53 protein-coding genes, 6 tRNA genes and 1 riboswitch (2 of these 60 only partly in view) are annotated in these 57,671 nt (G+C 48.1%); of the genes, 6 read left to right on the top strand and 53 right to left on the bottom strand.

Features of this window, described 5'->3' with window-relative positions:
• From ACZ481_RS00320 to ACZ481_RS00350, 7 genes are all read right to left on the bottom strand, one after another.
• On the bottom strand, window positions 1-520 hold the 5' end (the start) of the coding sequence (locus ACZ481_RS00320; protein WP_464768233.1) for an HD domain-containing phosphohydrolase. 734 nt of this gene lie to the left of the window's left edge; only the first 520 of its 1,254 coding nucleotides appear in the window; the start codon lies at window positions 518-520; its stop codon lies off the left edge, out of view.
• 78 nt (window positions 521-598) lie between these two features.
• The gene (locus ACZ481_RS00325) at window positions 599-871 is read right to left on the bottom strand and encodes an anaerobic ribonucleoside-triphosphate reductase (protein WP_464768234.1); all 273 of its coding nucleotides are present in this window, start codon (window positions 869-871) and stop codon (window positions 599-601) included.
• 77 nt (window positions 872-948) lie between these two features.
• On the bottom strand, window positions 949-1,335 hold the full coding sequence (locus ACZ481_RS00330; RefSeq protein ID WP_464768235.1) for a gamma-glutamylcyclotransferase family protein: 387 nt from the start codon (window positions 1,333-1,335) through the stop codon (window positions 949-951).
• A gap of 444 nt (window positions 1,336-1,779) precedes the next feature.
• Window positions 1,780-1,855 (bottom strand) — tRNA-Gly (locus tag ACZ481_RS00335).
• A gap of 144 nt (window positions 1,856-1,999) precedes the next feature.
• Window positions 2,000-2,650 carry a phosphoribosyltransferase gene (locus ACZ481_RS00340; RefSeq protein ID WP_464768236.1) on the bottom strand — a complete coding sequence of 217 codons (651 nt, stop codon included), beginning with the start codon at window positions 2,648-2,650 and terminating at the stop codon, window positions 2,000-2,002.
• A 106-nt stretch (window positions 2,651-2,756) separates the two neighbouring features.
• Window positions 2,757-2,832 (bottom strand) — tRNA-Phe (locus ACZ481_RS00345).
• A 112-nt stretch (window positions 2,833-2,944) separates the two neighbouring features.
• A tRNA-Asp gene (locus ACZ481_RS00350) sits at window positions 2,945-3,021 on the bottom strand.
• Window positions 3,022-3,223: 202 nt separating this feature from the next.
• On the opposite strand from ACZ481_RS00350, the gene ACZ481_RS00355 reads away from it, so the two are divergent.
• The 3 genes from ACZ481_RS00355 to ACZ481_RS00365 are packed head-to-tail and all read left to right on the top strand — an operon-like array spanning window position 3,224 to window position 6,369.
• A complete protein-coding gene (locus tag ACZ481_RS00355; RefSeq protein ID WP_464768237.1) occupies window positions 3,224-4,930 on the top strand; it encodes a histidine kinase in 1,707 nt (568 codons plus the stop codon).
• Entirely contained in the window at window positions 4,927-5,655 is a 729-nt protein-coding gene (locus ACZ481_RS00360) for a LytR/AlgR family response regulator transcription factor (RefSeq protein ID WP_464768238.1), read from the top strand. Before ACZ481_RS00355 ends, ACZ481_RS00360 begins: the two co-directional genes overlap by 4 nt.
• A 27-nt stretch (window positions 5,656-5,682) precedes the next feature.
• Complete coding sequence (locus ACZ481_RS00365) at window positions 5,683-6,369, top strand: cache domain-containing protein (RefSeq protein ID WP_464768239.1); 687 nt, start codon at window positions 5,683-5,685, stop codon at window positions 6,367-6,369.
• A 43-nt stretch (window positions 6,370-6,412) separates the two neighbouring features.
• Here ACZ481_RS00365 and ACZ481_RS00370 read toward each other — a convergent pair whose 3' ends face one another.
• The 37 genes from ACZ481_RS00370 to selA form a co-directional block, all read right to left on the bottom strand.
• Window positions 6,413-7,663: an L-lactate MFS transporter gene (locus tag ACZ481_RS00370; protein WP_464768240.1), complete on the bottom strand. Its 1,251-nt coding sequence runs from the start codon at window positions 7,661-7,663 to the stop codon at window positions 6,413-6,415.
• 542 nt (window positions 7,664-8,205) lie between these two features.
• Window positions 8,206-8,281: transfer RNA gene (locus tag ACZ481_RS00375), tRNA-Val, on the bottom strand.
• Between the two features lie 185 nt (window positions 8,282-8,466).
• Window positions 8,467-8,541 (bottom strand) — tRNA-Glu (locus ACZ481_RS00380).
• Between the two features lie 5 nt (window positions 8,542-8,546).
• Window positions 8,547-8,622, bottom strand: a tRNA-Lys gene (locus tag ACZ481_RS00385).
• Window positions 8,623-8,747: 125 nt separating this feature from the next.
• A complete protein-coding gene (locus ACZ481_RS00390; protein WP_464768241.1) occupies window positions 8,748-10,031 on the bottom strand; it encodes an adenylosuccinate synthase in 1,284 nt (427 codons plus the stop codon).
• A gap of 44 nt (window positions 10,032-10,075) precedes the next feature.
• Window positions 10,076-11,368, bottom strand: a complete 1,293-nt coding sequence (gene purB, locus ACZ481_RS00395; protein ID WP_464768242.1) for an adenylosuccinate lyase — start codon at window positions 11,366-11,368, stop codon at window positions 10,076-10,078.
• A 912-nt stretch (window positions 11,369-12,280) separates the two neighbouring features.
• Window positions 12,281-12,910, bottom strand: a complete 630-nt coding sequence (gene trhA / locus ACZ481_RS00400; protein ID WP_464768243.1) for a PAQR family membrane homeostasis protein TrhA — start codon at window positions 12,908-12,910, stop codon at window positions 12,281-12,283.
• Window positions 12,911-13,363: 453 nt separating this feature from the next.
• Entirely contained in the window at window positions 13,364-14,698 is a 1,335-nt protein-coding gene (gene dnaB / locus ACZ481_RS00405) for a replicative DNA helicase (protein WP_325525843.1), read from the bottom strand.
• Between the two features lie 82 nt (window positions 14,699-14,780).
• Window positions 14,781-16,724, bottom strand: a complete 1,944-nt coding sequence (gene lonC / locus ACZ481_RS00410; RefSeq protein ID WP_464768244.1) for a Lon family ATP-dependent protease — start codon at window positions 16,722-16,724, stop codon at window positions 14,781-14,783.
• Window positions 16,725-16,799: 75 nt separating this feature from the next.
• Window positions 16,800-17,246: a 50S ribosomal protein L9 gene (gene rplI / locus ACZ481_RS00415; RefSeq protein WP_464768245.1), complete on the bottom strand. Its 447-nt coding sequence runs from the start codon at window positions 17,244-17,246 to the stop codon at window positions 16,800-16,802.
• On the bottom strand, window positions 17,206-19,209 hold the full coding sequence (locus ACZ481_RS00420) for a DHH family phosphoesterase (protein WP_464768246.1): 2,004 nt from the start codon (window positions 19,207-19,209) through the stop codon (window positions 17,206-17,208). Before ACZ481_RS00420 ends, rplI begins: the two co-directional genes overlap by 41 nt.
• A 14-nt stretch (window positions 19,210-19,223) precedes the next feature.
• Window positions 19,224-20,183: a YybS family protein gene (locus ACZ481_RS00425; RefSeq protein WP_464768247.1), complete on the bottom strand. Its 960-nt coding sequence runs from the start codon at window positions 20,181-20,183 to the stop codon at window positions 19,224-19,226.
• A 3-nt stretch (window positions 20,184-20,186) separates the two neighbouring features.
• Window positions 20,187-20,471 (bottom strand): MazG-like family protein, encoded by a 285-nt coding sequence (locus ACZ481_RS00430; RefSeq protein ID WP_464768248.1) that lies wholly within the window; start codon window positions 20,469-20,471, stop codon window positions 20,187-20,189.
• 182 nt (window positions 20,472-20,653) lie between these two features.
• Window positions 20,654-22,156: an ATP-binding protein gene (locus tag ACZ481_RS00435; RefSeq protein ID WP_464768249.1), complete on the bottom strand. Its 1,503-nt coding sequence runs from the start codon at window positions 22,154-22,156 to the stop codon at window positions 20,654-20,656.
• Between the two features lie 271 nt (window positions 22,157-22,427).
• Window positions 22,428-22,658: a 30S ribosomal protein S18 gene (rpsR, locus tag ACZ481_RS00440; protein WP_325525862.1), complete on the bottom strand. Its 231-nt coding sequence runs from the start codon at window positions 22,656-22,658 to the stop codon at window positions 22,428-22,430.
• Window positions 22,659-22,680: 22 nt separating this feature from the next.
• Window positions 22,681-23,079, bottom strand: coding sequence for a single-stranded DNA-binding protein (locus tag ACZ481_RS00445; RefSeq protein WP_464768250.1), 399 nt, complete (start codon window positions 23,077-23,079; stop codon window positions 22,681-22,683).
• Window positions 23,080-23,106: 27 nt separating this feature from the next.
• On the bottom strand, window positions 23,107-23,391 hold the full coding sequence (gene rpsF, locus ACZ481_RS00450) for a 30S ribosomal protein S6 (protein ID WP_464768251.1): 285 nt from the start codon (window positions 23,389-23,391) through the stop codon (window positions 23,107-23,109).
• Between the two features lie 136 nt (window positions 23,392-23,527).
• Window positions 23,528-24,832 carry an MFS transporter gene (locus ACZ481_RS00455; RefSeq protein ID WP_464768252.1) on the bottom strand — a complete coding sequence of 435 codons (1,305 nt, stop codon included), beginning with the start codon at window positions 24,830-24,832 and terminating at the stop codon, window positions 23,528-23,530.
• A gap of 41 nt (window positions 24,833-24,873) precedes the next feature.
• Window positions 24,874-25,983 carry a redox-regulated ATPase YchF gene (ychF, locus tag ACZ481_RS00460; RefSeq protein WP_464768253.1) on the bottom strand — a complete coding sequence of 370 codons (1,110 nt, stop codon included), beginning with the start codon at window positions 25,981-25,983 and terminating at the stop codon, window positions 24,874-24,876.
• Between the two features lie 119 nt (window positions 25,984-26,102).
• The gene (locus tag ACZ481_RS00465; RefSeq protein ID WP_464768254.1) at window positions 26,103-26,312 is read right to left on the bottom strand and encodes a DUF951 domain-containing protein; all 210 of its coding nucleotides are present in this window, start codon (window positions 26,310-26,312) and stop codon (window positions 26,103-26,105) included.
• Window position 26,313: 1 nt separating this feature from the next.
• Entirely contained in the window at window positions 26,314-27,165 is an 852-nt protein-coding gene (locus tag ACZ481_RS00470; protein WP_464768255.1) for a mechanosensitive ion channel family protein, read from the bottom strand.
• 3 nt (window positions 27,166-27,168) lie between these two features.
• Window positions 27,169-27,456, bottom strand: coding sequence for a putative Se/S carrier protein (locus ACZ481_RS00475; RefSeq protein WP_464770693.1), 288 nt, complete (start codon window positions 27,454-27,456; stop codon window positions 27,169-27,171).
• A gap of 9 nt (window positions 27,457-27,465) precedes the next feature.
• A complete protein-coding gene (gene yedF, locus ACZ481_RS00480) occupies window positions 27,466-28,071 on the bottom strand; it encodes a sulfurtransferase-like selenium metabolism protein YedF (RefSeq protein WP_464768256.1) in 606 nt (201 codons plus the stop codon).
• A complete protein-coding gene (gene selD, locus ACZ481_RS00485; RefSeq protein WP_464770694.1) occupies window positions 28,061-29,095 on the bottom strand; it encodes a selenide, water dikinase SelD in 1,035 nt (344 codons plus the stop codon). The genes yedF and selD overlap by 11 nt, the downstream gene beginning before the upstream one ends.
• Before the next feature lie 75 nt (window positions 29,096-29,170).
• On the bottom strand, window positions 29,171-30,097 hold the full coding sequence (locus tag ACZ481_RS00490; RefSeq protein WP_464768257.1) for a cation diffusion facilitator family transporter: 927 nt from the start codon (window positions 30,095-30,097) through the stop codon (window positions 29,171-29,173).
• A 45-nt stretch (window positions 30,098-30,142) separates the two neighbouring features.
• A riboswitch (NiCo riboswitch) is annotated at window positions 30,143-30,222 on the bottom strand.
• 53 nt (window positions 30,223-30,275) lie between these two features.
• The gene (locus ACZ481_RS00495) at window positions 30,276-30,920 is read right to left on the bottom strand and encodes a CBS and ACT domain-containing protein (protein ID WP_464768258.1); all 645 of its coding nucleotides are present in this window, start codon (window positions 30,918-30,920) and stop codon (window positions 30,276-30,278) included.
• 61 nt (window positions 30,921-30,981) lie between these two features.
• Complete coding sequence (locus tag ACZ481_RS00500) at window positions 30,982-31,686, bottom strand: ABC transporter ATP-binding protein (RefSeq protein WP_464770695.1); 705 nt, start codon at window positions 31,684-31,686, stop codon at window positions 30,982-30,984.
• A gap of 9 nt (window positions 31,687-31,695) precedes the next feature.
• Window positions 31,696-32,460: an ABC transporter ATP-binding protein gene (locus ACZ481_RS00505; RefSeq protein ID WP_464768259.1), complete on the bottom strand. Its 765-nt coding sequence runs from the start codon at window positions 32,458-32,460 to the stop codon at window positions 31,696-31,698.
• A complete protein-coding gene (locus ACZ481_RS00510) occupies window positions 32,438-33,406 on the bottom strand; it encodes a branched-chain amino acid ABC transporter permease (RefSeq protein ID WP_464768260.1) in 969 nt (322 codons plus the stop codon). Before ACZ481_RS00510 ends, ACZ481_RS00505 begins: the two co-directional genes overlap by 23 nt.
• Window positions 33,407-33,416: 10 nt before the next feature.
• Window positions 33,417-34,313: a branched-chain amino acid ABC transporter permease gene (locus ACZ481_RS00515; protein ID WP_464768261.1), complete on the bottom strand. Its 897-nt coding sequence runs from the start codon at window positions 34,311-34,313 to the stop codon at window positions 33,417-33,419.
• Between the two features lie 107 nt (window positions 34,314-34,420).
• Window positions 34,421-35,593 (bottom strand): ABC transporter substrate-binding protein, encoded by a 1,173-nt coding sequence (locus ACZ481_RS00520; RefSeq protein WP_464768262.1) that lies wholly within the window; start codon window positions 35,591-35,593, stop codon window positions 34,421-34,423.
• A 348-nt stretch (window positions 35,594-35,941) separates the two neighbouring features.
• Window positions 35,942-37,072, bottom strand: a complete 1,131-nt coding sequence (locus ACZ481_RS00525; RefSeq protein ID WP_464770696.1) for an ABC transporter substrate-binding protein — start codon at window positions 37,070-37,072, stop codon at window positions 35,942-35,944.
• 391 nt (window positions 37,073-37,463) lie between these two features.
• On the bottom strand, window positions 37,464-39,773 hold the full coding sequence (locus tag ACZ481_RS00530; RefSeq protein ID WP_464768263.1) for an FAD-dependent oxidoreductase: 2,310 nt from the start codon (window positions 39,771-39,773) through the stop codon (window positions 37,464-37,466).
• A gap of 12 nt (window positions 39,774-39,785) precedes the next feature.
• Window positions 39,786-41,423 carry a glutamate synthase-related protein gene (locus tag ACZ481_RS00535; RefSeq protein WP_464768264.1) on the bottom strand — a complete coding sequence of 546 codons (1,638 nt, stop codon included), beginning with the start codon at window positions 41,421-41,423 and terminating at the stop codon, window positions 39,786-39,788.
• Complete coding sequence (locus ACZ481_RS00540; protein ID WP_464768265.1) at window positions 41,411-42,517, bottom strand: class II glutamine amidotransferase domain-containing protein; 1,107 nt, start codon at window positions 42,515-42,517, stop codon at window positions 41,411-41,413. The genes ACZ481_RS00535 and ACZ481_RS00540 overlap by 13 nt, the downstream gene beginning before the upstream one ends.
• 426 nt (window positions 42,518-42,943) lie before the next feature.
• Window positions 42,944-44,824 (bottom strand): selenocysteine-specific translation elongation factor, encoded by a 1,881-nt coding sequence (gene selB / locus ACZ481_RS00545; RefSeq protein WP_464768266.1) that lies wholly within the window; start codon window positions 44,822-44,824, stop codon window positions 42,944-42,946.
• A gap of 1 nt (window position 44,825) precedes the next feature.
• A complete protein-coding gene (gene selA, locus ACZ481_RS00550; RefSeq protein WP_464768267.1) occupies window positions 44,826-46,226 on the bottom strand; it encodes an L-seryl-tRNA(Sec) selenium transferase in 1,401 nt (466 codons plus the stop codon).
• Between the two features lie 391 nt (window positions 46,227-46,617).
• Here selA and yyaC point away from each other — a divergent pair, with 391 nt between their 5' ends.
• Window positions 46,618-47,247 (top strand): spore protease YyaC, encoded by a 630-nt coding sequence (gene yyaC / locus ACZ481_RS00555; RefSeq protein ID WP_464768268.1) that lies wholly within the window; start codon window positions 46,618-46,620, stop codon window positions 47,245-47,247.
• A 139-nt stretch (window positions 47,248-47,386) separates the two neighbouring features.
• On the opposite strand, the gene ACZ481_RS00560 is transcribed toward yyaC, so the two are convergent.
• From ACZ481_RS00560 to ACZ481_RS00600, 9 genes are all read right to left on the bottom strand, one after another.
• Window positions 47,387-47,767, bottom strand: coding sequence for a bactofilin family protein (locus tag ACZ481_RS00560; RefSeq protein ID WP_464768269.1), 381 nt, complete (start codon window positions 47,765-47,767; stop codon window positions 47,387-47,389).
• A 15-nt stretch (window positions 47,768-47,782) separates the two neighbouring features.
• A complete protein-coding gene (locus ACZ481_RS00565) occupies window positions 47,783-48,547 on the bottom strand; it encodes a M23 family metallopeptidase (protein ID WP_464768270.1) in 765 nt (254 codons plus the stop codon).
• 241 nt (window positions 48,548-48,788) lie between these two features.
• On the bottom strand, window positions 48,789-49,304 hold the full coding sequence (locus ACZ481_RS00570; RefSeq protein WP_464768271.1) for a DUF4446 family protein: 516 nt from the start codon (window positions 49,302-49,304) through the stop codon (window positions 48,789-48,791).
• Between the two features lie 41 nt (window positions 49,305-49,345).
• The gene (locus tag ACZ481_RS00575) at window positions 49,346-50,041 is read right to left on the bottom strand and encodes a DUF554 domain-containing protein (RefSeq protein WP_464768272.1); all 696 of its coding nucleotides are present in this window, start codon (window positions 50,039-50,041) and stop codon (window positions 49,346-49,348) included.
• Complete coding sequence (locus tag ACZ481_RS00580; protein WP_464768273.1) at window positions 50,038-51,192, bottom strand: aminotransferase class V-fold PLP-dependent enzyme; 1,155 nt, start codon at window positions 51,190-51,192, stop codon at window positions 50,038-50,040. The genes ACZ481_RS00575 and ACZ481_RS00580 overlap by 4 nt, the downstream gene beginning before the upstream one ends.
• Before the next feature lie 11 nt (window positions 51,193-51,203).
• Window positions 51,204-52,427, bottom strand: a complete 1,224-nt coding sequence (gene hydF, locus ACZ481_RS00585; protein ID WP_464768274.1) for a [FeFe] hydrogenase H-cluster maturation GTPase HydF — start codon at window positions 52,425-52,427, stop codon at window positions 51,204-51,206.
• 16 nt (window positions 52,428-52,443) lie between these two features.
• Window positions 52,444-53,841, bottom strand: a complete 1,398-nt coding sequence (locus ACZ481_RS00590) for an aspartate ammonia-lyase (RefSeq protein ID WP_464768275.1) — start codon at window positions 53,839-53,841, stop codon at window positions 52,444-52,446.
• Window positions 53,842-54,066: 225 nt separating this feature from the next.
• Window positions 54,067-54,978: a ParB/RepB/Spo0J family partition protein gene (locus ACZ481_RS00595; RefSeq protein ID WP_464768276.1), complete on the bottom strand. Its 912-nt coding sequence runs from the start codon at window positions 54,976-54,978 to the stop codon at window positions 54,067-54,069.
• Complete coding sequence (locus tag ACZ481_RS00600) at window positions 54,971-55,732, bottom strand: ParA family protein (protein ID WP_464768277.1); 762 nt, start codon at window positions 55,730-55,732, stop codon at window positions 54,971-54,973. The genes ACZ481_RS00595 and ACZ481_RS00600 overlap by 8 nt, the downstream gene beginning before the upstream one ends.
• Window positions 55,733-55,958: 226 nt before the next feature.
• On the opposite strand from ACZ481_RS00600, the gene ACZ481_RS00605 reads away from it, so the two are divergent.
• The gene (locus tag ACZ481_RS00605) at window positions 55,959-56,651 is read left to right on the top strand and encodes a methionine synthase (protein WP_464768278.1); all 693 of its coding nucleotides are present in this window, start codon (window positions 55,959-55,961) and stop codon (window positions 56,649-56,651) included.
• Window positions 56,648-57,671 carry the 5' end (the start) of a homocysteine S-methyltransferase family protein gene (locus ACZ481_RS00610; protein WP_464768279.1) on the top strand. The gene runs 1,352 nt beyond the window's last position, so the window shows 1,024 of its 2,376 coding nt (coding positions 1-1,024); it begins with the start codon at window positions 56,648-56,650; its stop codon lies beyond the right edge, outside the window. Before ACZ481_RS00605 ends, ACZ481_RS00610 begins: the two co-directional genes overlap by 4 nt.

Here is a 57,671-nt window from a genome sequence, read left to right on the forward strand (position 1 = left end):
CTAAGTTAGGGTCAAAATAACTGCCACTCAAGTCTCTAATTGCTGATAAAAGATCTGGCCGCTGCTCAAAAATGCAAATTTTGTCCCGAATCAAGATCTCTAAACGGTCTGCTAAATTAATTATCCTGCTGGTGATGGGAATGTCCTGACCGGCAAGACCATACGGACTAGAGCCATCCCACATATCATGGTGGTGGCGAATGGCTTCAGCCAGCATACTAAACTGGGGGGACTCCTTGAGCAACTGATAGCCGGCTTCAGCATGCTGATAAATATCATCGCCAACTTTAAACATATGTAGTTTCTTTTTTTCCGACCAGTTAGAGGCAGCGCCAATATCATGGAGTAACGCGGCATATACCAGTATCTGACGCTGCGAATCAGCTAAATTAATCTGCTCGGCAATACGATTGGCAATAAGTGCCGTCCGCCAATGGTGGCGAGATAAGCCATCTGTTGATAATTCCAAAGCGATAGATAAAGCACTGACTAAATTACTAGGGTGGACACTAAACAACATACTCTCCGCTCCCTATTATGAACCAAACTCAGCTACAAAACACCGGCGTCCACACAGAACCATAGTAACCGCTGCGAGTTACATATGAGCCTGCCGGTCAAACAGTTCTGCCTGCTTAGCCGCGTTAAACCGGTCTTCAGTACTCAGATAACCGGTAATACGGCGTACCCGCCTGATGGGTGAACGCTCAACCGCTTTGACAACAATCTCCTCACCCTCAACCATTAACTGTACCCCTGCCAGCACCTTGCCTTTCCGATTCCACAGCCGGATTTCTTCCTGAACAATAGACCGAATTTCTTCCTCAGTAATGCCAGCTTCGGTTATCACTTTAATTCCGTCAATAATCATTGCTATTCCTCCTAAAATAAGAATTATCTTAATAATAAACATTACCAATTAACAATCAATAAAACTTAGGCCCCTAATCAACGCCATTCCCCCTGGGGATTAACCCGGCCGAATTGCACTAAGAGCTGCAAATTATTCCATAAATACACATAAACACACGCAGATGCCCCATCAGTCAAACTGACCTTGCGGATAACCCGTTCATACAAGTTATCTTCACACCCCGGGCCATAGTAATCTTCAATCGCATCAAGCATCTGCAAGGCCCGTTCTACATCATTTAATTCAAAAACTTCGCCGATAACCTTCCCCTTGCCGTCTATTGCCCCAGGATATCCGAACGGCAAATCATATAAAATTCCCTGTAGCACGGCACCTTGAATATGGTTACAGAAGGGAAGAATCTTGGGATGATTACAAAAACCTTGTTTTAAGGTTCCATAAACAAAAATTTTATTTAGCACTTCGCTAACTCCTGTTTTAACTGCCGAAATAAAAAAACAGATCCTGTTGAATCTGATTTCCTTAGGAGTCCGACGACGCGCCCCTTAGCTTGGGCAGCTAAGGCTCTGCCGGTGAGCCGTACCCGCATGCTATAAGACTAGATTCTAGATTCTTAAATATGTTCTGTTGTATTTCAGCAGCTGACTGCAGGGAAGCTATTATTCCACCGCTAATTTATATTATAGCATACTTCTGAATGACTTTTTATTTTTCTATAATATTATTCCAGGTTAGGTTATGATAAGCTATTCACTGAGCGTGCTCGCGTTGATTTGTACTAATCGCTTTGTCACTCAGTTAAACCCTAGAATAGGTTCTGTTTTCCGCAAAAGAAAAAACTAGATAAATCTAATGATTTACCTAGTTTTAATCCCCTCGGCAGCCATTGATCCAAAGGGCTTTTCTGGAGCGGACGACGAGATTCGAACTCGCGACCCTTAGCTTGGGAAGCTAATGCTCTACCAGCTGAGCTACACCCGCACATTATCAATACTGTAGATTACAATGATAAGCTGACAATAAACTTAAGATTTGAACCTATATCATTATATCATAGCAACAATGGCAGAGCAAGAGGTATTAATTGGACCCCGGGTTCGTAATCGGAACCCGGGGTCATGCTTTTTACAACCGCACAATACCATTGGGGCCCAGACGATGATATTCTACGGCCTCTTGGTCAGTCATTTCGCTAAAATCTTTGTAGTAACTGCCAACAGACTTAAATACATCCCTTTCATCCACACAAATTACAGTAATCTTTTCCTGACGCAATCTGTTTGTTACATCATTAGGTGCAACCGGAACCGCCACCGTTACGCTGGCAGGGTTCCATTTCTGCAGCCATTTAACAGCCGCTTGCATAGTGTAGCCAGTAGCAACGCCATCATCGACAACAATAATATCCTGGCCCTTTATCTCGTGATTTTTTACAATCCTATCCTCATAAATTTTACCTCTTTGCTCAAACACCTTGCGTGCTGCGGCTACCAACTGGTCAAAACTGTCCTGCTTTACACCAATGCCACTAACATATTGATTGTCATGAATAAGGCTGCCATCAGGCATTATCGCGCCGATAGCCACCTCGGGATTAAGCGGATGACCTATTTTTTTCGCGATAAGTATCCCCAGCTTAGCCTGCAGCTTAGCAGCAATTGGCGATGCTACAGCAATGCCGCCGCGGGGGACTGCCAAAATATAGGGATTCTTCAGCTTATGGCCCGCTAATTTTTCTGCCAAAATTTGTCCGGCATGGTTACGATCATCAAACATATAGCTTACCCTCCTAGCATTCAGATATATATATAGAATTTGTGGCAGCGATAATTTTAATGCAAAAAAAGTACTATGGCTAAAAACTATTTAGCCATAGTACTTTTGGTGCCTCAGGGCAGAATCGAACTGCCGACACGAGGATTTTCAGTCCTCTGCTCTACCGACTGAGCTACCGAGGCGTATTAAATTAGCATGAGTAAATATAGGATGTTCTTCGCTACCCCTCAGAACTAAGCGCTTCACACCAATCAGCCTTCGCCTCTCGGCTCGCCTTCTTGGGTTCACTGCTTATGGCGACCCTGAACGGATTTGAACCGTCGATCTCCGCCGTGACAGGGCGGCATGTTAGACCGCTACACCACAGGGCCGCTTTCACTAACAAAAATAATTATATATTACACCCGTATATTAGTCAAGCAGCTATACATAAGTAATTGTCGATAAAGAGTATAAAATGCTCCCGCAGTGTATTCAGTAAATTCGAAAAATAATTCACAAAGTCGACTATGGGAAAAAGGGGAATCATGACCTACGACGAATACTCTTTTGTAGATTATACAGGAGGGGCCTATGACAGTTTTTACTCTGCTGGAATCAATAAGCGCTTTGTCTTTTATTGCAATGACGGCATATCTTACAGGACGCAGCCGCTTTATTATGCGTTGCACCAGGTATCCCTTCCATGCCCCGAGTCAGCTGCCGCTTATCATACTATTTTCCTTCCTGGCGATAACAGGCAGCTATAGCGCCTTGCCCTGGGGTGAGCCGCTTATAACCACCCGCTTAATTGCCTTACTGTTATCCGGTATCGCCGGCGGCCCTTTCACAGGCTTGAGTGTTGGCATTATCTGCAGTTCGTATATGCTCTTTACTGAAATGGCGGCACCGGCCTCAGCTATCTATATTATTTTTGTGGGAACACTCTCCGGGCTTTTGCGACTCCAGTCAGGGCTGCATCAGATAACGCCGCTCACAGGGGCAAGTATGGCGCTGGTTGCAGAATTATGCCAACTTGCTATATATATACTATTTGCAGCAGCCGAAGTATCACTTGCCGCTTTTATCATAGAATCGGCTATCCCTACAATGATTGTCAGTGTTGCCGGTGTATGGATTTTTTTGTTCATTGTTAACTGGATCGAAGCAGAGCAGGATATTTACGGAGCCAGGGCAGCTCAATTGTCACTAAATATCGCCAGCCGAACCCTTCCCTATCTCCGGCTTGGTTTTAATACCCATTCCGCAACAGTTACTGCCCGGATTATTTATGAACTCACCAAAGTAGATGCGGTTTCCATTACCGGCCGGTATAAGCGCCTGGCCTTCGTTGGCCAGGGCGCCGAGCACCACAAACCAGGAGAACCGATTATATCTGCAGCTGTTAAAGAAGCCATCACCAACAAAGTGATGAAAGTAATTAACGCGCCTGCGGACCGGGGCTGCCCTGTTTTGCACTGTCCTCTGCAGGCCGGGGTTGTAGTGCCTTTATTTACAGGCAGCAAGGTCGTTGGCACAATCGAGCTCGCCCGGGTTAACAACGAAACTGTCTCCGAGCTGGATATCCGCATTGCTAACGGCATTGCCAATTTATTGTCAGTGCAAATTCAGCTGGCCGAAATTGATGAACAGCGAAAAATGCGGGAAAAAGCTGAATTAAAAGTCCTTAGAGCTCAGATCAGTCCCCATTTTCTTTTTAATACAATTAATATTATAATGTCCTTCTGCCGTACCGACCCCGACAAGGCCCGTAGTTTATTAGGCAGTTTGGCAACTTTAATGCACCGTGCTTATTCCAATCAGGAGGACTTTCTTACGCTGCAGGATGAACTCACTGCTGTTAATGCCTATCTTGAAATCGCAAGATCACGTTTTGGTGACAGGTTAGATGTTGCGGTTCATGTTGAGGATGCCGCCAGCAGCGCCCTGGTACCTGCGCTTTCACTTCAACCCTTAGTGGAGAACGCCCTAAATCATGGCTTATTCCCCAAGCTAGGCCAATGCTTACTCGCAATTGAGGCTTCTATTGAAGCAGATTCGCTAATTATTACGGTCACTGATAACGGTGTTGGGATTCCCAGAGAAATACAGACCCAAATCCAGGCAGGCAATTGTGACGGCATTGGTCTGCTAAATGTTCACAAAAGACTGACAAGTCTCTACGGACCGGAGAACGGCCTAACAATAGCCTCCAATCCCCCCTTTGGCACAGAAGTCCGGCTACAGATCCCCGTCACATACCAAATGATATCTAAACAGAAAGTGAGTGGTGCCTCGTGAAGACAAAAGCTGTAATTATTGACGATGAGCAGCCTATTTGTGATGAAATTGAGTATTTGCTTAATCAGCGGGGGGATATCGAGGTATGTGCCAAATTTACAAATTGCGTTGATGCACTCATTCATATTCTGGAAAAAAAACCGGACATTGTCTTTTTAGATGTTATTATACCTGGTATGACCGGCCTGGAGATGGCGCAAAAACTTACCAGTATGACTAAGGTTCCTTATATTGTTTTTATTACCGCCCACACAGAACACGCTATTGAAGCCTTTTCCACTCCTGCTGTCGGTTATGTCACTAAGCCTATTACAGAAGAAAAATTAGCAAACGTTTTGGTGAAAATACGCAATCTCTCTGCCAAGACAGCAAGCGAGCGTGGAACTCAAATTGCCAAAGTCTGTGTATTATCAGGCGGTAAAATTGTTCCTGTAAATAAAAAAGACATCGTCTTTATTTATGTAAAAGAAAAGGATGTCTTTGTCCGCACCCGCAATATTGAGTTCTCGGCTATGCTGACCTTACAGGAGTTTGATAACCTATTGACCGAACCTAATTTTCTGCGCATACACCGCCAGTATATCATAAACCTGGATGAAATATTGGAGATCACGCCATGGTTTCACGGTTCCTATCTGCTGCGCATGAATGACCTAAATAAACAAGAAGTTCCCGTCAGCCGCACCCGGGTAAAGCATCTTAAGATTGCGCTTGGCCTCAAGTAAATAAAATACGGGAGGTTTACTAAGTCATTGAGTTTAAAAACAAGACTTACAGTATTTTTTGTTGGTGCAGCCCTGATTGTTTCCCTCGCGGTAGGCATTGTCATTATCCGCGACATGCAGCTTCAAATTGAAGTTGCAATCTCCGAGAAAGCCAGATCAGACCTGGCCACTGCACTTGAAATTGCTGATTATATGCGCCCGGGTCCATGGCATATAGAAAATGGCGAACTATACAAAGGCCGGCTGCGGATCAATGATGATAATGAATTAGTAGATAAAATTGGCCGTTTAACAGATGACACTGTCACTATCTTTTTAAATGATACCCGGGTCGCCACCAACATTATCAGGGATGGCAGCCGGGTTACAGGTACACAGGCGGCTGATTATGTTACCCAAACCGTACTGGGCGGGGGAATGTATACCGGCGAGGCCGAGGTTATTGGCCTTAAATATCAGACATGCTACGCGCCAATCAAAAATGATGCCGGCCAGGTTATCGGCATGTTTTATATCGGTGTATCAAAGAACCTTGCCGACCAGCTTAAACACAGCTTTACTGCAGTTACTGTCTTATCTACCCGCATTGCTTTGTTATTCGCCCTGGCCGCCACATGCTTCATCTCAGTCGATGCTTGGTCTACCGCCTCCGTCAACCGGACCAGCCCTCGCTGGACAACCCCGCATCAGCACAAAGAAGAGACGCCTCCTTAGCCAAGGTGGCGTCTCTTCTTTGTGAACAAAGGCGTCAAACTTACTATGCGGTTTTACTATTCTCAATTTTTTCTTTCGGAGGAGCGGCCAGTACCGGTAAAATGATTGCCACAGCCAAGGCAAGAGACGTAATAATAAGCGCCTCGCTATAATTGCCTGATGACTGCCGGATCTTTGCAAACAACATTGGGCCCATGATTCCTGCGGCGCCCCAGGCCGTTAACATCCAGCCGTAAATACGGCCAACATATTTTGTGCCGAAAACATCTGCTGCATAAGCAGGCATGGTAGCAAAGCCACCGCCATAACAGGCATAAATATAGGAACAAATAATAATAAACATAGTCATATCTTTCGTATTGGCTAAGAAATAAAAAGCCGCTGCTTGTGTGCCAAACAGGATAAGAAATACAATACGGCGGCCAATTTTGTCAGAGGCGGAAGCCCAAAACAGCCGGCCTAATCCATTAACTATTGCAAATATCCCGAGGATGGCCCCTGCCTGCATTGCTTTTTCCGCAGCGCTCATCGAGCCGGGCATAAGATCCTGAGCCATCGGTGAAGCCTGGGAAATAAGAGCAATACCAGCAGTAATATTGAGGAACAGCATCGCCCACAAAAGATAGAAATACTTGGAACTAACAGCCTCGCCCAAAGTCATACCGGCTGCGGCCGCCTTACCGGTCGGAGATATCCAGCCGGCAGGAACATAGCCTGGCGGTGGTTCAACCATAAGCTGAGCAGCGGCTGTAACCGCTACCAAAAAGATTGCACCAAAAATATAAAATGTCATAGCAGTGCCCATACTGGCTATCATTCCCGGTGACAGTACAGTAAGCATAAGCGACCCTAGACCAAAGCCCATTACAGCCAAACCGGTAATGAGTCCTCTTTTGTCCGGGAACCACTTAACCAACGTGGCAATCGGGGTAATATAGCCAAAGCCCAGACCTAGTCCACAGATAAGGCCATAGCCCAGATAGATTACCGCCAGCGATCCGATCTGGTCGCCATAGCCGGTGATAAGAGTACCAAGACCAAAGAGAACTCCACCGATAGTAGCAACAATACGTGCCCCTTTTGTATCAAGAATATAACCACCGGCAGCACTGGAGATGGCCAGGCAACCGATAGCAATCGTAAAGGTTAACGTCACATCAGCATTACTCCAGTTGTGCGCAGCCATTAACGGTTTAGTAAAGACGCTCCAGCCATATACAGTACCTAAGCAGATCTGCATTACTATTCCCGCTAATGCAATCAACCAGCGGTTAGGGTAGCTTTTTCCCTCCATGCGAGAACACTCCTTCCTATTGATGTCCTGATGTATAGTTCATGCATCAGCGGGGAGTTAATATTTACTAAATATTCCTACTATTCATCAGGCAGTCCCTCCGGCGCCAAAGGAACCTGTCTGCCCCTGTGAAATCATGAACTATATCCTCATTATAGCCTGCGGCCTCTGTCGCTTCCACAATGCTTTACTGAACCGCAAAATATACTTACCCAAATGCCATATTTAGATACTGAAGCGTCCGATTTATTATTTAATATTCTGAACCTTTCGGCCATAAGAAAACCACGGCTTGCGCCGGGCCTTTGGCGAAAACTCAAGCCGAGGTTGCCCTTATCCAGGGAAGGTTGACCTTTCTATCAGGATAAGAAAAGACTTGGCTTACGCCAAGTCCCTTAGGGTTAGCGTCGCACTTACAGCCACAGTACTTATTTATAAATCCCAGCCTGAAAAATACCATTATTCATATTTAATGGGGCCGTTGTAAGGACATAAATGTCTGGCAGAATAAAAAAAGAACCTTTGTCTGCAAAGGTTCTTTTTGGTGGGCGATGACAGGATCGAACTGCCGACATCCTGCTTGTAAGGCAGGCGCTCTCCCGGCTGAGCTAATCGCCCGTGTGTTGATTTTAGATAAAGGAGGTTCTTCGCTACCGCTCAGAACTAAGCGATTCACACCAATCAGTCTTCGCCTCACGGCTCGCCTTCTTGGGTTCTCTGCTTATCGCTACCGCTCAGAACTAAGCGACTCACACAGGTTCTCATTTCGTCTATCGACTCGTGAGAACCTGGTTCGCTGCTTATGGTGACCCGTAAGGGAATCGAACCCTTGATACCGCCGTGAAAGGGCGGTGTCTTGACCGCTTGACCAACGGGCCAAAAATGGTGATCCACCCGCGACTCGAACGCGGGACACCCTGATTAAAAGTCAGGTGCTCTACCGACTGAGCTAGTGGATCATCTTCACAAGATATGATTATACAAGATGTCGGCAGGCTTGTCAATAAAAAATCACTTTGACCTGTACAGCAGGTAACAATAAAAATAACCTGAGGCAGTACCGCAGGTTATTTTTTATCATAAACTAGAACATATTTTCAAGTATAATAGTCTGGTCACGTCCAGGGCCAACTGAAACAATCCCAATCCCGATACCGCTAGCCTCACTTAAACGCTCAATATAGCGACGGGCGTTCAGGGGCAGATCCTCATATTTGCGTAGCTCACAGGTAGACTCCTCCCACCCCGGCAATTCTTCATAGATGGGTTCCACCTGGGCCAATACTTTAAGACTAGCAGGGAATTCATTCAGGATTTCGCCATTATATTTATAGCCGGTACAAATTTTAAGCGTTTTTAAGCCGTCAAGAATATCCAGACGGGTAATTGCCATATAATCTATGCCGCTGACATAACCGGCATAGCGGACAACGCAAGCATCCAGCCAGCCGCAGCGGCGGGGGCGGCCGGTTGTCGTACCATATTCATGGCCCCGCTCGCGAATGGTTTGACCGATTTCATCCTGAAGCTCAGTTGGGAATGGCCCCTCTCCCACTCGTGTCGTATACGCTTTGACAACACCAATAACTTTATTAATTTGCGTAGGCCCCACCCCGGCGCCGATACAAGCGCCGCCCGCGATAGGGTGAGAGGAGGTCACATACGGATACGTTCCGTGATCTAAATCAAGCAGTGTCGCCTGTGCCCCTTCGAAAAGAACTTTTTCATTATTTTTTATCGCTGCGTGCAATACCGCAGCAGTGTCAGTAACATAAGGTTTAAGCTGGCGGGCATATTCCAAATATTCTTGTTTTACTTGCTCATAATCAAAGCCCTCAACACCGTATACCGCTTTAAGCAAATGATTTTTAGCCTCTAAATTATATTCAAGCTTTTCACAAAACTCTTCTTCATCCATCAAATCCACCATCCGGATGCCGGCCCGGGAATTCTTGTCCATATAGCAAGGGCCGATACCGCGTTTCGTGGTGCCAATTTTCCGGTCACCGCGGGATTCTTCCTCCACTTCGTCCAGCAACCGGTGATAGGGCATAATCACATGCGCCCGATTGGAAACTTTCAGTCCCGAAGTATCAATTCCTTTATCCTGCATGCTCTTTAACTCTTTAAGCATCACAGCCGGGTCAATCACTACCCCATTGCCAACTACGCAGGTTTTGCCAGAGTACAATATCCCTGACGGCAATAAATGCAGTTTAAACTCCGTACCGTTAACAACAACCGTATGCCCGGCATTATTACCACCTTGATAACGAACAACAACATCGGCCTGTTCCGCCAGAAAATCAACAATCTTGCCCTTACCTTCGTCACCCCATTGGGTACCAATAACAACTACAGAAGACATCTAATCAATCCTTTCATACACAACTGGAAATAACTTATTTCTTCCTATAGCCCGAAACGTGCCATAATCGTGTCGACATGCCGCAAATAATAGGAATATTCGAAACACTCCTCAATATCTGAGGCACTTAGATACTGCTTGATATCAGGGTCAGCAATTACATTGGCTTTAAAGTCTGCGCCTTCCAGCCAGCGGGCCATGGCGTTACGCTGTACCCACCGGTAAGCATCTTCCCGTACAGCCCCTTTATCCACAAGCTTTAACAATACGCGCTGACTAAAAATCAAACCACCGGTTTTTTCGATGTTGGCCTTCATCGCCTCAGGATAAACCAGCAGGCGATCGACAACATCAGTAAGAATCCGCAGCATATAGTCGACCAGAATAGTACTATCAGGTAAGATAACCCGCTCGACCGAGGAATGGGAAATATCACGTTCATGCCAAAGCGGCATATCCTCGAGAGCAGACACCGCATGGCCGCGTACTACCCTGGCCAAGCCGGTCACCCGCTCACACGTAATGGGGTTGCGTTTATGGGGCATAGCCGAAGATCCTTTTTGCCCCGGGTGAAAATACTCTTCCGCCTCCCGAATATCAGTACGTTGTAAATTTCTAATTTCAGTGGCGAATTTGTCCAGCGAACCGGCTACAATGGCCAGTGCAGTCACAAATTCCGCATGCCGGTCGCGTTGAATAACCTGGGTAGCCAGCTTGGCGGCTTTAATTCCCATTTGCTGACATACATAAGTTTCTATATACGGATCAATGTTGGCATAGGTGCCTACAGCACCGGAAATTTTGCCAATAGCCACAGTATCCCTGGCCCGTTTTACTCTTTCGAGATTGCGTTCCGTCTCATCCATCCATAAGGCAAATTTCAGGCCAAGGGTAAGCGGTTCGGCGTGAATTCCATGGGTACGGCCAATCATCACTGTATACTTATGCTCCGCTGCCCGGCGTTTCAGTATATCACGCAGTGCTACAAGATCGTCAATGATAATATCAGCAGCCTGCTTCATCATCACACCTAAAGCTGTATCTTTTACATCACTTGAAGTTAATCCCATGTGAATATATTTTGCCGGTTCACCCACGTTTTCAGCCACAGCGGTTAAAAATGCCAAAATGTCGTGACGGGTTTCCTTTTCAATTTCACGTATACGCTCTACTGAAAACTTAGCTTTCTCCTTAATAACAGGTACAGCTTCAGCCGGAATCTGCCCCAGCTTGGCCATAGCCTCACACGCTGCGATTTCAATATCAAGCATTGTTTGGAACTCATTTTCGTCAGTCCAAATACGTCCCATCTCGGGATACGTATAACGTTCAATCATGATACCACTTCGCTTTCCGAACTGTTCTGAATGGTAGCAGGCAGTCCTGTATTTTTTACACAAACAAAAGACACGGCTGATTTGCAAATAAACCTTCTCTAGTTTTTCCCCTTTTTTCCCTTGTTTATCATAGCACTAGCAGATAATGGCTGTCAATAAAAAAACGAATGATTATATAAATATTAAAATTAATGTTCGGAAAATCAGACCAGCCTGCTGTTGGCAACAGCAGGCTGGTCTGATTTTATTGCCGGGAAATATTCATTAATATGTAATTTTTGGTCCACCCTTCAAAAAGCACATTCATTAGCTGTAAGCATACAATGTAATAACTATACTTCTACAAGGAGGAGTGATTATGGATAATCAGCAGAGATTTATCAACCAGGACTTCTATTGGGATGGTTGGATTTGGATTATTATTATTATTCTCTGCTTTGTTTTTTTATGCTGCGGAAACAGGTCTGCCCTTTAGCTGTTAATACGACTTGCCCCGGCGCTCATTCTTGCTGACATAAGGCTTGCCTATTTATAGGAAGAGTTAGCGATATTGTTATTGCTAACTCTTATTGGGGATAGCCTGGAAAAAAATTCGCCTCTTTGAGCCAAGACTTACTGCTTGGTTACCATGGCAGTCAGGATTGAGTGCTGTAACATGAGCATTGATTATAGAATAATATAGAGTAGATATAACTAAGTTGGCCTAGAAGGAGGATTTTTTATGTTTTGGAATACCAACAGAGAGCTTTGGTTTATCATTCTTGTCATCAGTTTGTTTGTTTTGTTATTCCCAGGATTCTTTGATGATACCTCTTGTACCTAATAATCCAACCATAAATGTTCAAAATAGAAATTACTTATTATCCCGCCTGAAGCTCCGAAGAGGCCGCCCTGAATGCAGCGCGGCTTTTTTCACGAACTGATGGGAATGGGGAGAATATAAAAGAATACAGCCACAAAATGGCATATACTGCCAGCAAGAACAAACATATGCCAAACTGCATGATTATAGGGTAATCTGCGCCAAAGATAAAAACCGGCACCGGCTGTATACAAGAGTCCGCCTGCCAGCAGCCAGCCAATTCCCATTGTTGGCAAAATAACGATAAGCGGCTTTATGCAGATAACGATCATCCAGCCCATAGCCAGATAACATATGGTAGAAAAAATTTTAAATCTCCCGGCATAAAAAATTTTGTAAAAAATGCCGATTAAAGCCAGGCCCCAAATTACACTAAACACGGTCCAGCCCAACATACCATGCAATACAACCAGAGTAAACGGCGTATACGTACCGGCAATTAACAAATAAATCGCCGAATGATCGATTATCTTAAAAATATATTTGAGTTTTTCATCAGTAAAGCTATGATAAAGTGTTGACGCCAAATATAACAATACCAAAGAACCCCCGTATATGCTAAAGCTGACCAAATGCCAGATGGTACCATATAACTGCGCTGCAGCAATAAGCACCACAAGCCCGCCAACAGCCATTGCCGTGCCAATGCCATGTGTTACCGCATTCAATCTCTCTTCCATTTCCGCCCTCCTGTACCAGTTTTTTTATAATGGACCTACCTTCATTATATTACTCTGCCGGCATATTGGAAATATCTTAATTCTTCCCATATTCCCTAGCATTAGCTATTTGCAAAGGTTTATTCCCTGATATTTGACCACTCACTTTCGTACAAGCCAGACCGTGAGTAAGAGCTGGCTATGGCGGGCGCTAAACATTGCTTATACGAAATGCCTGGCAAAAAGCGAGGTCGCAGGGCTTTATCCGGAAAAATTCTTCCTAGATAAAACAACACGGCTTGCGCTGAGCCTTTGGCGAAAGCGGAAGCCGATGTTGCCCTTATCCGGGAAAGTTATACTTTCTATCCTGAAAAATAGCATTTTTCATTCTTTGCTGGTGCCGTTGTAACGACATGACTGCCTATCAGGATAAAAGCAGCCCGGCTGGCTGCTTTTCATGTATGCTATGCCGGCTTATCCAGGCATCTTTGATAAATCACTAAACTTAGTAAACTGCTTATGGAAAAAAAGTTGCACACTGTCAACAGGTCCGTTGCGGTGCTTAGCTACTATTATGTCGGTAATATTCTTGCGTTCAGTCTCAGGTTCATAATAATCTTCGCGATAGATGAACGCAACAATATCTGCATCCTGCTCAAGCGATCCCGATTCCCGAAGGTCACTCAGCATTGGTTTTTTTACCTGCCGGGATTCTACTCCCCGGCTCAGCTGCGATAAAGCGATTACCGGCACCTTAAGCTCCCGGGCCAGTGCTTTCAGGGAACGGGAGATCTCCGATATCTCCTGCTGGCGGTTTTCACTGCGGGAGCTGCCGGCACTGCCCTGCATCAGTTGCAGATAATCAATAATAATAAGCTTTAAATCATGTTCAATTTTTAGACGCCGCGCTTTGGAACGCATCTCCATTACCGTGATACCGGCGGTATCATCAATAAAAATCGGGGCGGCAGCCAGACGGTCGGCGGCCCGGACCAGCTTATCCCAATCATTGTTTTCTAATTCGCCAATCCGGAGACGCTGCGCATCAATCGGTGCCTCAGCACACAGCATGCGCTGCACCAATTGCTCTTTGGACATTTCCAGACTAAAAAACGCAACTGATTGTTTTTCCTTAATGGCAATGTTTTGCGCAATATTGAGAACAAATGCGGTCTTGCCCATACTGGGCCGGGCTGCTATCAGGATCAGGTCTGATGGCTGCAGGCCTGAGGTCAGTTTATCCAGGTCTTTAAAACCTGTAGACAAACCGGTAATACCGCCTTTGGAGGAATACAGCTCAGATACCTTGTCAAAAACATCAAAAATAATATTTTTAATGGAAGCAAATTCCTGCCCGGCCTTACGGCTGGATACTTCCAGAATCATTTTTTCAGCCTTATCCATGATAACCGCCACTTCTTCGTTGGCCTCATACCCCATGCCGGCTACATGGGTAGCCGTATTGATCAGATTGCGTAACAGCGCTTTCTCCTCGACAATCCGGGCATGATACATAACATTGGCGGCAGTCGGGACACTGTTGGCCAAAGCCGACACATAGGCTATGCCACCGGCAGGCTCCAGTTTTTCGTCCCGGCGCAATACTTCAACCACAGTTACCAGATCGACAGCATCGTTTTTATTAAAAAGCTCCAGCATTGCTTTATAAATAAGGCGATGGGCTTCCCGATAAAAGTCTTCCGGCCTTATAATTTCCGAAACTTTAGAGATAGCCTCGCGTTCAATCATCATGGCACCAAGCACCGACTGCTCGGCTTCTACGTTTTGGGGCGGAACGCGGTCAATCATGTACTCTTCTCCCTCACTTAAATGCCGCGCCTGCCCAGACGAAATTGTCCTGAAAGCAAAACGCGGCAATCTCTCTTACTTATTACGCGCTGGCTGCCTGAGTCTCGTCAAAAAGTATCGCCAACGCTTCTTCTACGGTAGTAACTGGACGGATATCCAATCCTAAGTGCCCTTCCGGAATATCTGTTTTGTTTTCGTAGGGAATAATCATGGTAACAATTCCCGCCTGTTTGGCACCATAGGCTTTTTCAAAGACACCGCCCACTGCTTTAACCCGGCCCTGGATGGAAATTTCACCGGTAATAGCAACATCCTGACGGATAGGTTTGCCTGTAATTGCTGAAATAATCGCCGATAATATAGCGGTACCGGCTGACGGCCCGTCAATACGGCCACCACCAATAATGTTAACATGTAAATCATAGCTGGCCAATTCGTGGCCTGTTAACTTCCTGACAACAGCAGCCGCATTAAATACAGAGTCTTTGGCCATACTGCCGGCGGTATCATTGAACCGGATACTGCCCTTGCCTTTTTCAGAGGGAAAGGCGACAGCCTCAATCTCAAGTACGGAGCCAAGATACCCGCTTACGCCAAGGCCGAATACCTTGCCTATTTCATGGGTAACTGACGCCTTACGATTAACATAGGGGGAGAGGCGGCTGACTTGCGCCACCCGGTATACATCCGCACTGCTGATGATAACCTTCTCCTGATCATTGTCAGTTCGCAGCAAAGCCATACTGTAGGCATCAGACAGGATATTCACAGCCTTGCGGCCTTCAATAGTGTAATCACTGATAAGATGCGGCACCTCGGGTTCAATGGCAACCTGCAGTTTGGCAGCCGCATTATAGACAATCTCCTCAATATGCTTAGGGGTCAGTGGTTCAAAATATATCTCAGCACAACGCGAGCGTATTGCCGGGGTAATATCACCGGCCTCACGGGTAGTTGCACCAATTAAGACAAAGTCGGCAGGTGCGCCCTCTTCAAACAGTTTTTTAATATATTTGGGCACACTGGCATCTGATGGATCATAGTAGGCGGAGTCAAAAAAGACCCGCTTATCTTCAAGAACCTTTAACAATTTATTCTGCAGCATAGGGTCCATCTCACCAATTTCATCGATAAACAATATGCCGCCGGTTGCATCTGTTGCCAAGCCGGGCTTGGGTTCAGGTACTCCGCTCTCTGCCAGATCACGGCGGGCCCCCTGGTAAATCGGGTCATGCACCGATCCTAACAGCGGATTAGTAACATCCCGCGGGTCCCAGCGGAGGGTTGTGCCATCAACCTCGACAAACGGGGCATCCTGGGCAAAGGGGGCATTTCTCAGTTTCTTGGCTTCTTCCAGCACAAGGCGGGCAGCCGTCGTTTTGCCAACTCCTGGTGGCCCATACAGAATGAGATGCTGCGGATAGGGTGAAGCCAGTTTGGCTCTGAGGGCCTCAACCGCCCGCTCCTGCCCGACAATCTCGTCGAGAGCCGCCGGGCGCAGGAGAGCCATCGCAGACCTGGTCAGTTTTCGGTTCTCCAATTTTTCCAGCAAAGCGAATTTTTTTAGCGTTTGCGGGTTTTCGGCATTTGCGTCGCTTTCTTCCTTTATAACCTGCATGCGGATTTCCTGTACATATTCCTGATGACGTTCTTCCATCTTTTCGGCAATTTTCTTTTCAATGCGTTCTTCTAACGTGCGCCGGGCGCACAGGTCAGCCAATTCTTCCTCTATCTCCCCTAAAATCCCCGGAATCTCCTGGGTTGGCGGCAACGTGTCAATTGTCGGATCTTCAAACACCAGCTTCTGTAATGCCAGTACCCGCTCAGGCAAGTCAGCGGAGCGCATAAGTTCCAGTGCTCCCAGTTTGCCGGCTTTGAGTACCACCTTTTCTGCGCCCATAACGCCGGTGTACAAACCGTACAAGGCGGCGACTTGGCGTTTAAGCTGATCTTCCTGATTGCCGAGACCGCTAACAGCGCGTTCCCGGCTGCTACTGCGTACCAGTTTGTTAAAAAAATCTTTCATTGTCTTATATACCTTTCTATTTTTCGGTTTGGAAAGCCGGGACCGGCCGAGTGTCTGGAAGGTTCTGTCCGGCCGTTACTCCGGCTGTACTATTACTTGAATCTGAGTGCCAACTTCCTGATGCAGCTTAATCGGCACAGTAAATGTTCCCAGCGACTTGAGCGCATCTTTAAGCTCAATTTTACGCTTATCAATCTCAAGTTTATGCTGGGTGGCCAAGGCATCGGCAATGTCCTTGGCCGTCACTGAGCCAAAAAGCCGGCCGCCTTCGCCCATTTTTACCGGGATGGCAACAGTTATTTTCGCCATTTGCGCGGCCAGCAGTTTGGCTTCATCCAGGATCCGCTCTTTTTTGCGCTCCTCTGATGCTTTTTGCTGCGTGGCTGTGTTGACGTTATTAACAGTAGCCGGAATGGCCAGTTTTTGCGGCAATAAATAATTACGGGCATAGCCCTCGGATACTTCTACAATTTCACCTTTTTTACCGAGTTTTTTCACTTCTTGCTGCAGAATTACTTTCATGTGTTCCACTCTCCTTTATGTAACTATCTACTATATCAATAAGGTTAGCTTTGACTTCTTCCGTTGTGGCATTTTTGACTTTGGCGCCAGCTACCGACTGATGGCCCCCGCCACCCAGCTGTTCCAGAATCACCTGAACATTAATATCGCCATGGGACCGGGCACTGATCCCAATACCCTCCTCGGTTTTAAATAGCACAAAGCTTACACGCACACCCTCAATATTGAGCAGCATATCAGCGGTTTGCGCCGCGGCCACCTGAGCATTTTTAACATCGGCCGGACAAATGGCGATAACAACACCCTCGTGCGGCATTTCGGTATTTTCAATAATAGCGGCCCGGTTTTTCATTGTTTCAAAATCGACCCGGAACAAATGCCTGACCAAAGCCGGGTCCGCCCCTGCCCGCCGCAGATAAGAAGCAGCCTCAAAGGTTCTCACGCCTGTCTGGACAGCAAAGTTTTTCGTGTCGACAACAATACCTGCATACAGCGCCGACGCCTCTAGCCGGTTTAGTTCCAGTTTATCATCAAAGTAACCCAAAAGCTCGGTTACCAGCTCGCTGGCGGAAGAAGCTGACGGTTCAAGATATACAAGCAGGGTATTGGCAATAATAGTCTCCGCCCGGCGATGATGGTCGATAATAACTGTCCGCTCGGCTCTTGCTAACACATCAGGAGCGGCAGCCAGCTCCGGCCGGTGAGTATCCACAACAAAAACCATGGTTTTGGCATTAACAAGTAATGCCGCCTGCATTGGCGATATAAACAAGTCGCGATATTCTTCGTAGTCCAGTAACAGTTCTGACAGTTTATCAACAGCCACACCCGGCTGACTTACAACAATATGAACCTGTTTCTTCATGTGACGGACCATTTTGGCAACCCCCAGGGCTGCCCCCAGACTGTCAAAGTCTTCACCGGTATGCCCCATCACCACGATACTGTCGGACTGATCTATGAGCTCCCGGATAGCCTGCGCCACAATCCGGGCTTTAACCCGGGTATTTTTTTCAACCGCTTTGGCTTTGCCGCCAAAAAACTGAACCTTGCCACTGATATTGACAGCAGCCTGGTCACCGCCACGGCTGAGAGCCAGGTCCAGGCCGGCCTGCGCCCGTTGTCCAAGCTCGGCCACCGAGTTTTCCCCCGTTGCCGCCCCCAGACTTAATGTCACCGGAATTTTATTACCGGCCTGAATGCCGCGAATCCGGTCTAAAATATCAAATTTATCCCCGGTCATCAGCCTGTCAAGAGCGCAACGGTTTAATACTGCGATATAGGTATCTTCACTGTATTTTTTAAGGTACCCGTCCAGTTCGGTAATCCATTCAGCCAGCATCCGGTTTACTTCACCTAAAATCGTCGTCCGCTGGCTCTCACTTAAACCGGTCAATGCATCATCATAATTGTCAATTTGGATATACGCCAGCACCGTCTGAACCTGGCAGCTTGCCATCTTATCGGCCTCTTGTCCGGTCACATCGGCAATATAAAGAACAGTGCGGGTCTGATCAACGGCACGGTAAATAACATCAAAATAATGGTTATCGGCCTCAAACCTGATTTGTCCATCTTTATCAGTCAATTTTTCAATAGGCAGCGCCGGCCAGATTTTAGCCAGCGACTGGCCTGGTTCGGTTGATTCTGCAACCCATTCTGACAAAAGATCGTTGCGCCATTCAATGTTCCCCTGCTGATCAATGATCACAATGGCCAGCGGCAGATTTTGAAATGCCTGGGCCGCGGCCGAATCAACACAGCGTCCAATCGTCTCCAGATAATCGCTGACAGCCTTTTGGCGGGCCGAATAGCGTTCCCGCCCATATAAATAGAGTGCATACAGCAGGACCGCCCCCAACGCGGCGGCATAGGGATTATAATAACCAATAATGATCAGCAAAATTGCTGTAACAGCCAGATAAATACGGGTGTCAAACCAAAATGATGGACCTTGAGGCATTTCAATCCCTCCTGTTACTCCAAACGCGGTGCACGCAGCTGACGATAGTCGAAAATCAAATCAAACGCGCCGCCGACAATAATGGCCTGCATGAAGATCCCGTTAGAAAAGATCAAGAATAGTATAATACCTCGTACAAGTCTTGACAAATTGTATTTATCGGCAAGGAAGTAAAAGACAGCCAATCCCTGAACAGCCAGCAGCATGGTAGCAATTACCTGCAGATTCACACCGGCATTATATAATATTTCCAATTCCCGCGACTTACCCCAGTAAAGAGCCAGTAGCGCAACCACTAAAGCATAGATGGTAATACGAGGCACTGTCCAGTGGCGAAACGGCGGGAACGGCTCAACCCGGTGACCAAGCCGGCCTAAAATAGCCTTAGCTACCTGAAAGTTAAGAAAGGTATCCACGACAGCAGCCAAAGCAAACCCGGCGGGTAAAATAATCTTCATAAGCTCAATCATCGGCCGCATTGCAGCCTCCATCTGCGCCAGATCTTCCGCCTTCATTCCCATGGTCCGGTAAAATTCCATCGCTTGCTCCAGGCCTTTAACCATCGCTTCTGTTTGCAGATTGAGCGGGTTGAAACCCATAACCGCAGCAGTAATCGCAATAACGGCAGCTTTGGACACCAGGGATGCCGCGGACCCTAAAAGCAGCGTTTTCGCCGGTGAAAAGCCCTGCCGCAGCGCAAAGCCTAGGGCAATCCCAATTAAGCCAAAACCAACAACAACGGAAACAGCGGTAAGCGGATGCATGAGCAGGGCAATGATGATGCCTGAGGCGATAACAGCCAGTATGCTCCATCTATATCCGTGCCGTACCCCAAGTAGTACGATAGGAACAGGCCACAGCAGGTTGACAAAAGCCCCGATAACAGGCACATAGGTGCTGATAAGAGCAAAAATTATAGCAACAGCGGTAAGTATCCCGCCTTCAACGATCGGTCTGACCGGAGTTTTTTGCATATTTCACCTCTTCTGGCGGAGATGGCGGCGGTATTCGCTCATATCTCCAAACCAACGTTCGACTTCGGGTTCCTGGCTTATATTGTGCCCAAGCTTAGCATTTACAACCTCATCCATTTCTGGATAATCAATCCCCAATCTCCGCCCCAGGACATAGGCTGAAATAATAACCTGAGCCAGCGCTTCACCAATGGCTTCCCGCTGATTGCGGGCCATGGCCTGATATAGTTTACCCACTTCAGCCAAAAGATCAGCCTTTAAGCCCTCAATTAGCCTAATCCTTCTCAAAATATCCGATTCTTGGGAGAACACTAAACCCCCTCCTTAGTCCATCTTATTATATTCTAAGGTGGCACTGTTATTTCCTTCTTGGCAACTAAGGAAAATCAATGCAGGCCCCGGTAGGAAAGCCGGGGCCTGTTATAAGATGAATAAATTTTAATAATTGCTAAGTTAATGTACTGTAAAAATTAAGTTGGCTTTTTATTGAACCTTACATACACAGTTGTGCCGGTTGACCCAGTGGTAACGTCGATTTGCGCATTATGCCTGCTGGCAATTCCATAACATACGGTTAAGCCCAGACCGGTGCCATTCGCTTTACTGGTTAAAAACGGGGTTCCCAACCGATTGATAATATGGCTCGGAATCCCCTCGCCTTCATCTTGTACTACCAGAACCACCTGCTCGTTCTCTTCATAGGTCTTAATCACAATAGAGCCTGTTCCCGGCATAGCTTCCAGTCCGTTCCGCACTAAATTCAGCAAAAGCTGGCGAATCTCTTTTTCATCTACGCACAGGTTATGAACAGCCCCCAGTTCCAGCACAATATGTTTACTCGCCGCCAACGCATCGGTTGTCAGTAATGGTTCAATTGCCTGGATAATGTTATTTATATTTGCTTCTCTGCAATCCGGCTGTTTGGGCTTAGCGACTGACAAAAACTCAGAAATTATCGAATTGGCGCGGTCCAGCTCGCTAATCATCAATTCGAAATATTCTTGATATTGGCGGCAGCCGTCTTTTTTCATCAACATTTGCAAAAACCCCCGCACAGTTGTCATGGGATTGCGGACTTCATGGCTGATCCCGGCTGCCAACTGGCCGACCAGACTCAGTCTGTCCAGGTGTTGTATCTCTTCCTCCATACTTTTAATCTCTGTTACGTCATACGCATTAGTCAATAGTAACTCCATAAACTCCATCGCCTGTTGGGAAAACTCAATTTGAGCGTCATTGAAGCCTACAGGCAGGTTGTCAAAGAGCAAACAGCCAACTGCATTGTTGCTGCGTATGAATAGCGGCATAACCAATGTAGAGACTTTGGCACCGAAACACGCCTCGCTGTCTGCGCCGGCAAGGCAGCCCTCGTGCTCAACTACTACCGGCTGCCGTCTAATAATCGCCTCCATTAAGGCTGGCATTATACTTCCAGGCAACTGCCCCCCAATAATATCCGGAGATTGATTATATACATACCTTATCTGCCAACTGTCTTGCTCATGCCTGCAGCCCACAGCCGCCCGACAGTCCATACCAACCGTCAGGGAGGCAATAACCACTTGCATAAAATGCTCAATATCAGTGATCCAGGCCAATGATTTTCTAATACTGCTGAAAGTCTCCGGCAATTTCCGCAAGTATCGCTGGGTCGTTACATCCTGGCAAAAAACAAGTAGTCCGCCGGAATAGGGCACGGCCCTGCTTTTTAACCATATATTATACTCGGCAACAAATGCTTCGGCTTCAACCACCTTCCCTGTTGTTACAGCCTTTTGATATTGGCACATAAGAGGATGCCCCCGCCCTGCTGCCAGCATAACATAAATATCCTGTCCAATAAGCTCTTCCCTGGTTTTTCGCAATATTTCCTGGGCTTTAACATTAGCATACGTAAATCGCCAATTAGTATCAAGAGCAAAGTATCCATCGCTGATGTTTTCCAGTAATCTAGAGGAATTGCCAGATTGCACAGATTTTCCCCTCCCCTCGGTACTCAGCCGGCCAGGCATTCTCATTACATTATGCCTGACCGGCACCAACATTTGACAGGGATATATATTCCATGGCATTTAGATATTTCCTTTTTACACAGAAAACACGGCTTGCGCCGAGTCTAGCGACAGCCAAAGCCGCTGCTGCCCTTATCCAGGCGGAAAGTTATCCTTTCCTCCTGGATAAAAAAAGAGTAAGAAGCCTTGTCGAAAAGGCTTCTTACTCTTTTTACACAATGTGCCCGCCCTTTTATTCTGCAGTAAACGGCAGCAGCGCAATATTACGAGCACGTTTAACCGCTAGCGTCATTTGACGTTGGTGTTTGGCGCAGTTGCCGGAAATGCGGCGCGGCAGGATTTTGCCCCGCTCGGTGGTGTACCGGCGCAGTTTCGGAAGATCTTTATAATCAATTGAGCTTACTTTATCAACACAAAAGCTGCAAACTTTTTTCTTTGGTTTACGGCCTCTTTCACGTTTCATAGCCATTCATTTACCCCCCTTTTTAAAACGGTATTTCCTCTTCAGGGAAGACATCTTTGCCGAACGAATTTACATCTATATTGCCAGCGTCACCACTTGACGCCTGTTTACGTTCCAGGAACTCAATGGACTGCGCTACCACTTCGGCGATGCGACGTTTCTGCCCGTCATTTGTTTCATATGAGCGGATCTGCAGACGTCCCTCGACTAATACCCGCTGGCCTTTGGTCAGATTGTTGCCGCATGTCTCGGCCAGTTTTTCCCAAGCAACAATCGGAATGAAGTCGGCATTGTTTTGCCCCTGGGCGCCACCGCCAAATCGATTGACGGCCAGGGAAAAGGATGCAACCGCTTTGCCGCTCTGAGTATATCTCACTTCCGGATCTTGCGCCAAGCGGCCGACAAGGATGACTTTATTCATATATCCTCACTCCTCCTGGCTACAAAATTAATCTTCCAAGCGGATAACCATGTGCTTAAGAATTTCATCGGTAATCTTCAGCACCCGCTCCAGTTCGAATACCGTTGCTGGCTCGGCAGTGAAGTTGATCAGGGTATAATACCCTTCCATGAAATCTTTTACTTCATAAGCCAGACGTTTTTTGCCCCAGCGGTCAACCTTGTCAATTGTACCGCCAGTGTTCTTGATAATATTTTCGAACTTGGCAATGGTTGCATTAGTAACCTCTTCGTCATTAGGCTTAATGATAATCACGACTTCGTATTTTCTCACGAAATCACCTCCTCCTTTGGACTATTGGCTCCCCTTAGGGAGCAGGGAAGGTTTTGAATAACAAAACCATGTCACACTATATAATTGCGACTAAATAATTATATCATTACTTGTCTGGCAAATGCAAGAAAAATACTTAAAATTGTTGGATATTCTGTATTTGGCTGGCATTAGGGTGCTGTGGCGGTTGAGGAATCATAAAAGCCAACAGCAGCGCCAGCCCCAGAGAGGCGAGCGACCACTGCAAGGCCCCAACAATACCAATATAATCACCCACGGCCCCGGTTATTGCCGCGCCAACGCCTCCCAGCCCAAAGGACAGCCCCAGCATCATACCGGAAGCCATCGCAGCATTGCCGGGAATAAGCTCCTGCGCCCAGACAACAGAAGTTGGTGCTGTACTCTGGAGCAAGGCGCCACCGAGGGCCAGCAGGCTGTAACTAACCAGCGATGGACTAAAATCGCGCAAAAACAAATAGATAACAGGCAAACACAACAGCAAAGACCCGATAAAACCGGCTTTACGGCCAATTTTATCCCCCAGCCAGCCACCAAACAAGGCGCCGCCGGCACCACTTAACAAAAACACGGTAAGCATGCTGGCAGCCACAGCCGGCGGCTGACCGGCTTTGGCCAAGGCTACCGGCAAAAAGGTGGGTAAAGCCACTTGCATCCAGGAACGCAGGGCATTAACAATATTCAGCATAATAAGACCGCGCGACCGATACCAGCGTTCTGCTTGGTTTTTATTCTCACCATTTGCCCGGCCTGCCGCCGGGCTGATATTAATTTTATGCAAACCCGACAGGTAAGAAGCCCCTGTTACCACCAGCCCAGGAATAATCAGCCATAACAGGCCGGCAGTACCGGCAATATTTAGTAAATACAGGATAACCGCCGGTGCCACGGCATAACCAACATTGCCACCAAATACAAAAATTGCCATGGCGGTCCCCTTCGTCTCAGCGGTTACCACCTTCCCCATGAGGCTGGCCGCCAACGGATGGAACACCGATGCTCCCAGCCCTGCCAGACCAACCAAAAGAAACAAAATCAACTGACTGTCTGCTAAACCTGCCAAACAGATGAACACGGCACTAACAGGTGTCGTAATCAGAATCAGCCAGGCTAAACCATGTCTGTCAATAATATAGCCGCTGATTGGCTGTAACACACTGGATATTATCGAATAAACCATAACCAGCATCCCGCTCATCGTCAGAGAAAGGCCCAGTTTAACCATAACAAGCGGCAGCAATGCCGGTAAAAAATTGGCGTAAAAATCACTGCAAAAATGCCCGGCCCCCAGCAAAGCAACATAAAGAAAACACGGCTTGCGCCGAGCCTTAGCGAAAGCGGAAGCCGATGTTGCCCTTATCCAGGGAAAGTTATACTTTCTATCAGGATTAAAAAAACTTGAGTTCCTCATTGCTCCATTCACACCGCTACCCCCTAAAAGAAAAAGAGCGGCAGGCATCCGCTCTATACATTAAATCTGAAATAGGTTACATCGCCGTCCTGCATAATGTATTCCTTACCCTCAAGGCGGACCCAGCCCTTTTCTTTAGCCGCGTTGTGGGAACCGGCTGTCATTAAATCAGTATAGGATACAATCTCTGCCCTGATAAAGCCACGTTCAATATCACTGTGGATCTTGCCGGCAGCCTGAGGCGCTTTTGTTCCGCGGACAATTGTCCAGGCCCGTACTTCCTGTTCCCCGGCGGTAAAAAACGTCATTAGACCCAGCAGCTTAAAACTGGCCCGGATCAATTTATCGAGCCCCGATTCAGTTAAACCAAGATCAGCTAAAAATTCACAGGCCTCCGCCGCAGGCAGCTCGGCAATTTCCGCTTCGACCTTGGCAGAAACAATAATGACCTCCGCCCCTTCCCGCGCCGCATGTTCTTTCACTTTAGCCACATGCGGGTTAGCGCTGGCATCAGCGGCTTCCTCCTCACTGACATTGGCAACAAACAGTGTTGGCTTTAACGTCAGCAAAAACAAGTCTTTGAGAGCTTCCGCCATAGCCCCGTCAGTTACAACCCGGCGGGCAGGCTGGCCGTCAGCCAGCGCCTGCTGCACCGTTTTCAAGACTTCTAATTCGGCCGGGGCTTTTTTATCACCGCTTTTAAGCATTTTTTGGACACGGTCCATGCGTTTCTCCACTGTTTCCAAATCAGCCAGGCACAACTCGGTATTGATAATATCGATATCCCGCAGCGGGTCCAGACCGCCGGCCACATGGGTGATATTATCGTCGGCAAAGCATCTGACGACCTGAGCCACGGCATCGACCTGACGGATATGAGACAAAAATTTATTGCCTAGGCCTTCCCCCTGGGCTGCGCCCTGCACCAGGCCGGCAATATCTACAAACCGCATGGCAGCTGGTAACGTCCGCTGCTTGGGTTTATACATTGCCGTCAATTTTGCCAGGCGGTCATCGGGAACATCAACAACACCCACATTAGGTTCAATTGTACAAAAAGGGTAGTTGGCAGCCTCAGCCCCGGCTTTGGTAATCGCATTAAACAGCGTGCTTTTACCAACATTCGGCAAGCCGACAATGCCAACTTCAAGATTAGTGCTCATGAATAAATACTCCACCTTTAGAGCTGATTGATTTTCAGCCAGAATGTTTAAACAAATACAGTTAACTTTTACATTGTAAGATATTGCCGGCTGAAATACAAGTACGCACTTCGCTCCTATTACTTACCTGCCGGTGGCACCGTCTGCACAACAGCCTTAACCCCTTTTTCAAATTTTGGCCGGGGAATCATTACCTGGCGGCCACATTGCAGGCATTTAAGGCCAAAATCAATGCCTGTGCGGGTAATTTCCCAGCGGTCACCACCACAAGGATGGGGCTTTTTCATTTTGACAATCTCGCCAACTTTATAGTTGTACCTTTCGTTCATGTCATCCTCCTGTCTTAACCGCTGCTCCCGGCAATGAGGAACCCGGACTTACCACCTGAGGCGCAGGGATTTTGGCGGCTGTAAAACGTTCTTTGATCAGCCGGCGTAATGTCGTTTCCACTTTCACTTGCTCCAATGGTACTGTTTTGGCTGTTATGCGGATAACCACCTCTCCCGGTTTTAGATCAACAACGCCTACAACATTCGGCCCGGCCAGCACTTCAGGCATACTTGCCCCGACAGAACTGCAGGTTTCTTCTAGGATTTTAAAAATCTCGCCAATATCAGCCTCATAAGGTACAGGCACATTAACAACCGCCTGCATATAGCCGCGCGTATAATTGCTCACCTTGAGAATCGAACCGTTAGGAACTATATGGAGAATACCGTTGCCATCCCGTAGCTTGGTAACGCGAAACCCCATTTCCTCGACTGTTCCGGTCATATCGCCGATCACTACATAATCGCCAACGCCATATTGGTCTTCCAGGATAATAAAAAAACCGGTAATAAAATCTTTAATCAGGCTCTGGGCGCCGACACCTACAGCCAAACCAATAATACCGGCCCCGGCCACAATTGAGGTCGTATCGATTTTAAACTCCTGAAGCATCAGTACGGCAACGACAAAGTAAATAACATATCTGATGATACTGTGCAGCAGGCTGCTAAGCGTCCGGGCCCGCTGTTCTTCCAGGTATATTGTCTTGGCCCCTGGCTTGGGAATAAAAACCCGTTCAATGATGATATTGGTAAATCTCAGCAGTATCATGCCGCCGATACCAATAGCCACCAGCCGGATCAGTGTCACCGCTATAGCCAGCCAATAGTCTGATGTCAGCAATTGTTCCACAGGCTAACCTCCATACTCACTTATCTTCTCATAAACATATACGTTATCACCTGTCAACGTCCGGCTAAATAATTTTGACCAGCGTACCCTGGCCGCAGCCAAGAGACTAAGGATCAGATATTCCTGCTGCGCTGCAAACAGCAGGCATTGACCACAGCTAATATCGATCTCCCGCGGCGTTGGCAGATCATAGGCCGGAATACCGCTTTGACTCAGTAGTTTTCCGGCTTTAATGGCCTGATGCACTGACGCAAAAGAAATCAGCCTGTCATAACTTTGATATGTAATAATATCACCTGCTTATAAAGTCACAGCTTTAGCTTTAGCAATGGTTTCAACAATAGTATACATATTCGTCACTTCGCCAACCGCCAATTTATCCTTGAGCTGATAATAATCAAGGCAGGTACCGCACGCCAGGACAGTAACACCCCTCTCAGCCAGCAGTTGCAGTTGCTCCAGCACCGGCGAACCCTGGATAGTCAGCCGAACGCCGCTATTAATAAACAGCAGCGCCTCCGGTTGCGGTTTGGACTCCAGTAAAGTTGTCATAAAGGCTTTCATCAAAACTGCGCCCAGTTCCGGTGCGCCATGTCCCAACGAATCCTGCGTAAGCAGGTATACCTGACCGCCGACAGCCGGGGCCGGGCCGGGCGTTGTTGCCGCAGCCGCCACTGCTTGGTGGCCTGTGCCTTTAATGACGGTAATGTAGTAGTGGCCGCTTTTTTCCTCTACAGCCGCTCCCAAACCATTGGCGCCGGCAAACTTAACGACATTAAGCTTTGCCACCTCATTGTCGACAATGATGGTAATCCGGCCTGAATCGACTGTTTCCAGGGTCTTTTTGGTCTGAATAACCGGCTGTGGGCAAACCAGCCCCCGGCAATCAATAACTTTATCTGACATAAATCTCTCCCCTTCCGTCTGTCATAACTTGTCCAATCAGACAGGCTTGTGCTAAACCTGCGTCATGCAAGGCAGCAATGAATGCTTCTGCTTGCTTTCCCGGTATGGCCAATAGCAATCCCCCTGATGTTTGGGGATCAAAGCAGATATCCCTGATGTTTTCCTGTACAGTCTCAGCAAAGGTCACTGTTTTGAGATAATTACGGTTGGCGTAAGCCCCGCCAGGCACCAGCCCCATAGCAGCGGCCTCGGCCGCGTCAGGCAGCAGCGGCAGGGCCGTGCTGTCAATCGTTATGGCAACTTTGCTGCCTGCCGCCATTTCGTATAAATGTCCTAATAAGCCAAAACCGGTGACATCTGTACACGCATGAACACGAAAGCCTGCAGCCACCTTGGCGGCAGCTGCATTGAGTGCCGCCATGCCGGCAGTTGCCGCAGCCACACCCTGCGGAAATAGATCGGCCCGCGCTGCCGACGTCAAAATACCAGTGCCCAGCGCTTTCGTCAGCACCAGATCATCGCCGGGTTGAGCCCCCGCATTGGTCCAAACCTTATCAGGGTGGGCAAGACCGGTGACTGCCAAGCCATATTTAGGTTCATCATCGGCAATGCTATGCCCGCCGATGATAACGGCCCCTGCCTCAGCGACCTTATCCTGCCCGCCTTGCAGAATAGCCAGCAGCACTTCCCCCGGCAGTTTACAATGGGGGAAAGCCACCAGATTGAGTGCCGTTAACGGCGTTGCCCCCATTGCATAAATATCGCTTAAACTATTGGCCGCGGCAATTTGTCCAAACAGATAAGGATCATCAACAATGGGGGTAAAAAAATCAACTGTCTGCACCAAGGCTGTTGAGTCATTTAATTTATATACCCCGGCATCATCTGACGTAGTAATGCCTACAAGCACATTAGGATTAACCATTACCGGCAGTTGCTTCAAAACCCCGGCCAGATCCCCTGGCCCCAGTTTGGCAGCACAACCGCCGCGTTGGCTGTACTCTGTAAGTTTTACCACAGGTATCCCCTCCCAGGCTAATATTCACTTGATTAGATTGCCTAGTAGATATATTATAACCTGCCTGGTTAAAATCCTGCTTCACTCATGCTTACAGTTTTCGCCGCATTCGGACGGACAAAAACCAAAACCGTCATTATAGTCACAAGGTTCTAAATGAATGATTACATCACAGGGAGCAAACTGAGCCTTTATAGTTATTTCGATTTCATCACAAACATTATGGGCCTGCTCAAGATACATATCTTTCTTAAGCACGATATGCATATCGATCAGGCGAAAGCTGCCGGACCGTCTGGTCCTTAGCCGGTGAAAGGCAATAACCTCCGGGTGCCGGTGAACAATGGCCCTGATTTCTTCCTCTTCTTCTGCGGGCAAAGTGACATCTGTCAATTCATAAATACTCTTCATCGTCATACTAAAACCAGCTTTAAACACGATAACGGCCACAGCAATGGCAATAATCGGGTCAAGCCAGTACAAGCCGGTCAGCTTAATAATTGCCAAGCCGACAAAGACACCGGCACTTGTCCAGATATCAGCCTTCAGATGCAGCGCATCGGCCTCCAAAGCCTGAGAACCGGTCAGGCGGGCCACATAATACAGCTTACTGGAAACCCAGTAATTAACAACGATGGATACCGCCATTACAATGAGACCGTATTCCAGATATTCCGGCATCTGGGGATTATTGATCCTGTCTATGGACTCATAAACAATCCACAGGGCTGCCAATACAATCAGCACTGCCTCAAATGCGGCTGACAGGTTTTCGATTTTGCCATGGCCGTACGCATGTTGGCTGTCAGGCGGCTTGCTGGCTTTTCTTACGGCAATGTAGGCTACCAGAGCGGCAATCAAATCGACGGCGGAATGGGCTGCTTCTGAAACAATACTAACCGCCCCTGTAAACAAGCCGACAATCAGCTTCAGCAGTACTAATAACGTGTTCGAGACAACCGATAGCCGTGCTGTTTGTTGCTTTAAATGGTTATAGTTAGTTTCCAAACCGTTCCCTCCAATTAAAATAAATAAAAAAAACCTGCGAGACGATAAGGTCCCGCAGGTTTTACCTGCTGCTTGCGCTGCCCGGCTGCACCGGCTTAGCCGGTCGCCTGTTCCTACGCTTATTATATTAGCACAGCAAACAAAATGTGTAAAATTCTTTAATAAAATTAGGATTCAGCTAACCGATCTGCACGACATGCTGCACCGGATACCCCAGCGCAGCCAAGCGGTCGGTTAGTGTTTTCACATCACCGATCTCGGCCCGGATAACCACCTCGTACTGATTATCCTCAGTAGGGAAGCTGACAAAACTGCCAATACTGACGCCCTGCTCTTTAAACACACCGGAAATATCATGAATAACACCTAAGCGGTCCGGAACGATCAGACTCAGGCGGGTTTTGCCCTGCGGTAAGCCCATGGCATCGACAAAGGCTTTAAAGATATCGGTTTCTGTCAGAATGCCGACTACAGCCTGATTATCATCAATAACAATTAAACCACCGATTTTATTGTTATACATTAAGAGCGCCGCTTCTTCCACAGTAGCATCGGCATTTATTGTTAACACCTTTCTGGTCATAATGTCTTTTACCTGCATTTTAGCCAGGAGATAGTTAAGTTCAAATACTGACAGCGATGTGGCCGGCGAAGCCGATACCTCCCGGAGATCCCGGTCAGTGACAATACCAACCAGCTTGCCATTGTCTACCACCGGTAAACGGCGGAATTTGTTGCTGCGCATAATCTGCAGCGCATCCACAATCGTCATGGCTGACGTAATAGTAGTGGGGTTGGCTGTCATTCGTTTGGATACGATCATAGCATACACTCCCCTGCATATGTATTGTTATTGAAAACGGCTTTACTATCCGGGCGGTTGGTTAACCGCCCAGATACGCCTTCCTTATCTCTTCACTTGCCGCCAGTTCTTTGGCATCGCCTGACAAGATAATGCGCCCGGTCTCCAGAACATAGGCTTTATGAGCAATCGACAATGCCATATGGGCATTTTGTTCAACCAAAAGTATGGTGGTTCCGGTTTGATTGATATCCTTAATAATTGAGAATATTTCTTTAACCAGCAACGGCGCCAAACCCATCGAGGGTTCATCCAGCAGCAGAATCCGCGGGCGGCTCATTAGGGCCCGTCCCATCGCCAGCATCTGCTGCTCACCGCCGGATAAGGTGCCGGAAAGCTGACTGCGCCGCTCACCTAACCGGGGAAACCGGGAAAACACATTATCCATATCGGCTTTAATCTCTTTGGTGTCAGAACGAAGATAGGCGCCTAATTCAAGGTTTTCAAGCACCGACATATGGGCAAAGACACGCCGGCCTTCCGGAACCTGGGATATGCCCATTTTAACAATATTTTGCGCAGCCATACCGGCAATATTTTGCCCCTCAAAAGATATTTGACCTGTTTTCGGCTTCAAAAGGCCGGAAATAGTCCGGAGCGTAGTGCTTTTACCGGCCCCGTTGGCACCAATGAGTGTAACAATTTCCCCCTGATTTACCTCAACACTAATCCCTTTGAGCGCATGAATGGCACCATAATATACATTAATATTATCAATTTTTAACATAACCATAATCTAAACCTCCTCACCGAGGTAGGCCTCGATAACCCGTGGGTTATTCTTAATTTCCTGTGGCGTTCCCTGGGCAATAATACTGCCATAATCAAGAACATAGATCCGCTCGCAAACCCCCATGACCAGGCTCATATCATGCTCGATCAACAGGATGGTAAGATTAAATTCCTTCTTTATCCAGCGAATCATTTCCATAAGCTGCTGAGTCTCCTGGGGATTCATCCCGGCAGCCGGCTCGTCTAACAATAGTAATTTAGGCTGAGCAGCCAGCGCCCGGGCAATTTCCAGACGGCGCTGTTCACCATAGGGGAGATTTTTGGCAATTTCATCTTTTTTATCTGCCAGTTGAAAAATTTCCAAAAAGCGAACAGCCTTCTCCTCAATCTCCGCTTCCTCCAAATGATAGCCGCCAATACGAAAGAAAGATGCCAGAAGGCCATACTTTACATGAAAATGATAGGCAATTTTTACATTGTCAAGAACCGTAAGATCGGAAAACAGCCTGATATTCTGGAAAGTACGAGCAATTCCCCGCTGGGTAATCTGGTATGGTTTGAGACCGACAATACTTTGGCCGTCAAACTCAATCTGGCCTTCTGTTGGCTCGTACACCCCGGTTAGGAGGTTAAATGCCGTCGTCTTGCCGGCGCCATTAGGACCAATAAGCCCCACCAGTTCACCTGGAGCAATATCAATCTCGAAATTAGAGACCGCCCTCAGACCGCCAAAAACTTTTGATAGCTTAGTTGCCTTGAGTAGAGCCATGTTTCTTACCTCCTGTCAAGCGGCCTAGCATCTTCAGGCTTAACTCTTTATTGCCAAACAGGCCCTGCGGCCGGTACAACATTAAAATAATGAGCATCAGCGAATAGATAATCATCCGCCACTCGGGGTAGCTGGCAAGCGCCGCTGACACAAAGGTCAATAATACAGCGGCTGTAATACTGCCTGATATGCTGCCAAGACCACCCAATACCACCATTGTCAAAATGTCAAACGATTTCATAAACGTAAAAGATGCCGGATGGGCAATATAAAAATAATGAGAGAACAAAGAACCGGCCACACCGGCAAAGGCTGCCCCCAGGGTGAAAGCCAGCACCTTATATTTTGTTGTGTCAACTCCCATGGCTTCGGCAGCGATTTCATTCTCGCGGATCGAAATACACGCCCGGCCATGGGTCGAGTTAATAAAATTCTTAATGACAAACACCGTAAATACGGCAAGTCCAAACACCCAGGTAAAGTCAGTATAACGGGGAATACCCATAAACCCTGACGCTCCGCCAACATAAGAAATATTGAGGATACAAATCCGGATGATTTCACCTAAGCCCAAGGTCGCAATAGCCAGATAATCCCCATTTAACCGCAAGGTTGGCAGGCCGATAGCAAAACCTAAAATCCCGGCGGCAAATGCACCGCCTACTATCGCCGCAATAAAAGGAAGCTGCAGCTTTACAGTCAATACGGCACTAAAATAGGCGCCAACAGCCATAAATCCGGCATGACCGATCGAGAATTGCCCGGTAAAGCCGTTAATCAGATTAAGGCTTACAGCCAGAATAATATTGATGCCAATCAGGATAATATTGAGCTGCCAGAAAGGTCCGATTACATCAGTAAATATCAGTCCTTGAACAACGGCATAGGCTATTATACAGGCCGCTAACCCCATAAGATCTGTTTTAGTTTTTTTTCGTAAATTCATGGCCTGTCACCTACACTTTCTCCCGGATATTTTTACCCAAGAGACCAGCCGGTCTCCACAGCAGAATAATAATCAAAATCCCAAACGCAACTGCGTCCCGGAAGGTTGAAGACCAAAAGCCGCTGACCAGCGCTTCAATAATTCCCAGAAGGGTGCCGCCAAGCATGGCGCCGGGAATGTTGCCAATGCCGCCTAAAACGGCAGCAACAAAGGCTTTAAGGCCTGGCATGATCCCCATCAACGGATCAATCGAGTTATAGTAAATGCCAACAAGCACACCGGCCGCAGCCGCCAGCGCCGAGCCAATAGCAAAAGTAAAAGAGATTACCCGGTCAACATCAATCCCCATAAGCCGGGCAGCATCGGTATCAAAAGACACAGCCCGCATCGCTTTTCCCATTTTGGTTTTGTGTACGACATAGGTCAGAATGACCATTAATAGCAGGGATACCACTAAGATAACCACTTGCTGGCTGTTTATAATCAGGCCCCCGACATTATATATCTCGGCAGTAAAAACTGCCGGGAAAGTCCGCGGCTGAGGTGACACCAGCAGCATTCCGCTATACTCTAAAAACAGGGATACGCCAATAGCCGCGATTAAAATCGCAATTTTAGGCGCACTCCGCAGAGGCCTGTAAGCTACTTTTTCAATTGTCATACCGAGAATCGCAGCAGCAGCCATTGAAAAAAGCAACGCCGGAACAAAAGAAAACTTAAATACAGATGTGGCAAAAAAACCTGCATAGGCGCCCACCATGTATATGTCTCCATGGGCGAAATTGATCAGCCTGATTATACCGTAAACCATGGTATAACCCAGCGCAATGAGCGCATAAATGCTGCCCAGGGAAATACCATTAATTAATTGCTGTCCGAATTGTACAATTAAGCTTGAGGAATCCAATGCGCTCTCCCCTCTCCATTTCAAAAAATATTATTATATATTGAAGGGCCGGTTGGTCCGGATGGCCGGGAAAATCCCGGCCACAGGGAACGCAACATCACCCTAACTTAGGGATTTACCTTCTCTTTGAAGGTTTTCTGGCCGTCTTTCATTTCAATAATTACGGCACTCTTAACCGGATCATGGGTAGCATTGAAGGTAATTAAACCGGATACGGCCTGATAATCCCTGGTTTTGGCCAATTCGTCCTTAATTTTTACAGGGTCGGCGCTGTTTGCCCGTTTTATCGCTTCGATCACCATCATAGTGGCGTCATAGGATAAGGCGGCAAAAGCATCAGGCGTCTGGTTATATTCTTTCTTATAAGCTTCGACGAAGGTTTGCACCGCCGGGCTGTTATCGTCAGGCGAATAATGATTGCTGAAGAAACTGTTGTTTAACGCCTGGGCACCGCCTATTTCCGGCAATTTAGCCGAATCCCAGCCGTCTCCTCCCAGAAAGGGAACAGTAAGGCCAAGCTCGCGGGCTTGCTTTATGATCATGCCAACTTCCTGATAATAACCGGGAACAAATACGACATCAGGATTCTGCGATTTAATTTTAGTTAGTGTTGATTTAAAGTCAGTATCTTTTGCTAAATAAGCCTCGCTGGCTACGATCTGCCCGCCATTTTTCTCAAAGGTTTCTTTGAAGAACTGGCCTAAGCCTTTAGCATAGTCGCTGGAGTTATCAATATATATAGCAGCTGTCTTGGCCGAAAGTGTTTTCTGGGCAAAAGTAGCCATAACCGAGCCCTGGAACGGATCAATAAAGGCAGCGCGGAAGTTAAACTCACGTACCTTACCGCTGTTAGGGTCAACAGTTACTTTGGGATTTGATGCAGTCGGGCTGATAGCTAATACCTTGTTGTCGGCATTGACCTGAGCCGCAGCAATCACACTGGACGAAGCAATCGGGGCAATGACAGCAACTACCTTATCCTGGGTTACCAGCTTTTGCATAGCATTGGCCGCTTCAGCCGCTTCACTTTTATTATCGGCTACAACTAAAGTAAGCTGTTTGCCGAGCACACCACCCTTGGCATTTACCTCTTTAATTGCCAGCTTCGCGGCATTAGTTGCCGACTGGCCAAAGGTAGCGTTGCCGCCGGTCATCTCCAGATTGGCACCGAGCTTGATTACGTCTGCCTGCTGACCACCGCCGCAACCGGCAACGAGACCAGCCACCATCAGCACACTCACCATTACACTTACCAACTTTGTAAATCTTGTTTTTGACATGGTTTCCCCTCCCAAATATCAAAACTGGATACTGTGGTGCAAACATTGCAGTACAGTATCGCCCCCTTGTGTTGAGACCCAGACAGCGTAAAGGCAACAGATCTCAACCGTTGTTAGTGCTCGCATGTCCACTAACAACAACTACTTGTTTCGCATACAGTGTAATTATAGGGGCCTTGTCCATCTCTGTCAATACTTCCAGCACAGTACATCTCACTATTTGTCCACGGAGGAGAGACTTTATTTGCATTACTGTTATTAAAAAGGGATAAGGCCTTTGGCCTTACCCCTTGTACTCCATCGTACACGGTCGAGCTTATTGTCGCATTATTTTTAATTATCCATAAATTAGGGATTGATCTTTTCTTTAAAAGATTGCTTACCATCTTTCATTTCAATGACGACTGCACTTTTTACCGGATTATGATTGGCATCAAGAGTAAGGATACCGGTACTTACCTGCAGGTTTTTCGTCTGTTCCAGAGCATCGCGGATTTTGGCCGGGTCAGCGCTGCCGGCCCGTTTGATTGCGTCAATGATTACCAGGCCGGAGTCATAGCCGAGAGCGGCCAGAGCACTTGGCTCCTGCCCGTATTCCTTTTTGTAGGCTTCCACGAATTTTACTATATTAGGGTCCTTATCCTGCGAGGAGTAGTGATTACTGAAAAAACCGTTGTTAAGCGCAGCGGCACCGGCAATATCCACCAGCTTGCTGTCATCCCAGCCGTCAGTCCCCAGCAGAGGAACAGTAATCCCCAGTTCACGGGCCTGCTTAACAATTTTTCCTACTTCCTCATAATAAGCCGGGATGAAAATAACATCAGGATTATTGCCTTTAATTTTAGTCAAAGTAGCTTTAAAGTCGGTATCTTTCTGCAAAAATCCTTCTTTAGCTACGATCTTGCCGCCGGCCTGCGTAAAAGCTGCTTCAAAAACCTCAGCCAGGCCTTTAGAGTAATCTGAGCTATTATCAATATAGATAGCGGCTGTTTTGGCATTTATTGTTTTGCTGGCAAAATCAGACATTACTTTCCCCTGAAAAGGATCGATGAAACAGGCGCGGAACGCATAAGGCCGCACTTTGCCATTATCAACGGTAACCTTGGGGTTAGTCGCGGTCGCCGTAAGTACCGGAATTTTATTATCCTGGGCAATTTGCAGAGTAGCCAATACATTCGAGCTGGATACAGGCCCGAGCACAGCTACGACTTTATCCTGAGTTATCAGTTTGGTGATTGCATTCGCAGCTTCAGCGGGTTCTGATTTGTTGTCAGCCACGACAAAAGTAAGCTGTTTTCCCAGCACACCGCCAGCGGCATTGGCTTCTTTAAATGCCAGCTTAATACCATTGGCTGTTTGGTTGCCAAAATTAGCAATACCGCCGGTCATTTCAAAATTACCGCCAATTTTAATATCCTTGGCATCGGCAGTTTGAGATGACGATGCACCGCCGCAGCCTGCCACCAGGCCGGCCAGCATGGTGAGCGCCACGGCTAAACTGATAAATGTCGACCACTTTTTACTCACGGTAAATCCCTCTTTTCTCCTCAATCTTCTTTTAACTATGCACAAGGGCATGGGAAACAATCTGTCTGGCTGGTGTAAGAGAGAAAAGCTTACTATATGTAATAAAACTCCAAATCAGATCCTTCCGGGGTTTACAGTTTGCATAAAACCACAAATCCTCATGTTCCCCAGTCGCAGATATTTGTGTGCATATGTCTGTGAATATTATTATATTGGCAAGTCCAGCGACCTGTCAATACGTTTTTTTCAACACTTGTAATTTTACTGTTTTTACCGAATGGATTAAAGTACACAAAACATAAAACATCTCCGCCTTTTGTCCTAGCAGCGGAGATGTTTTATGTTATCGATAAAACCGGATTGGTTCGGCGTTAGTGTCCATGCTCCAGACACCACAGGGGCAAATGCCGGCACAAATACCGCAGCCAATACATTTATCCTGGTCAGATAGGTACTCTGCTCCCGCTTGGCCGGGTATCCTTGTAATGGCATTCTCTGGACAGGACTTCAAGCACATATGGCAATCCCGGCAGGTACCACAACTGATGCAGCGGTTATAATCATCATTGGCTGCAGGCACATCACAGCTATGACATTTTTTGAAATAAGCAGTGCTCATTCTGTCAGGCGAAATCTTCAGCTTTTGGACAGCAACATAACGGCTGTTACGCAGGTAAGCATCGGCCGCCAGCGCCGCCTCGCGGCCAGCCCCGATGGCATCCACCAGCCTGCCGGGGCGAATGGTATCGCCGGCAGTGAAGATACCAGAGCCAACACTATAATCAGCAGCCGGCTTTAGGCAGCCGCGGTCAAATGCAAAGCCGTCAGGCATGAAGCCAAGATCCGGCGACTCGCCGATGGAGATGATCACTGTATCGCCTTTAATCAACTGCCCATCCTGGGTTATAATGCCTTCAGCCGTTACTTCTTTAGTAACCACCGGCCAGAGAATCTCTCCCCCCAGGGCCTGCACGTGGGCAATCTCATGTGCAAATGCCGCCGGGCGCTGAACATCAATACAGGTCACCTGTTCGGCCCCCAGACTGTAGGCGCCGACCGCAACATCCATCCCGGAGTTGCCACAGCCTATTACAATGACCTTCTTGCCGATAGCAGGACGTTCACCCCGGTTTATCGCTTTGAGGAAATCTAACCCCTTGACCAGACGTTCGTGTCCGGGCCAGGAGATCACTCGCGCAACATGAGCGCCTGTAGTTACTATTACTGCATCATAACTGTCTTTAATAGAGGAAAACTTTTCTTGGTCAACAGGTACGCCTGTTTTAATGTCGACCCCCATTTTCTCAATCCTGGCAAGTTCCTGCGCCAGTATGGCCTGTGGCAGGCGTGTGCGGGGAATAACCTGCTCCATTTTGCCGCCGGCTTTGGTATCAGCTTCAAATACCGTTACGTCATGCCCCAGCCGTGCCAACTGCCAGGCAGCGGTAAGCCCGGCCGCACCGCCGCCAATAACAGCGACCCGCTTGCCTGTCTTAACTGCAGCCCGCTCCAGGTCCACCTCGGCCGAATAACTGCCCAATTTCCCGATTTGCGCAGAAATATCAACAGCCTTCCGGGTACATTCATCCATGCATAAGTTCGGACATACCGAGCCGCATACCGAGCCGGGGAAGGGTGTATATTCAAGCACTAAGCGATAAGCTTCATCGATCTTTCCTGCCCGCAGCAGATTAAAACGCTGTTGGGAAGGAATCGAGGCTGTACAGTTAAACTCGCAGGGCGCGCTGTATTTGGCATTCTCCCACACAGGAACCCGCCGGCGGTATACACCGGTGGCGATGGCGCCGATAACCGCAAAATCATCATCACAGACATCGCCAAAGATACTGCCAGGCACCCAGGTACCGGTCCGAAAAGCATTTATATTCGTGTTCGCCTTTTTCGGGCGTTCATCATAAGAAAGAGGAACTACTTTCTGCCATTCACTCCACACAGTCAGCTGACTGCGTATTTCCTGCCGCCCGACAGCAGCCAGAAAATCATCCATTTTACCCTCAAGGTAGGCAATATCGCCGGCATTTAGCGCCAGTATCTTAGTATCCTTCGCCGATATTCCCCGGGCTCGGCCCCGGAAATAAACAATACCGCCGACCATCCCCGTACAGGCGCGGTCGCCTAAAACAGATTCAAACTGATCACTGTCGTAGCCGCACACAACGGCAATGCCGCCCCCCATGAATTCAAAGGCAAAGCTGCCCACATTTTTCAGCACCCAAAACTCAGGCGCCTCATATAAGGGGTCATGTTTCATCAGCGATCCCGAGCGGGTTCCGGCCCGGCCCCCAACATAGATACTGCCGGCAGCGGCGCAATGAGCCGTGGTATCTCCGCCGTCACCCTTAACAATAATCCGGCCGCCGGCATTAAGCCAGCCGACATCGGCCGAAGCTGAACCCTCCACAATAATTTCGGTACCAGGCAGGCACATAGAGCCCACACGCTGCCCGGCATTTCTTACCAAAAACTTAAGGGGCTTGCCTTCCGGGTGCCACAGCGGCCCGCCAATATCGTGCTGGCCTGACGCTTCAATATGAAACTCTGTTTCGCCCCCGGCTAGCGCCGCATTGACGCTCTCTAAGAGTTCTTGCGTTGACATCCGCTTATTGCCGTCAATTGTATTTATTGTTAACATGCGCATTCCCTCCTAGCATACGTATTGGATAGCCAGCTTGTCAGCAATCGCTCGGTCCGTAGTTACCAGCGCATCCGAGCGGCCAACAGGCAGCGAGCTGTTGCCGACCGGGGCCATGAGTTTTTTAAGTTCGCTGTCTAAGGCCAGCATGTAGTCAACAATGTTCTGCGCCGCTTTGTCTATATCCAGCCGTTTAACCAGCCGCGGGTTTTGCGTACAGATCCCGGCCGGGCAATTGCCGGTATTGCAGGCATTGCAGCGCCCCAGTTCATTCCCCACACAGCCGCACAGCTGGATGAGGATTTTACCCAGGAATATGCCATTGGCCCCAAGGCAGATCATTTTGAACGCATCTGCCGCCGCATTACCTGTCAGCCCAAGACCGCCCCCCGCCCACAGGGGGATCTGGCCCTGACGGCCCTGTTTAACGGCAGCCAGGTAGCATTCGCGGGTTTTGGCTACTACCGGATGGCCCGTATGGTCAAGGGATACTTCATTGGCGGCACCGGTCCCTCCCTGAATCCCGTCCAGGAAAAATCCACCGCAGATTTTATACGGGTCTCGCAGCAGGTTATTATAGACAGATACCGAAGTGGCCGAAGCTGCGCATTTAATAGCGACAGGAACGCGGAATTTGAAAGCTGCATTCATCGACATAAACATTTTCTGTACCGACTCTTCAATCGAATACAACCCCTGGTGATTAGGCGGCGATAACAGGTCGGCCTTAGGCACGCCCCTGATGGCCTGAACCGGCTTAGATACCTTAGCGGCCGGCAGCAGCCCGCCGTCACCGGGTTTTGCCCCCTGGCCGATTTTAATCAGAATACCGGCCGGATCGGCCTGCATATGCGGCATGGCCTGCACAATACGGTTCCAGCCAAAATGACCGGAAGCTATTTGTAAAATCATATATTTTAGATACTCAGACCGTAAAAGCTTAATCGGCATCCCGCCTTCGCCCGAAGACATCCTGACAGGCATGTTATGCTTCTCATTCAGATAAGCGGTTGCGATGGCCACCGCTTCCCAGGCCCGGGTGGAAAGGGCACCAATCGACATATCACTGAAGAGGACGGGGTAAATCCAGTTAACAGGCGGTGTATGCCCGCTCAGCTTAAGCTCATTGCCATCAGAGGTGAGCGGCAGCTCATTTGGCAGCAAAACACGGCCAAAGGGTGCCAGAATATCAAAAGTATGACGTTCCGAGTCCAGGGCCGGGTCAGTCATCTGCGAAATACGGCCGACAACAATTTTATCCAAAGTCCGCTCATTATTGCCAAGATTATTACGACCGCCCCGTTTTACCGTGGCCCCGCCACTGCGATTGAGATAGTTAATCCGCGAGTCAGGATTGCGCACCGGTTTAATCGCATTATTGGGACAAACCTTTTCGCACATGCCACAGCCAACACAGGCATTGGCAACAACTGCCCGCTGTTTAATTACCGGTATTGCCAGATGGCGCTGGCTGGGTTCGGGCTGATGCCCTGTAGAAACAGTCACCGACCGCCGTTCCATAGCCGCCTCAATGGCATTAAACGTACATGCGGCAACACAGCTGCCGCACATGGTACAGCGCTCACTGCTGTATTGCAGCTTCCACGGCAGATCGTTCACACTGACGTCCTGTACTTTTACTGCTTCCATCGTTCTACCTCCAAGTCCGGGGTAATAACCACAACTTCCCGTTCATTCGGATAAATATCCTGTTCCTGGTTACGTTCCGGCATGATCTGATTAAGGCCGCAAACCTCTGAGGAAATGGCAATCATCGTGCCGTCACTGCCAACCACAACAGGCCGCAATTTCTTGGAATCACAACAGGTTACCATCCGCCCGTCAGGCAGCATGGCAATAATTGTATTAGGCCCGTTAATTTCCAGATGACCTAGCGACTGGCGAATTGCGGTTAATTCACGGTGATCCGGCCGTTTGGCAATTTCATCAAAAGGCAGTGGCGTAATGACATGTTTATAATATTTAATTGGCCATTTCAGAACATTAAGTACATAATGCAAAGTATAAAGAAAGTTCTGTGAATCGGACTCAAAACCAATATAGCCGCGGTGCAGAGGTTTCTGATATTCTTTATTTTTTGTATAAAAGGTATTTTCGCCGTTTGCGCACAGGGTATAGCCCTGCAGAAAGAACGGGTGCGCGGCATAGCGTACAATTTCATAATTCGTATTCTGACGGCACTGAACGACAATATTTTTGGCCATAAGTTCGCCGGTATTATCCCACAGTTTAAAATAGACAGCGATATCGCGGGGATCACCGATTTCCTTCAGTGTCAAAACATCAGGCCAGAAAGAATACACATAGCCCTGATCTTCATTCTCCAGCAGCACCCGCAGGGCCAGCCGCGTATCTAACAGTAATTCTTCCTTGGCCTCCTGGGTGGCCGTACGATAATATTCCGGATAATCATAAACGCGGAATATATAATAAGGCATGGCTTTAATATCTAATCCGGGCTGCCGGACACCGCGGGGGATCCATTCAAAAAGCGGCGTAAAGTTATTGGTTTCCATGAAATGCTCTACCAGCGCCGCCCCTTTTTGGGTACAGGCCAGAGACAGTAATGGTTTATCCTTGTAATTGGTGAAAACCCCGGCAAGATCTTGCATAACCATGGCAAAACCGGAGTTATCGTGCCCCTCCTGCTGAGGCAGCATCAAATGCAGCGCCAGCGACGGATGAAATGCTACTTTGCTTTTTATAGCCCCTATTCTACACATCCTACTCTCCCACCCTCTTCTATCGGCTGCTGCTAACGCCCGCTTGAACATTCTCGTCAGCCATATATTTAATAAGGAATAAGAAAAGACTTGGCTTGTGCCAAGTCCCTCAGGACGCCGGCAGAAGCCTCAGTCGTTCTTACTTATGATCAGAAACCGCTATCCTTTCTGATCATACAAAAAAAAGCCCAGCGCGAAGATACCCATCCCTTGGGACCTTCCGCCGGGTCTTTTATACCCACGGTGTAGTGCGTGCCACGCTGCACCTGTGCCGCTTGGTCCAGACCGCTGTAGCAGCGCGGAACCCTAGACACACTCCCTCAAAACATATGTGCATTCCCAAAACACCGGAATGTACAATATATGTTTTGAGTTTAATTATAAAAACGAATCGTTTTGCTGTCAATATGCAAATTTAAAGTAAGTTTATTCTGATAAATCCAGAATTCTACGGCTAGGATAGCGAACATCGCCTTCTCTGATTGTATATTTATTCATATCAAGATATTCAATTAACGGCACTGCAATCTTGCGCGAAGTGTTCAGTATATCCCGTAACTCTGACACTGTGAGCGTCTTGTGACCTTGAAAATGTTTGTGAATAACCTGTACAATGTACTGAATTGTTTTGCGGTATACAAAAATATCGCCAACCTTTACAAGCACCCCGGCCCGCGTTAGGGTGTCATGAGCAGCCTTAGATTTTTCGGCCGGCAGGACTAATTTTTGGGCAAGTAACGCCGGGCTAACGTTTTCCAGCCCCATATTGTCCAAAGCTACTACCGCCTGCTCAATAAGCTCCTGCTTCCAGCCGCCATGTTTATCGGCATGACTCTTAAGCGCAAGATCGCCGCCGGAAATTACCAATATGCCCCTGCTTAGCCATACTGCCAGCAAGGTTTCAAAGCTCTTATCCGTAAGCAGCAGCTTTTGCCGGATTATTTCTTTAGATAAGCCATTTCGTTCCGGCTGAGTTTTATGATACTCTTTCAGCAGGCCGGTAATGGCCCTGGTTTGCTGATCAAATACCTCAGCCGCTATATATGTCCCGTCCAGACAATGTATTCTTTTGCGGGCCGTCAGTTTATCAATGCTTTCATCTACAGCTTTATCAGACAGATATCCGCTTTGCTGCCGGATTTCCGCCCTTGCCAGCAATACGCGGCTTTCAGCCAGGCGCTGATAAACAGCTTCAGACAGATCGGCGGCCGCCACCGCTGACGCCAGCGCCGCCCGGCTGGCGCTAAGGCGCCTTGTCGCCCGTCCCGGGGCTATCAGGGTAACGCCTCCCAGCAGATGCTGCGGTGAATACAGCCTGATAATGCCCCGGTCACCACTGCCGGCGGCCAGCGGTTGTTCTAAAATTAGCCGCATCAGGTGATGAGAGGTTCCCTTAAAAGCATAAATTCTGCCCAGAAATTCACCTGTTCCCAAATGCAGTCTGACGCGCAAACCACTCTCGACGGCCTGCAGCCAATCGGCGGCCACATCCCAGATCTGGCTGACCTCTCCCCGCTCAACCGCACTCAGGCTCATGCCCCGGGTAATCTGATCCAGCTCCAGCCCGGCTAAATTAATGGCCGCACGCTGGCCGGCCACAATTCCGTCAACCTTAGTACCATGCCACTCCAGGCCGCGCACCCGTACAAACACTCCTGCCGGATATAGCTTGAGGGTAGCACCGACCTGAGCTTGTCCGCTTAAAACGGAGCCAGTCACTACAATACCATGCCCTTTAATGGTAAAGGCCCGGTCAATCCATAGCCGGAAAGGCGCATTACAATCTCGAGCCGTTAACCGGCCTGCTGTTGCAGCCAGTTTTTCCCTAAGTTCCCCAATACCTTCGCCGGTGTGCGCCGATACCCGGCAAAAGGGGGCATCTTTAAAAAAAGTCGGCTTGATAAATTCTCTTATCTCACTCTCGATCAGTTCCAGCCATTCGTCATCAACCTTATCTATTTTATTGACAACGATAATACCCTGTTGGATTCCGTATAATGCAAGCATTGCCAAATGTTCTCTGGTTTGGGGCATAATACCTTCATCGGCGGCTATAACCACCAGCGCCAAATCAATACCGCCTGTTCCGGCCAGCATATTTTTTAGAAACCGTTCATGCCCGGGTACATCCACAATCCCCGCCACCACCTTGGCCCCCAGCGGCAAGGTGGCGAACCCCAAATCAATTGAAATTCCCCGTAGCTTTTCTTCCTTCAGCCGGTCGGTATCCATTCCCGTCAGCGCCCTGATCACAGCCGACTTGCCATGGTCAACATGGCCGGCGGTGCCAATGATAACACACTTCAAGCTACTTTCCCCCTGACTCGTACCTCAAGGTACTAAAAGCCGCAGCAATCACCGCCAGGTCCGGCTCGTCTAAACAGCGCACATCCAGAATCACCCTGTCGTCCTGTATCCGGACAACAATCGGGATATCCCTTTGCCTTAGACTGCTTTCCAAGCACCCGGCGCTTATGCCAGGCAGGCTTACTGCCACACCATAACCCGGCAGCACGGCTGCCGGCAAAGCTCCGCCTCCCGCCGGCGAGTCTAGCCCTACCACCTGGCAGTCAAGCAGCTGGTTCTGCTGAGCAAGCAAATGATAAAGACGTTCAGCCCGCTCTTTTAAGGTCTGAGGTGTTGCCGTCAGCATTGCCAGCACCGGAATATCCTGATAGGGATTACCCACTAAATAGTCCTGCAGGGTTCCTTCAAGAGCTGCTAATGACAGCTTATCAATGCGAACAGCCCGCAATAGCGGCTGCTTCTTCATTAGCTGGATATACTCTGCCTTACCGGCAATAATCCCCCCCTGCCCGCCTCCCAGCAGTTTGTCACAACTAAATGTAACCACATCAAACCCCAGGCTCAGCTGCTCGCTAACTGACGGCTCGGTCTGCCCGCCTACGGCTAATGACCTAAGCGTGCCACTGCCCAAATCCTCTATAGCAGGCAAATTGTGCTTGTGGGCCAACGCGGCGAGCCCGGCTCCGTCTGGCTGAGACGTGAAACCGACAATACAATAATTGCTGGTATGTACTTTGAGAATCGCTGCCGTATTCGGGCCGATAGCCTGTTCATAATCGGCCAAATGTGTTTTATTAGTGGTGCCAACTTCAACAAGAACGGCGCCACTTTGTTTTAAAACATCAGGAATCCGGAAAGAACCGCCAATTTCCACCAGCTCGCCCCGGCTGACAATAACCTCCCGTCCCCGGGCGACAGACGCTAAGACTAATAATACCGCCGCTGCGTTATTATTAACGATAAGTGCATCTTCCGCCCCGGCCAGCCGCCGCAGCTTTGCTGCGACATGCTCATATCTGCTGCCTCGCTCGCCAGATTGTATATTGTATTCAAGAGTGCTGTAGCCTGTCATAATGTTTGTAACATTTTCCCTAGCCCGCCGGCTAAGCGGTGCCCGTCCCAGGTTGGTATGCAGCACAACCCCCGTAGCATTAATCACTTGCCGCAAGCTGGAACGGGTCTGGCCTGCAAGTATTTGTCCGGCCGTTGCAACCAGAGCCTCAGGGCTTACCTCTGCGCGTTCTCCCCTGACTAATGCGGTCCGCACCTGGTCAGTGGCTTGGCGCAAGCTGGCGATCATTACATTGCGGGGATACTTATTCAGATCAGGGTCGACGGCAGCAACAGCAACCAGGCGGTCAATGGCAGGTATGGAACGCAGCTTCCTATTATCCACACTCATGTAGTCTATCCCCCCAACAGTTACTTGTTCGTGTTACATACCATAACACGTCTAAGCTATCCGCCAATGATTTTTTACAGGCAGTCCTTGCTCCAGAACGAAACTAGGCGATAACCTGTTGCTGGTACTTTCCTCTTTCTTAAAACCGATGAAATAGTTTGCGTAGATTTTTTCGCAAGGCAAAGCGGAGGAACCGCACATAGCGGACATAGGTAAGGCGGCGCCAACGCAGCAGGGCGGGAAAAGATGCGCAAACTATCATTAGATATAAGCATTGTTAAATTTTTCTTATTTTATTCCCCTTTTGCCGGGAAAATTCCTGCTAATGCGTATAGATTTAGCACTACTGACACATAATGGTAATATCAAATATCTTACCGGGAGCTGTGGCATGCTAAATAATATTTTAAATTTTCCAGGCCTGAATAAACTTTCGCCGATCAAACAACCCCCGCCGCCGCCTGAACCTGCGCAGGAATCGAGGTTCAATATTGCCCAGCCTAGCGCAGTATACGACTTGGCAATGTCTGTGCGTACCCTTGTCCAGGATGCCAGGAACGAAGGGCGCGACATTGTCGTCCTCTGCATCGGCACCGACCGCTCGACAGGCGATTCCTTAGGTCCGCTGACAGGAACTAAGCTTAAAAATATTAATTTATTTCCCCATATCTATGGCACGCTTGATGATCCGGTCCATGCCACTAACCTGGAGACTATGCTCAAATCCATCAACACTACTTTTACAGCCCCCTTTGTCATTGCTGTGGATGCCTGTTTAGGAAAACTGGAGAATGTAGGTTATGTTACATTGGGAAAAGGCTCGCTTAAACCAGGGGCTGCAGTGAACAAAGATCTGCCACCGGTCGGCAATGCCTATATAACCGGCATTGTCAATGTCGGCGGTTTTATGGAGCATTTGGTGCTGCAGAGTACCCGCCTGAATTTGGTCATGAAAATGGCGGATACCATCGCCCATGGTTTATCATTTGGTTTAGGCCGCCCCCAGCTTCACAAGCAGTAACGTCGGCAATAAAAGCAACAGGCCTTGCAAGCCGGTACTGCCCCTTAGCTAGTAAAAGCTAGTTTTCTAGCAGATAAAAAGGCTTGACATGTAAAAAACCAGGATACTAGAACTAGTATCCTGGTTTTTCAGGTTATTGTTATTCATCTTCACTGCCAGCCGACTCCTTCAGCATCTGGCAGGCGCCGCGGAATACCGCGCCCTCATTAATAGTTAAAATACCAACCTTAATATCCCCGTATACCTTGGCTGTGGGCAGTAATTCCAATTTATCCGATACCTCAATATTGCCGGAGATTGTGCCGGCAATAATTGCGTTACAGGCTTTTAATTGCGCTTGTAACCGGCCACTTTCACCAATTACAACATCACCAACAGTAACAAGTTCTCCCTCGTGCTGGCCGTCAATACGGATTGTCCCCTGCGAGGTAATGCTCCCCTTGAATGAGGTATCACGTCCGAGAATTGTTCCCACCTGTTCGCTCATCATGCTAGTTGCCTGTTTCTTGCTGCCAAACATGGTTGCGGCTCCTCCTTATAAGAAACTTGACGGATTAACGGCCGTCCCGTTTACACGGACTTCATAATGACAATGCGGCCCGGTGCTTATACCGGTATTGCCCATATAAGCGATAGTTTCGCCTTTTTTGACTTTTTGGCCCGGTGCAACCAGCAGTTCCGAATTATGTCCGTAAATTGTAGCAATGCCGTTGCCATGATCAATTTCAACCATTTTCCCATAGCCGCCATACCAGGTACTGTTGACAACAACGCCATCAGCAGTGGCAACAACCGGCGTACCGGTATCATTGGCAATATCAATCCCCGGATGCCAGTCGCTGCCCCACCCCCAAGGCGAACTGCGCCAGCCAAAACGGGACGTAATATCACCACTGGTCGGCCAAATAGATGGAGTGGCTGCCTGGCGCTCATTTTTCTCGACCAGGGAATTTTTTAAATCCAGCAGGCTTTGTTCCCTTTCTTGAACCGACGCTCCAAGCTCTTTCACCAGATTACTCAGTTCATGAATGCCGGGTTTGCTTTCAGGTCCCCCTTGGCCATTATGATTTCCCACCCTAACTGGCGCTGAGCGGGAAATAGCAGTCGATTCATCACTATTTACCAGGCGGCGTAAATCAGCATCCAATTGATTCAGGCGGGCCATATCCTCCTGTAGCTGAGCTGTCGTTTTCGCCAGCTCCTCTAATTGTGAATACTGTTTGCTATTTTCTTCCCGCAGCTGTGTCAGTTCCACCTTTTCCTGGTTGGCAATATGAGCCTGATAACGATAATTAAGCATCGTCCCAGACAGTATTATAAGACAAATACCCAGCGTTGCGGCTGCATATTTGACAGTTTTAATTGGTATGCGCACACTAAATACAGATTTGGCATGATGAGGCACTATCATCAGAGTATATTCACGTTTGTCAGGTTTTGGCATTTTTAGCTTCAATACTTATCACCCTCTTAAAAACATTGTCTTTTTTATGCCTAATTGGATATTATTCGCCAAAATCTGCAAAAATCCTGCCATTTTATCAACTTTTTTCCAATGCCTTATGCAATGCGCTTTTTTCTTCTTCTGTCAGGTAATATGTAGAATCGCCCTTAATTACTGGTTTTGCGTAAACCCGGGACTCATTCCGTCCATAAATACTGGACAGCACCACCCCTGTTTTATTGCCGTCAAGTAAGGCCAGGGCAAAGCTTAGGTCACTGCCAGTATCTTCAAAAGCATTAAAACGGACAACACCGACATACTGAATCGAGGCAGCAGCAATTGTGGCTAGACGGCGGCAGTCGCCCTCAAGGCGGTCAACCTTTTCTACAGCCAGCCGGACTTCTTCAACATGCTGAACCAGTAACCGCTCGATATTAACGCCATCCATACCGGCCATCATTTTTTTATACCGTCTGTTCAATCGGCTCAGCTTAGTATTAATATTGATAAAAACAATAAGAGCCAGAAAAATCAGCACCGTTAGCACCAGCAAAATATAAGGGAGATTGGGCGTAATGAATACAGTATACTGAGATAAATCCAAATTCAACATTGTATCACCTTTCCTCTAATCTGCGCAAACAAATAAAGAGATTACATAGGCGGCCAAAAATAGGCAATAATAGCAGCCGCAGGAATGGCTGGCAGCAAATTGGCCAGCCTGATTTTTTTTAGTTCCAGCATTAGTATGCTCACACCAACGATAAGAATGCCGCCAGTTGCAGTCATTTCCTTAATTACATTGTCGGACAGAACTGCACTGAAAAAACCGGCCAGCAAGGTAATCAGCCCCTGATACAGCAAAACGGATATACTGGACAACATTACACCGATACCCATACTTGAGGTAAAAACAATGGCTGTGATTCCATCTAACAATGATTTTGCATACAGCGTACTGGTGTCACCGGTCAAACCATCCTGAATTGCACCAACAACAGACATCGCCCCAATACAGTATACCAGGCTGGCAGTGACAAAACCGCGGCCGATACTGCTTTGGCCGCTGTCACCCTGGTTGCCAAGTTTCAATGACAGCCACCCGCCCAGTTTGTTAAGATAATGATCAATATTAAGGGCCTCGCCTATCACTGCGCCAATTGCCAGCCCTAAGATAACAATAAGCATATTCTCTGTTTTAAATGCCATTTGTAAACCTATGACCCCAACAGCCAATGCCATTCCCTGCATAATCGTATTTTGATATTTCGCAGGTATGCCCTGTTTTAATGCCAAACCCAGACCGGAGCCGACAAGAACGGCGGCCGCATTAACGATAGTTCCTTTCATTGCCGCAAACCTCCCTGCAGCGCCAGCGCCCTTACGGCGGCAATTACCTGTTCTATCTCCGCCTGTGTATTGAAATAACCCGGACTCAGCCGCACAGTGCCTGTTTTAATCGTACCCAATGTCTCATGGGCCCAGGGGGCGCAATGCAAGCCGGCGCGGCAGGCGATGCCATATTCTCTGTCAAGCGCATGGGCTACCAGCCCACTGTCCTTGCCTGCCAGCGTAAAGGATACCACGGCGGTACGTCCGGCAGCACTTGCAGTTCCATAAAGCTTTACCGTTGCAATATCTTTTAACCCTTCCAGCAGTAATTGCGTCAGTGCCAATTCTTTTGCCTGTATATTTATTCTGCCTGTAGCCAGAATAAAGCGAACACCGGCTTTTAAGCCGGCAATTCCAGGTGTATTGGGTGTACCGCTTTCCAGCCGGTCAGGCATAAATTCCGGCTGCTTGTCAGATTCGGACAAACTGCCGGTGCCACCAACTCTAAGCGGAGTTACGCCAACTGTTTCATTTACATATAAGCCGCCCGTACCCTGAGGTCCCAGTAAACCCTTATGCCCGCTAAATGCCAGTATATCAATGCCCATTGCCCCCACATCAATCGCTTCAACCCCGGCCGTCTGCGCGGCATCAACTACCAGAACAACCCCCAGCCGCCTGGTCATCTCTCCGACCTCGGCCACCGGCATAATTGTGCCGGTAACATTGGAAGCATGGCTCATAATGACAGCTTTGGGCTTATCGCTGATAGCGGCCCGCATTGCAGTCATATCAAGCTGGCCATCGTCAGAACAGGGGATAATTGTGACGTGTACGCCTTTGGCTTCAACAAAACGAACAGCCCTGGCGACAGCATTGTGTTCCATGGCTGTTGTAATAATCCTGTCACCAGGACGCAATAGACCAAATACAGACATGCAGATAGCATCGGTAGCATTATGGGTAAACACAATCTGGTTCGGATCCTCAATACCAAATAATTCGGCAAGCCCTTCACGCGCCTCATATAATAACAAACTGGCTTGACGGGCCATACTGTGGCCGCCCCGTCCCGGGTTCGCCCCCATCAGGCGTAAGCAATTATCGACAGCCTGATAGACAGACTCTGGCTTAGGCCAGGTTGTAGCCGCATTATCAAGATAAATCAACACACTCGCTCCTAATCATCAAGTATCATCCGGGCCAGGGGGAATGGCTCAAGTGCCCGGTGCAAAATCCCATGTACCTGAGCTATTAACAGTCCATAATTAACAATTGGTACACCCGCTTCCCTAGCCAGTGCCAGGCGATAGAGCATTTCCCGCCGATTAAGCATGCAGGCGCCGCAATGGACAATCAATTTATATTTTTTCAAATCAGGTGGATATGAACTCCCGGAAAACCATTCAAAATCCAGCTCGCCCCCGACCGACTGTCTAAGCCAGCGGGGAATCTTAACCCTGCCAATATCATCAGCCTGCCGGTGATGGGTACACCCTTCCGCAACAAGCACCTTATCGCCAGGCTGTAGTGACCCGATGGCTTTGGCGCCTGTCACCAGGGTCTCAAGATCGCCTTTATGGCGGGCCATTAAAATTGAAAATGATGTCAACATAACACCTGGCGGGGTATCGGCCCCAACCTTCATAAATTCCTGTGAGTCAGTAACAACCAACCGCGGCGGGCTTTTGAGCCCTGCCAAAGTTTCTCTTAGCTCACGTTCTTTAACAACCACAGCACAGGCATCATTATCTAAAATATCACGTATGGTTTGGACCTGAGGCAAAATCAGGCGTCCTTTGGGGGCTGCTAAATCAATAGGTACAACTAATACCACCGTATCTCCCGGTGACACTAAATCGCCAATAACCGGCGGACCCTCCCAGTTATCCGGTGCTAACTTGATAATTAATCGTTTCAGTTCTTCAATGCCCTGACCATTTTTGGCACTGATACTGCTTAACGGTAAATCCAGCAACGCGCTGAACTTAGCCATCGTTGCCGTTGTAACCGGCATAATATCGCTTTTGTTGACAACACCGGCTAAGGGCAATCCCCGCTTGCGGATATTTTGCACCAGCAGCTGCTCAAACTCAGTCACCCCTTGTTCAGGTTCAATGACGACAATGGCTAAATCTGCTTTATTGAGAACCTGCAATGTACGCTCAACCCTTAATTTCCCCAAATCACCCACATCATCAATGCCGGCGGTGTCAATAATCATTACCGGTCCAATCGGCAGTATCTCCATCGCCTTATACACAGGATCAGTCGTTGTCCCCGGCACAGCTGAGACCAGTGCAATATCCTGGCTGGTGAGGGCATTAATCAAGCTTGACTTGCCGGCATTCCGCCGGCCAAAGATCGCAATATGCAGCCGCGACCCCTTGGGGGTTTCTTGCATAGCTTCTCCCACCCTTCTATTTTTGTGATCCGGCGATTCCTGGCCGGGTCATAGCCCGGGGGTCCAGTATGCTATCAAGCTCGTTTGCAGGCAAGACAGCTAATTCCAGGGCTGCCTGACGCACACTGACACCAGACTTCATAGCCAGGCGGGCAACCTTTGCAGCCAGGTCATAGCCAATATGAGGAACCAATGCCGTAACGCTGACCTGACTGCCTGATAGTAACAACTGGCAGCGCTCGGCATCGGCCATAATTCCCTGGACACAAAACTCACTAAGAATATTTACCGCATTTGTTAGTATGAACAGGCTTTCCAACAGATGGTGCGCAATCAACGGCATAAAAGGATTAAGCTCAAGCTGCCCGGACTGGGCAGCCATAGCAATGGCAATATCAGAAGCCATGACATGAAAGGCCACTTGATTAACCGCTTCCGGAATAATCGGGTTTACCTTACCGGGCATAATCGATGACCCGGCCTGCCGTTCCGGCAGCCGTATCTCACCCAGCCCGGCCATAGGGCCGGATGAGAGCAGCCTAAGGTCATGGGCCAGCTTTCCCAGATTCACCGCCAATGCTTTCAGCAGACCCGCTACCTCGACAAAAACATCGGCATTTTGAATAACATCAATCATATTTTCTGCCCTGGCTAAACCAACGCCGGCATATTGACGAACCCGGTCATTTACCATGAAGATATATTTCCTGTCGGCATTTAGACCTGTACCAATTGCCGTGCCTCCTAGTGCGGCCTGCCGCAACCGTTCCTCAACCTTATGCAGCCGCCAGCGGTCCCGGGCAATCGCACCGGCGTAAGCACTAAACTCCTGTCCTAGCATTACCGGAACCGCATCTTGCATCTCGGTGCGGCCGACCTTTATTACCCCGGCAAACTCTTCTTCTTTGGCCTGCAATGCCGCCTGGAGTCCGGCACAACTCTCGCTTAACGGCTTAAGCAGCCATATTGCTGCAATTCTAAGCGCCGTCGGATACACATCATTCGTAGATTGATGCATATTAACATGATTTAGAGGATGGACTATATCATAGTCGCCGCGACGTCCTCCCAAGATTTCAATCGCCCTGTTAGCAAGCACCTCATTCACATTCATATTGGTCGAGGTCCCGGCTCCGCCCTGCAAGGCATCAACTACAAACTGTTCACTCCATTCGCCGTTCATTACCTCTGTAGCCGCAGCCGCTATGGCCTGGGCTTTGTTTTGGGGGAGATAACCCAATTCACTATTAACTTCTGCAGCTGACTTTTTAATTAAACAGATCGCCTTGATTAACGAAGAGGAAACCTTATAACCGGATAACGGGAAGTTCTCCATGGCCCGCAACGTATAAATTCCATAATATACATTGTCAGGAACTTCCCGCTCTCCTAACATATCTTTCTCCAGCCTCATATCCAGCTACCTCCACCCTGGTGTCTTGACCACATTATCTGTTTAGTTTGATGACGGCCAAAATGACCAATGGCGGCGTCAGCCCCTCCTAGCAGACCCCTTCCCGTATGCGTCGTCGGTGCTTCCTTGCCCTTGGCCATTTTGTCTCGCCCTAAAACTAAAATATAACAGGGCCAAGACACTTGTTCAGCATCCATAAATAATGTTTCACGTGAAACATTTTATTTATACGACCAGCTGGCCACGAAAACCAGCATTAGCAGTCTCCTGCCGGCTAGACAGCATTTCCATAATCCGTTCTAAATCTTCCGGTGAATAATACTCTATTTCAATTTTACTTTTCGTTTTACCCGGCTTAATTCGCACTTGCGTACCTAATATCATTTTCAGTCGATCCTCAAATTCATTCATGAAAAACTGTTGCGTTTCCTCCATGTTTTCCGGCTCGACATTAACTTCATTCTTCTTCGCCGGGCGGCGGGCAGCTAACCGGCGTACGAGTTCCTCCGCATCCCGCGCAGATAAATCGTCCTCAATAATTTGTTTTGCAGCTTCAAGCTGCACCGCAGGCACAGTCAGTGCTAACAGCGGTCTGGCTTGTCCGATAGATAATGTTCCACGTGAAACAAAATCCTGAACTTCACTCTGCAGGTTAAGCAAGCGCACAATATTAGCAATCATTGACCGGCTGCGCCCAATCTTTTGTGCAACCTCTTCCTGCGTCAGGCCATACTCCTCCATTAGCCGCCGGAACGCCATGGCCTCTTCAATCGGATTAAGATTCTGACGCTGAAGATTTTCAATTAAGGCGATCTCCATCATTTCCGCATCGGTATAATCGCGGATAACTGCCGGAATCTGTTTTAAGCCGGCCAGTTGTGAAGCCCGCCAGCGCCGTTCGCCAGCCACCAGTTCGTAACCGCTAAGTGTTTTTCGTACAATAACCGGCTGAATAACCCCATGTTGCCTGATAGATTGAGCCAGTTCAGCCAATGCCTCTTCATCAAAATTTTGCCTGGGTTGATGAGGGTTAGGACTAATATCGGCAAGCGCAATTTCATTGGCACACTCCGCTTCCCCCTTGCCGGGCGCCCCGAACAAAGCATCCAACCCTCGGCCCAATCCCCGTTTACTCATCACCAATCACCTCGCGTGCTAAATCAAAATATACTTCTGTACCTTTAGATTTAGGATCATATTTTATAACAGGCTGCCCATGACTGGGCGCCTCACTCAAACGGACATTACGGGGAATAATTGTTTGATATACTTTATGGCGAAAATGATTCTTTACCTCATCGACGACCTGAATGGATAAGTTGGTACGGGCATCAAACATAGTAAGCACAACCCCTTCCAACGTCAAAACAGGATTTAAGTTTTTTTGAACCAGACTCACAGTATTCATCAACTGGGTCAAGCCCTCCAATGCATAAAACTCGCATTGAATAGGAACCAGCACCGAGTTAGCAGCTGTCAATGAATTAATTGTTAATAAGCCTAAAGAAGGCGGACAATCAATCAAAACATATTCATAACTGAACTTTGCCTTATCCAGGGCTCGCTTTAGTTTTCCCTCACGGGACATCATGGAAACAAGCTCAATTTCGGCTCCGGCCAATTGAATTGTTGCCGGCAGCAGCTTAAGATTGGTGATTTCGGTCTGAACTACAATTGTTTCCAGCGGTACATCGTTTACCAGTGCATCGTAGACACAACGTTTAATTGAGCCTTTATTGAATCCCAATCCACTAGTGGAGTTACCCTGCGGGTCAATATCAATAAGCAGCACTCTTTTACCCAGTTCAGCCAGACAAGCCGACAAATTAACCGCTGTTGTCGTCTTGCCAACTCCTCCTTTTTGATTGGCGATAGCAATCACTTTTACCAAACCAGTTCACCTCAAATAGATGTATCATTAGAATCGTTTTCATCCTTTCATTCTCCCAGCTATGCATAATTTCCTGCCAAATATTTTTTAGATATGAAAAACTTGGTCATGATGCCTTACAATCGATAAAATATTTATAAATCAGCAGATATCACAGCTTTAACTAATTGGCAAAATATAATATAATGCTAGTAATACCGCACTTCATTAAGGAGGGGTCATTCCCATGCCGATATATCATCCCCGGTTAACGACTATAGACCTTGATGAAACCAAACGCTATGCAGGGTTAAGCGGTAAAACTGATTTTTCCGCACCACTCCTTTCTGAAGCATGCACGCAAGCTCAGCTTTTGGCTACGCCCAGAGGAGTGTGGCAGGTTTATGCCTATGATCAGGACGCGCATACTATTATGTCTCCTTCTTCGCCGCTGACACTTACAGCCAGCAGTATAATCAAGCATCTGGAGGGAGCAACGGAAGTAGCGGTCATGGCGGCCACCATCGGCATCATTCTTGAACAGGAAGTATCCAATCTATTTTCTAAAAATCAATATACGCTAGGACTATTATTAGATGCCGCCGGCACAGCAGCCGTAGAAATGACCTGTAATGCCGTCTGTTATGTAATAGCCGGGCAAGCTGCCCGTGCCGGGCTTACAGCCGGCCGCCGCTTTAGTCCGGGTTACGGCGGCTGGCCAATTGATGTACAGCCTGAAATTCTTGATTTAGCCGCAGGTGCTTCTATCGACCTGAGCGTTACAGATACCAAAATGCTTGTACCGCGCAAATCAGTCACAGCTATCATTGGTTTACATCCTTATCACCAAGTACTAAATATGCATCATGAGCAAGTACTGTCATGCGATAAATGCGGACAGCCGGGGTGTCATGCACGAAAGGAGAACACAACTGAATGATCCATGTTTTTGACGGGGCAATGGGAACGATGTTGCACCAAGCAGGCTTAGCACCAGGAGAATGCCCTGAAGCCTGGAATATTACCCAACCGGAAAAAATAACAGAAATTCATCGTCAATATATTGCAGCCGGAGCAACAATAATAGAAACCAATACCTTTGGTGGCAATCGCATAAAATTAGCTCATTACGGCCTTGAAAAGAAAACAGGTGCCATAAATGCCGCTGCCGTAACAGCAGCCCGCCAGGCCGCAGGCCCTCATGCCCGGATTGCCGGCTCTGTCGGGCCTACCGGCAAGTTTATTGCCCCACTGGGTGATTTATCCTTTGCTACCGCCTATGACGTATTTTTTGAGCAAATAAGCGCGTTGGACCAAGCCGGAACTGATTTTATAATTATTGAAACGATCATTGATATACAGGAAATGCGGGCAGCTCTCCTGGCTGCCAAAGCAGCAACCGACAAACCCATCATCTGTCAGCTATCCTTTGATGCTGACGGCCGCACGGTAACCGGCACCGACCCCCGCACAGCCGCCATCACCCTGGAAGCTATGGGAGCATCAATCATAGGCGCTAATTGTTCTTTAGGCCCTGCTCAGCTCTTGCCGGTAATTGAAACCTTAGCCCAGTCCAGCTCCTTAGCAATCAGTGTTCAGCCCAATGCAGGCATGCCGGAATTAATCAACGGCCATACTGTTTTCCCAATGAAAGCCGGCGAAATGGCGGCCTGGGTTCCTAAGCTGGTAGCTGCAGGAGCCACTTATATTGGCGGCTGCTGCGGCACTACCCCGGCTCATATTAAAGCAATCAGGCAAGCTGCGGATCAGCTGGCCGCGCCGGTTATTCCCAAGCCTTATACAGCCTGCACGGCCTTAACCAGCCGGACCCGCAGCGTATTCCTGGGCCCCAGATTTGCACCGGTCATTATTGGTGAACGTATCAATCCCACTGGCCGTAAAGCCTTGGCTAAGGATATTAAAGAGGGAAACTTGGTCACAGTAAAAAAAGAAGCTCTCG

Source organism: Sporomusa intestinalis (assembly GCF_055383785.1).

Excerpts from the sequence above, each read along its gene's own strand:
- lonC (WP_464768244.1), bottom strand. The coding sequence starts at position 16,724 with ATGAAAGATTTTTTTAACAAACTGGTACGCAGTAGCAGCCGGGAACGC.
- ACZ481_RS00590 (WP_464768275.1), bottom strand. The coding sequence starts at position 53,841 with ATGAGGCTGGAGAAAGATATGTTAGGAGAGCGGGAAGTTCCTGACAAT.
- ACZ481_RS00420 (WP_464768246.1), bottom strand. The coding sequence starts at position 19,209 with ATGCCTCAAGGTCCATCATTTTGGTTTGACACCCGTATTTATCTGGCT.
- ACZ481_RS00370 (WP_464768240.1), bottom strand. The coding sequence starts at position 7,663 with ATGGAGGGAAAAAGCTACCCTAACCGCTGGTTGATTGCATTAGCGGGA.
- ACZ481_RS00510 (WP_464768260.1), bottom strand. The coding sequence starts at position 33,406 with ATGAATTTACGAAAAAAAACTAAAACAGATCTTATGGGGTTAGCGGCC.
- rplI (WP_464768245.1), bottom strand. The coding sequence starts at position 17,246 with ATGAAAGTAATTCTGCAGCAAGAAGTGAAAAAACTCGGTAAAAAAGGT.
- ACZ481_RS00355 (WP_464768237.1), top strand. The coding sequence starts at position 3,224 with ATGACAGTTTTTACTCTGCTGGAATCAATAAGCGCTTTGTCTTTTATT.
- ACZ481_RS00390 (WP_464768241.1), bottom strand. The coding sequence starts at position 10,031 with ATGTCTTCTGTAGTTGTTATTGGTACCCAATGGGGTGACGAAGGTAAG.
- ACZ481_RS00605 (WP_464768278.1), top strand. The coding sequence starts at position 55,959 with ATGCCGATATATCATCCCCGGTTAACGACTATAGACCTTGATGAAACC.
- yedF (WP_464768256.1), bottom strand. The coding sequence starts at position 28,071 with ATGTCAGATAAAGTTATTGATTGCCGGGGGCTGGTTTGCCCACAGCCG.
- ACZ481_RS00505 (WP_464768259.1), bottom strand. The coding sequence starts at position 32,460 with ATGGCTCTACTCAAGGCAACTAAGCTATCAAAAGTTTTTGGCGGTCTG.
- ACZ481_RS00560 (WP_464768269.1), bottom strand. The coding sequence starts at position 47,767 with ATGTTTGGCAGCAAGAAACAGGCAACTAGCATGATGAGCGAACAGGTG.
- ACZ481_RS00570 (WP_464768271.1), bottom strand. The coding sequence starts at position 49,304 with ATGTTGAATTTGGATTTATCTCAGTATACTGTATTCATTACGCCCAAT.
- ACZ481_RS00540 (WP_464768265.1), bottom strand. The coding sequence starts at position 42,517 with ATGTGTAGAATAGGGGCTATAAAAAGCAAAGTAGCATTTCATCCGTCG.
- dnaB (WP_325525843.1), bottom strand. The coding sequence starts at position 14,698 with ATGATTGACCGCGTTCCGCCCCAAAACGTAGAAGCCGAGCAGTCGGTG.
- selA (WP_464768267.1), bottom strand. The coding sequence starts at position 46,226 with ATGAGTGTGGATAATAGGAAGCTGCGTTCCATACCTGCCATTGACCGC.
- purB (WP_464768242.1), bottom strand. The coding sequence starts at position 11,368 with ATGATTGAACGTTATACGTATCCCGAGATGGGACGTATTTGGACTGAC.
- ACZ481_RS00325 (WP_464768234.1), bottom strand. The coding sequence starts at position 871 with ATGATTATTGACGGAATTAAAGTGATAACCGAAGCTGGCATTACTGAG.
- ACZ481_RS00465 (WP_464768254.1), bottom strand. The coding sequence starts at position 26,312 with ATGAACGAAAGGTACAACTATAAAGTTGGCGAGATTGTCAAAATGAAA.
- ACZ481_RS00535 (WP_464768264.1), bottom strand. The coding sequence starts at position 41,423 with ATGGAAGCAGTAAAAGTACAGGACGTCAGTGTGAACGATCTGCCGTGG.
- trhA (WP_464768243.1), bottom strand. The coding sequence starts at position 12,910 with ATGGAAGAGAGATTGAATGCGGTAACACATGGCATTGGCACGGCAATG.
- ACZ481_RS00595 (WP_464768276.1), bottom strand. The coding sequence starts at position 54,978 with ATGAGTAAACGGGGATTGGGCCGAGGGTTGGATGCTTTGTTCGGGGCG.
- ACZ481_RS00565 (WP_464768270.1), bottom strand. The coding sequence starts at position 48,547 with ATGCTTAATTATCGTTATCAGGCTCATATTGCCAACCAGGAAAAGGTG.
- ACZ481_RS00445 (WP_464768250.1), bottom strand. The coding sequence starts at position 23,079 with ATGAATAAAGTCATCCTTGTCGGCCGCTTGGCGCAAGATCCGGAAGTG.
- yyaC (WP_464768268.1), top strand. The coding sequence starts at position 46,618 with ATGCTAAATAATATTTTAAATTTTCCAGGCCTGAATAAACTTTCGCCG.
- ACZ481_RS00530 (WP_464768263.1), bottom strand. The coding sequence starts at position 39,773 with ATGTTAACAATAAATACAATTGACGGCAATAAGCGGATGTCAACGCAA.
- ychF (WP_464768253.1), bottom strand. The coding sequence starts at position 25,983 with ATGAGCACTAATCTTGAAGTTGGCATTGTCGGCTTGCCGAATGTTGGT.
- hydF (WP_464768274.1), bottom strand. The coding sequence starts at position 52,427 with ATGCAAGAAACCCCCAAGGGGTCGCGGCTGCATATTGCGATCTTTGGC.
- ACZ481_RS00425 (WP_464768247.1), bottom strand. The coding sequence starts at position 20,183 with ATGCAAAAAACTCCGGTCAGACCGATCGTTGAAGGCGGGATACTTACC.
- ACZ481_RS00500 (WP_464770695.1), bottom strand. The coding sequence starts at position 31,686 with ATGTTAAAAATTGATAATATTAATGTATATTATGGTGCCATTCATGCG.
- ACZ481_RS00575 (WP_464768272.1), bottom strand. The coding sequence starts at position 50,041 with ATGAAAGGAACTATCGTTAATGCGGCCGCCGTTCTTGTCGGCTCCGGT.
- ACZ481_RS00340 (WP_464768236.1), bottom strand. The coding sequence starts at position 2,650 with ATGTTTGATGATCGTAACCATGCCGGACAAATTTTGGCAGAAAAATTA.
- ACZ481_RS00495 (WP_464768258.1), bottom strand. The coding sequence starts at position 30,920 with ATGATCGTATCCAAACGAATGACAGCCAACCCCACTACTATTACGTCA.
- ACZ481_RS00520 (WP_464768262.1), bottom strand. The coding sequence starts at position 35,593 with ATGTCAAAAACAAGATTTACAAAGTTGGTAAGTGTAATGGTGAGTGTG.
- ACZ481_RS00525 (WP_464770696.1), bottom strand. The coding sequence starts at position 37,072 with ATGCTGGCCGGCCTGGTGGCAGGCTGCGGCGGTGCATCGTCATCTCAA.
- rpsR (WP_325525862.1), bottom strand. The coding sequence starts at position 22,658 with ATGAAACGTGAAAGAGGCCGTAAACCAAAGAAAAAAGTTTGCAGCTTT.